Source organism: Streptomyces sp. NPDC037273, from assembly GCF_055603625.1.
Genome location: NZ_JBVJVO010000018.1, coordinates 86,580 through 144,250, shown reverse-complemented (window position 1 = coordinate 144,250; position 57,671 = coordinate 86,580). Strand labels below are relative to the sequence as shown.

General features: G+C 70.3%; 42 protein-coding genes (1 of these 42 only partly in view). 27 read left to right on the top strand and 15 right to left on the bottom strand.

Translation table 11 applies throughout. The features are described from left to right. From ACZ7G1_RS34070 to ACZ7G1_RS33990, 17 genes are all read left to right on the top strand, one after another. On the top strand, positions 1-270 hold the final stretch of the coding sequence (locus tag ACZ7G1_RS34070; protein ID WP_471204360.1) for a type I polyketide synthase. 5,235 nt of this gene lie to the left of the window's left edge; the window shows 270 of its 5,505 coding nt (coding positions 5,236-5,505); the start codon falls outside the window, past its left edge; the stop codon is at positions 268-270. Beyond that, positions 267-5,801 carry an SDR family NAD(P)-dependent oxidoreductase gene (locus tag ACZ7G1_RS34065; protein WP_470882520.1) on the top strand — a complete coding sequence of 1,845 codons (5,535 nt, stop codon included), beginning with the start codon at positions 267-269 and terminating at the stop codon, positions 5,799-5,801. Before ACZ7G1_RS34070 ends, ACZ7G1_RS34065 begins: the two co-directional genes overlap by 4 nt. An 82-nt stretch (positions 5,802-5,883) precedes the next feature. Beyond that, positions 5,884-9,222: a type I polyketide synthase gene (locus ACZ7G1_RS34060; protein WP_471204357.1), complete on the top strand. Its 3,339-nt coding sequence runs from the start codon at positions 5,884-5,886 to the stop codon at positions 9,220-9,222. 61 nt (positions 9,223-9,283) lie between these two features. Next, positions 9,284-14,788, top strand: coding sequence for a type I polyketide synthase (locus ACZ7G1_RS34055; RefSeq protein WP_471204351.1), 5,505 nt, complete (start codon positions 9,284-9,286; stop codon positions 14,786-14,788). 23 nt (positions 14,789-14,811) lie between these two features. After that, positions 14,812-20,109 carry a type I polyketide synthase gene (locus tag ACZ7G1_RS34050; protein ID WP_470881150.1) on the top strand — a complete coding sequence of 1,766 codons (5,298 nt, stop codon included), beginning with the start codon at positions 14,812-14,814 and terminating at the stop codon, positions 20,107-20,109. Between the two features lie 29 nt (positions 20,110-20,138). Further along, positions 20,139-20,876 carry an arylamine N-acetyltransferase family protein gene (locus tag ACZ7G1_RS34045; protein WP_470881148.1) on the top strand — a complete coding sequence of 246 codons (738 nt, stop codon included), beginning with the start codon at positions 20,139-20,141 and terminating at the stop codon, positions 20,874-20,876. A 114-nt stretch (positions 20,877-20,990) separates the two neighbouring features. After that, on the top strand, positions 20,991-22,550 hold the full coding sequence (locus tag ACZ7G1_RS34040) for an FAD-binding oxidoreductase (protein WP_470881146.1): 1,560 nt from the start codon (positions 20,991-20,993) through the stop codon (positions 22,548-22,550). Next, positions 22,547-23,311: a thioesterase II family protein gene (locus ACZ7G1_RS34035; RefSeq protein WP_470881144.1), complete on the top strand. Its 765-nt coding sequence runs from the start codon at positions 22,547-22,549 to the stop codon at positions 23,309-23,311. Before ACZ7G1_RS34040 ends, ACZ7G1_RS34035 begins: the two co-directional genes overlap by 4 nt. 5 nt (positions 23,312-23,316) lie before the next feature. Further along, positions 23,317-24,540, top strand: a complete 1,224-nt coding sequence (locus ACZ7G1_RS34030; RefSeq protein WP_470881142.1) for a 3-deoxy-7-phosphoheptulonate synthase — start codon at positions 23,317-23,319, stop codon at positions 24,538-24,540. 214 nt (positions 24,541-24,754) lie between these two features. Further along, positions 24,755-25,657, top strand: coding sequence for a thiamine pyrophosphate-dependent dehydrogenase E1 component subunit alpha (locus ACZ7G1_RS34025; RefSeq protein ID WP_470881140.1), 903 nt, complete (start codon positions 24,755-24,757; stop codon positions 25,655-25,657). Next, a complete protein-coding gene (locus ACZ7G1_RS34020; RefSeq protein WP_470881139.1) occupies positions 25,654-26,634 on the top strand; it encodes an alpha-ketoacid dehydrogenase subunit beta in 981 nt (326 codons plus the stop codon). Before ACZ7G1_RS34025 ends, ACZ7G1_RS34020 begins: the two co-directional genes overlap by 4 nt. Then, on the top strand, positions 26,631-26,909 hold the full coding sequence (locus ACZ7G1_RS34015) for a biotin/lipoyl-containing protein (RefSeq protein ID WP_470881137.1): 279 nt from the start codon (positions 26,631-26,633) through the stop codon (positions 26,907-26,909). The genes ACZ7G1_RS34020 and ACZ7G1_RS34015 overlap by 4 nt, the downstream gene beginning before the upstream one ends. Beyond that, entirely contained in the window at positions 26,902-27,147 is a 246-nt protein-coding gene (locus tag ACZ7G1_RS34010; RefSeq protein WP_470881135.1) for a phosphopantetheine-binding protein, read from the top strand. Before ACZ7G1_RS34015 ends, ACZ7G1_RS34010 begins: the two co-directional genes overlap by 8 nt. Then, positions 27,147-28,070, top strand: a complete 924-nt coding sequence (locus tag ACZ7G1_RS34005; RefSeq protein WP_470881133.1) for a 3-oxoacyl-ACP synthase III family protein — start codon at positions 27,147-27,149, stop codon at positions 28,068-28,070. The genes ACZ7G1_RS34010 and ACZ7G1_RS34005 overlap by 1 nt, the downstream gene beginning before the upstream one ends. 23 nt (positions 28,071-28,093) lie before the next feature. Next, positions 28,094-29,278, top strand: coding sequence for a zinc-binding alcohol dehydrogenase family protein (locus tag ACZ7G1_RS34000; RefSeq protein WP_470881131.1), 1,185 nt, complete (start codon positions 28,094-28,096; stop codon positions 29,276-29,278). 27 nt (positions 29,279-29,305) lie between these two features. After that, entirely contained in the window at positions 29,306-32,068 is a 2,763-nt protein-coding gene (locus ACZ7G1_RS33995; RefSeq protein WP_470881130.1) for a helix-turn-helix transcriptional regulator, read from the top strand. Positions 32,069-32,220: 152 nt separating this feature from the next. Continuing rightward, on the top strand, positions 32,221-32,919 hold the full coding sequence (locus tag ACZ7G1_RS33990; RefSeq protein ID WP_470881129.1) for a B3/B4 domain-containing protein: 699 nt from the start codon (positions 32,221-32,223) through the stop codon (positions 32,917-32,919). 73 nt (positions 32,920-32,992) lie between these two features. Here ACZ7G1_RS33990 and ACZ7G1_RS33985 read toward each other — a convergent pair whose 3' ends face one another. The 5 genes from ACZ7G1_RS33985 to ACZ7G1_RS33965 all read right to left on the bottom strand — a co-directional run bounded on the left by ACZ7G1_RS33985 (position 32,993) and on the right by ACZ7G1_RS33965 (position 37,464). Then, entirely contained in the window at positions 32,993-33,619 is a 627-nt protein-coding gene (locus tag ACZ7G1_RS33985) for a malonic semialdehyde reductase (RefSeq protein ID WP_470881128.1), read from the bottom strand. Positions 33,620-33,721: 102 nt separating this feature from the next. Continuing rightward, entirely contained in the window at positions 33,722-34,558 is an 837-nt protein-coding gene (locus ACZ7G1_RS33980; RefSeq protein ID WP_470881159.1) for a shikimate dehydrogenase family protein, read from the bottom strand. Positions 34,559-34,691: 133 nt separating this feature from the next. After that, on the bottom strand, positions 34,692-35,921 hold the full coding sequence (locus ACZ7G1_RS33975) for an MFS transporter (protein ID WP_470881127.1): 1,230 nt from the start codon (positions 35,919-35,921) through the stop codon (positions 34,692-34,694). Continuing rightward, positions 35,918-37,165: an ATP-grasp domain-containing protein gene (locus ACZ7G1_RS33970; RefSeq protein WP_470881126.1), complete on the bottom strand. Its 1,248-nt coding sequence runs from the start codon at positions 37,163-37,165 to the stop codon at positions 35,918-35,920. The genes ACZ7G1_RS33975 and ACZ7G1_RS33970 overlap by 4 nt, the downstream gene beginning before the upstream one ends. Before the next feature lie 119 nt (positions 37,166-37,284). Beyond that, positions 37,285-37,464 (bottom strand): hypothetical protein, encoded by a 180-nt coding sequence (locus ACZ7G1_RS33965; protein ID WP_470881125.1) that lies wholly within the window; start codon positions 37,462-37,464, stop codon positions 37,285-37,287. A gap of 473 nt (positions 37,465-37,937) precedes the next feature. Between ACZ7G1_RS33965 and ACZ7G1_RS33960 the strand changes: the two genes are divergently transcribed. The 10 genes from ACZ7G1_RS33960 to ACZ7G1_RS33915 all read left to right on the top strand — a co-directional run bounded on the left by ACZ7G1_RS33960 (position 37,938) and on the right by ACZ7G1_RS33915 (position 47,110). Then, complete coding sequence (locus tag ACZ7G1_RS33960) at positions 37,938-38,924, top strand: LuxR C-terminal-related transcriptional regulator (RefSeq protein ID WP_470881124.1); 987 nt, start codon at positions 37,938-37,940, stop codon at positions 38,922-38,924. 251 nt (positions 38,925-39,175) lie between these two features. After that, positions 39,176-40,378 (top strand): ATP-grasp domain-containing protein, encoded by a 1,203-nt coding sequence (locus ACZ7G1_RS33955; protein ID WP_470881122.1) that lies wholly within the window; start codon positions 39,176-39,178, stop codon positions 40,376-40,378. A gap of 179 nt (positions 40,379-40,557) precedes the next feature. Then, the gene (queC, locus tag ACZ7G1_RS33950) at positions 40,558-41,220 is read left to right on the top strand and encodes a 7-cyano-7-deazaguanine synthase QueC (protein WP_470881121.1); all 663 of its coding nucleotides are present in this window, start codon (positions 40,558-40,560) and stop codon (positions 41,218-41,220) included. A gap of 4 nt (positions 41,221-41,224) precedes the next feature. After that, positions 41,225-41,587 carry a 6-pyruvoyl trahydropterin synthase family protein gene (locus tag ACZ7G1_RS33945; RefSeq protein ID WP_470881120.1) on the top strand — a complete coding sequence of 121 codons (363 nt, stop codon included), beginning with the start codon at positions 41,225-41,227 and terminating at the stop codon, positions 41,585-41,587. Next, the gene (locus tag ACZ7G1_RS33940) at positions 41,584-42,291 is read left to right on the top strand and encodes a 7-carboxy-7-deazaguanine synthase QueE (protein ID WP_470881119.1); all 708 of its coding nucleotides are present in this window, start codon (positions 41,584-41,586) and stop codon (positions 42,289-42,291) included. The genes ACZ7G1_RS33945 and ACZ7G1_RS33940 overlap by 4 nt, the downstream gene beginning before the upstream one ends. Further along, on the top strand, positions 42,292-42,891 hold the full coding sequence (gene folE, locus ACZ7G1_RS33935) for a GTP cyclohydrolase I (protein WP_470881118.1): 600 nt from the start codon (positions 42,292-42,294) through the stop codon (positions 42,889-42,891). A 57-nt stretch (positions 42,892-42,948) separates the two neighbouring features. After that, positions 42,949-43,986 carry a fatty acid desaturase family protein gene (locus tag ACZ7G1_RS33930; RefSeq protein ID WP_470881116.1) on the top strand — a complete coding sequence of 346 codons (1,038 nt, stop codon included), beginning with the start codon at positions 42,949-42,951 and terminating at the stop codon, positions 43,984-43,986. 14 nt (positions 43,987-44,000) lie between these two features. After that, positions 44,001-45,002, top strand: coding sequence for a TauD/TfdA family dioxygenase (locus ACZ7G1_RS33925; RefSeq protein ID WP_470881115.1), 1,002 nt, complete (start codon positions 44,001-44,003; stop codon positions 45,000-45,002). A gap of 77 nt (positions 45,003-45,079) precedes the next feature. Next, positions 45,080-46,324 (top strand): ATP-grasp domain-containing protein, encoded by a 1,245-nt coding sequence (locus ACZ7G1_RS33920; protein ID WP_470881114.1) that lies wholly within the window; start codon positions 45,080-45,082, stop codon positions 46,322-46,324. 150 nt (positions 46,325-46,474) lie between these two features. Next, positions 46,475-47,110 (top strand): phosphatase PAP2 family protein, encoded by a 636-nt coding sequence (locus ACZ7G1_RS33915; RefSeq protein WP_470881157.1) that lies wholly within the window; start codon positions 46,475-46,477, stop codon positions 47,108-47,110. 7 nt (positions 47,111-47,117) lie between these two features. Here ACZ7G1_RS33915 and ACZ7G1_RS33910 read toward each other — a convergent pair whose 3' ends face one another. The 10 genes from ACZ7G1_RS33910 to ACZ7G1_RS33865 are packed head-to-tail and all read right to left on the bottom strand — an operon-like array spanning position 47,118 to position 57,500. Beyond that, positions 47,118-48,479, bottom strand: coding sequence for a glutamate-1-semialdehyde 2,1-aminomutase (locus ACZ7G1_RS33910; protein ID WP_470881112.1), 1,362 nt, complete (start codon positions 48,477-48,479; stop codon positions 47,118-47,120). Positions 48,480-48,486: 7 nt separating this feature from the next. Next, entirely contained in the window at positions 48,487-49,038 is a 552-nt protein-coding gene (gene rfbC, locus ACZ7G1_RS33905; RefSeq protein ID WP_470881110.1) for a dTDP-4-dehydrorhamnose 3,5-epimerase, read from the bottom strand. Then, entirely contained in the window at positions 49,035-50,273 is a 1,239-nt protein-coding gene (locus tag ACZ7G1_RS33900; protein ID WP_470881109.1) for a polysaccharide pyruvyl transferase family protein, read from the bottom strand. Before ACZ7G1_RS33900 ends, rfbC begins: the two co-directional genes overlap by 4 nt. Beyond that, the gene (locus ACZ7G1_RS33895) at positions 50,270-51,220 is read right to left on the bottom strand and encodes a glycosyltransferase family 2 protein (RefSeq protein ID WP_470881107.1); all 951 of its coding nucleotides are present in this window, start codon (positions 51,218-51,220) and stop codon (positions 50,270-50,272) included. Before ACZ7G1_RS33895 ends, ACZ7G1_RS33900 begins: the two co-directional genes overlap by 4 nt. Beyond that, on the bottom strand, positions 51,217-52,533 hold the full coding sequence (locus ACZ7G1_RS33890) for a hypothetical protein (protein ID WP_470881105.1): 1,317 nt from the start codon (positions 52,531-52,533) through the stop codon (positions 51,217-51,219). Before ACZ7G1_RS33890 ends, ACZ7G1_RS33895 begins: the two co-directional genes overlap by 4 nt. Continuing rightward, entirely contained in the window at positions 52,530-53,783 is a 1,254-nt protein-coding gene (locus tag ACZ7G1_RS33885) for a DUF4910 domain-containing protein (protein ID WP_470881156.1), read from the bottom strand. Before ACZ7G1_RS33885 ends, ACZ7G1_RS33890 begins: the two co-directional genes overlap by 4 nt. 17 nt (positions 53,784-53,800) lie before the next feature. Next, positions 53,801-54,826 (bottom strand): NAD-dependent epimerase/dehydratase family protein, encoded by a 1,026-nt coding sequence (locus tag ACZ7G1_RS33880; protein ID WP_470881103.1) that lies wholly within the window; start codon positions 54,824-54,826, stop codon positions 53,801-53,803. A 3-nt stretch (positions 54,827-54,829) separates the two neighbouring features. Next, positions 54,830-55,477 (bottom strand): PIG-L deacetylase family protein, encoded by a 648-nt coding sequence (locus tag ACZ7G1_RS33875; RefSeq protein WP_470881102.1) that lies wholly within the window; start codon positions 55,475-55,477, stop codon positions 54,830-54,832. Continuing rightward, a complete protein-coding gene (locus ACZ7G1_RS33870) occupies positions 55,474-56,268 on the bottom strand; it encodes a glycosyltransferase family protein (RefSeq protein ID WP_470881100.1) in 795 nt (264 codons plus the stop codon). Before ACZ7G1_RS33870 ends, ACZ7G1_RS33875 begins: the two co-directional genes overlap by 4 nt. Continuing rightward, the gene (locus tag ACZ7G1_RS33865; RefSeq protein ID WP_470881099.1) at positions 56,265-57,500 is read right to left on the bottom strand and encodes a class I SAM-dependent methyltransferase; all 1,236 of its coding nucleotides are present in this window, start codon (positions 57,498-57,500) and stop codon (positions 56,265-56,267) included. The genes ACZ7G1_RS33870 and ACZ7G1_RS33865 overlap by 4 nt, the downstream gene beginning before the upstream one ends. Positions 57,501-57,671 lie beyond the last annotated feature (171 nt).

Sequence of the window (57,671 nt, the reverse complement as noted above, 5' to 3'; positions counted from 1 at the left end):
CTGATGGCCTACCTGCGGGACGAGTTGGACGGCGGCGCCGAAGACGAGGTCGAGAGCAGCGAGGCGGACATCCGCCGGGCCCTGGCCACCGTTCCCATCGACCGACTCCGTGCGGCCGGGGTGCTCAACGTCCTGTTGTCGCTAGCCCGAGCGGAAGCGGCCGGGCAGGAATCGGAGCCGGCGGCGAGTGTCGACGAAGAACTGGACCTGATCGACGGAATGAACATCGGCGATCTCGTACAGCGAGCCCTGGGCAACACCCAGTCGTGATCGGAAACTTGAGAGGCGAGGAAATCATGGACGATCGGGATGTCCAGAGCGGGCAGATTGTCGACGCACTGCGCGCTTCGTTGAAGGAGAACACCCGCCTTCAGCGGCAGTACGACGAGGCGGTCGCCGCCAGTTCCGAGCCGATTGCGATTGTCGGCATGGCCTGCCGCTTCCCGGGCGGTGTGTCCTCTCCGGAGGAGCTGTGGCGTCTGGTGGACGAGGAGACCGACGCGATTACCGGCTTCCCGGAGGAGCGTGGTTGGGACCTGGAGGCTCTGTACCACCCGGACCCGGAGCACATGGGTACGAGCTACTGCCGCGAGAGCGGGTTCCTGCACGACGCCGCGGAGTTCGATGCGGGGTTCTTCGGGATCTCGCCGCGTGAGGCGCTGGCGATGGACCCGCAGCAGCGGCTGATGCTGGAGATCTCCTGGGAGGCCCTGGAGCGGGCCGGCCTCGCCCCGGCCACCCTGCGCGGCAAGCCCGTCGGCGTCTTCACCGGGTACATGTACCACGACTACGCGGTCGGCAACACGGACGAAGTCGGCGGTGCTCCCGAGGGTGTCGAGGGCTACCTGGCCACGGGTGGCGCGGGCAGTGTGCTGTCGGGCCGCGTGTCGTACGTGCTGGGCCTCGAAGGCCCGGCGGTGACCCTGGACACCGCCTGCTCCTCCTCCCTGGTGACCCTGCACCTGGCGGCGCAGTCGCTGCGCTCCGGGGAGTCCTCGCTGGCGCTGGCCGGCGGTGTCACGGTGATGGCCGCCCCCGACGTGTTCGTCGATTTCTCGCGCCAGCGTGCGCTGGCCCCCGATGGCCGGTGCAAGGCGTTCTCGGCCTCTGCCGACGGCACCGGCTGGGCCGAGGGCGCGGGTGTCCTGGTCCTTGAGCGGTTGTCGGACGCTGTCCGCAACGGTCACCGGGTCCTGGCGGTGGTGCGGGGTTCGGCGGTGAATCAGGACGGTGCGTCGAATGGTTTGACCGCGCCGAACGGTCCGTCGCAGCGGCGGGTGATCCGTCGTGCGCTGGCGAACGCGGGCCTGTCCGCCACCGAGGTCGATGTGGTCGAGGCGCACGGGACCGGGACGCCTCTGGGTGACCCGATCGAAGCGCAGGCGCTGTTGGCGACTTATGGGCAGGGTCGTGAGGCGGATCAGCCTTTGTGGCTCGGTTCGTTGAAGTCGAACATCGGTCACACCCAGGCTGCTGCCGGTGTGGCGGGTGTGATCAAGATGGTGCAGGCGATGCGTCACGGCGTTCTGCCGCGCACGCTGCACGTGGATGAGCCGACCCCTGAGGTGGATTGGTCGGCGGGTGCGGTGGAGCTGCTGACCGAGGCTCGACAGTGGCCTGAGACGGGGCATCCGCGTCGTGCGGCTGTGTCCAGCTTCGGCGTCAGTGGCACGAATGCGCACGTCATTTTGGAGCAGGCGCCTGAGCAGGTTCCCCCGTCGGGGGAGGGCTCGGCTGTGTTCGGCGGTGTCGTGCCGTTGCTGGTGTCGGGGCGTGGGCAGGCTGCTCTGGCGGGTCAGGCCGGCCGGCTGGCGGGGTTCCTCTCGGAACGCGCAGAGGGCGAACTCACCGATGTGGCGCGCTCTTTGGTGACGTCCCGTGGCGCCTTGAACGACCGTGCCGTGGTGGTAGCGGCGGATCATGCGGGGGCGGTGGCTGGGCTGGAGGCCCTGGCCCGCGGTGAGTCGAACCCCGATCTGGTGACGGCTGTCGGTGGAGCGGTGAAGGGCCGGACGGCGTTTGTCTTTCCTGGTCAGGGTGCGCAGTGGGTGGGGATGGGGGCGGATCTGCTGGGTTCGTCGGTGGTGTTCGCGCGTCGGATGGACGAGTGCGCGCGAGTGCTGGACCCACTGACCGGCTGGTCGCTCCTGGACGTTGTCCGGGGTACGGGTGGGCCGTCGTTGGACGCGGTTGATGTGGTGCAGCCGGTGTCGTTCGCGGTGATGGTGTCGCTGGCGTCGGTGTGGGAGGCCTGCGGTGTGCGGCCGGATGCGGTCGTGGGCCATTCGCAGGGTGAGATCGCTGCTGCTGTGGTCGCCGGGGCTTTGTCGTTGGAGGACGCCGCCAGGGTGGTCGTACAGCGCGGTCGTTTGATCGCGGCTCGCTTGTCCGGTCGTGGGGGGATGGCGTCGATCGCGGCCGGTGTGGAGCAGGTCCAGGCCCTGCTGACCGGGTACGAGGGGGTCGAGATTGCGGCCGTCAATGGCCCGCAGTCCGTGGTGGTCGCCGGAGAGCAGCAGGCTCTGACTGACCTGATCGGCGTGTGTGAGAAGGACGGGGTGCGGATCCGCCGGATCCCGGTCGACTATGGCTCGCACTCCGCGCAGGTGGAGGAGATCGAGGAGGAGCTGCGGGAGGCTCTGGCCGGGATCACGCCTCGTGCCGGTACGGTGCCGTTCTACTCCACCGTCACCGGTGAGCCGGTCGACACGACCACGTTGGACGCCGGCTACTGGTATCGCAACCTGCGCCAGACCGTCCGGTTCGAGGAGGCCACCCAGGTGCTGGTGGCGGCCGGCCATCGGGTGTTCGTCGAGGTCAGCTCGCACCCCGTCCTCGTCCCCGGCATCGAGGAAACCATTGAGGCGTCTGGCGTCGGCGCGTCCCTGGTCACCGGGACCCTGCGTCGCGACGAGGGCGGTCCCGCCCGCTTCCTGGAGGCATTGGCGCGGCTGCACGTCCAGGGCGTCGGGGTCGACTGGGCGGCGTTGCTGGGCGGGAGCCCCGGCTGGCCGCTGGATCTGCCGACGTACGCCTTCCAGCGGCAGCGTTTCTGGCTGGAGTCCGGGCACGGAGCGGGCGATCCTTCGGTACTCGGCCTGGCCGGTGTCGATCATCCGCTGCTGGGAGCTCGGGCGGAGATCCCCGCCACCGGGGGCGTGCTGTTCACCTCACGCTGGTCGCTGTGGTCGCAGCCGTGGCTGGCTGACCACTCGGCGGCCGACATGGCGCTGGTACCGGGGACGGCGTTCGTGGATCTGGCGATGCGGGCGGGTGATGAGATCGGTTGCGGTCTGCTGAGCGAGCTGGTGATCGAGGCACCGATGGGAGTGCCCGAGCAGGGTGGGGTGCAGGTCCGGGTGAGCGTGGGGGAGGTGGACGAGGCCGGGCAGCGTACGGTCCAGGTCCACTCCCGGGTGGAGGACGCGGGCCCCGATACTGAGTGGACGCGTCACGTTTCGGGCCGACTGGCTCCCGAAGTCGCGCACGCCGATTTCGAGTTGACGCAGTGGCCGCCAGCCGGTGCGGTTGCGGTCGAGGGCGCGGCGGAGCGGGCGTATGCGGAGATGGCGGAGACGGGTTACGGATACGGCCCGGCCTTCCGTGGTCTGAGCCGGGTCTGGACGCGGGGCGATGAGGTGTTCGCCGAGCTGGCGCTGCCGGAGGAGGCGGGCAAGCCCGACGGTTTCGGGGTGCATCCCGCACTGCTCGACGCCTGCTTCCACGGCGGCGTATTCCGCAGCAGCGATGCCGAACGGCAGCTGGTCATGCCGTTCGCTTGGAACGACGTACGGATCTTCGCGACCGGTGCGACCGCACTGCGCGTACACCTGGCATACCAGGGCCCGGACACGGTGGCCCTGCGTCTGGCCGACGCCGCCGGTGTCCCGGTCGCCTCCGTCGGTTCCGTGGTGGCCCGACCGGTGGCCACGGAACAGCTCCGGAGCAGCTCCGATGCTTCTGGTGGTCGGATGTTCCGGGTGGTGTGGGAGCGGTTGTCGGTGCGGCCGGTGGAGGCGGGACCGGGGTTTGTTCCGGTGGCCTCGGTCGGGGATGTGCGTGCGCTGGTGGATGGGGCTGCGGTTCCTGAGGTGCTGGTGCTGGATGTCGTCGGTGGTCAGGGGGTGGACGCAGCCGGGGTGCGGGCATTGACCGGTGAGGTGTTGGAGGTGGTGCAGGCGTGGTTGGCCGAGCCGGCTCTGGCGGAGTCCCGGTTGGTGGCGGTCACGCGTGGTGCGGTGGCGGTCGGGGGTGAGGAGTCGCCGGTTGATCTGGCGGCTGCGGCGGTCGGTGGTCTGCTGCGTTCGGCGCAGGTGGAGAATCCTGGCCGGGTTGTGCTGGTGGATGTCGATGACGCGGTGGAGTCACGGGAGTTGCTGGCGGCGGTGTCCGTTCTGGACGAGCCGCAGGTGGCTGTTCGTGACGGTGTGTGTTTCGTGCGGCGTCTGGCGCGGGTGCCGGCTGGGTCGGAGGCTGTCGGGCGGGAGCTGGACCGTGAGGGCACGGTGCTGGTGACCGGTGGCACGGGTGCGTTGGGTGCGCTGGTGGCGCGGCATGTGATCGAGACGCATGGTGTGCGCAACGTGCTGTTGGTCAGTCGTCGTGGCGACCAGGCACCTGGGGCTGGGCTGCTGCGTGAGGAGCTGACGGCTCTGGGTGCGAACGTGCGCGTGGAGGCCTGCGATGTGGCGGACCGGGGGGCGGTGGCCGCGCTGCTGGCGTCGATACCGGCTTCCGCGCCGTTGACCGCCGTGGTGCATACGGCGGGTGTCATCGATGACGGTGTGGTCACCGCGCTGACCCCTGAGCGGCTTGACACCGTGTTCCGTCCGAAGGTCGACGCCGCGCTGGTGCTGGACGAGCTGACCCGGGACCTGGACCTGGCCGCCTTCGTGCTCTACTCCTCCGCGGCGGGTACGTTCCAGGCGCCGGGGCAGGGCAACTACGCGGCGGCGAACGCCTTCCTCGACGCCCTCGCCCAGCGTCGCCGGGCGGCTGGTCTCGCCGCCACCTCACTCGCCTGGGGCCTGTGGTCGCAGATGACCGGCAACCTCTCCGATGCCGATCAGAAGCGGCTGGCGCGGGTCGGACTGGTGGGGCCGTCGTTGGAGGAGGGCATGGGGCTGTTCGACGCCGCCGTCCGATCGACGACAGCAGCCCTTGCCCTGGTGAAGCTGGACTTCGCCGAGCTGCGGAACCAGGCCGGGATGGGTACGCTGCCGGCGCTGTTGCGCGGGTTGGTTCCGGCCGGTCGGCGTTCCGCGCAGAGTGCCGCGGCCGGCGCGGATGGTCTGCTCCAGCGACTGGCCGGAGTCTCCCAGGACGAGCGGGAACGGATTCTGCTGGAGACGGTGCAGCAGACGGCGGCGGCCGTGCTGGGCTTCGCCTCCTCCGATCAGCTGGAGCCGGAACGGGCCCTGAACGAGATCGGCTTCGATTCCCTCACCGCGGTCGAACTGCGCAACCGTCTGTCCGGCCTGACCGGACTGCGCCTGCCGGTGACGTTGATCTTCGACCACCCCACGCCGGCGACTCTGGCGCACTACTTGGCCGCGGAGCTCGGCCAGGACACCAAGCAGGGCCACGCGCTGCTGGCGGAACTCGACAGCCTGGAAGCGTCCTTCGCGTCGCTCGCTCCCGCTGACCCGCTGTACGCCCAGGTCGTCGCCCGGCTCCAGGCGCTGTTCGCCCAAGGGCAGAACGAGTCCGGGGCGGGCGACGAGGGCGAAGAGTTCGATCTCGAATCCGCCACGGATGAGGAGATGTTCAAGCTCATCGACAGCGAGTTCGGGACGGCGTGAGCCGACTCCACACTTCCGCCCCGGACGGCCCGGCAGGTTCTTTTCAGGAAAGGCACCACTACTCATGACGAACGAGCAACAGCTGCGCGAGTACCTGAAGCGTGTTCTGGCGGACGCCCGCCGTTCCCAGAACCGGGTTCGCGAGTTGGAGAGCGCGAGCTCGGAGCCGATCGCGATCGTGGGGATGGGCTGCCGCCTGCCGGGTGGGGCCTCGTCTCCGGAGGAGCTGTGGCGCCTGGTGGCCGAGGAGACCGACGCGATCTCGGGCTTCCCGGAGGGCCGTGGCTGGGACCTGGAGAACCTGTATCACCCGGACCCGGATCACGCGGGTACGAGTTACACGCGGGAGGGCGGCTTCCTCGACGACGTGGCCGCGTTCGACGCCGGGTTCTTCGGGGTCTCGCCGAGTGAGGCGCTGGCGATGGACCCGGAGCAGCGGCTGATGCTGGAGATCTCCTGGGAGGCGCTGGAGCGGGCCGGTCTCGATCCGGCCACCCTGCGCGGCAAGGAGGTCGGGGTCTTCACCGGCACGGGAGGTGGCGGCTACCGGTCGGACGACCAGGCGGTTCCCGACGGAGCCGAGGCCTACCTGATGGTGGGCTCCCTGGGAAGCGTGGTCTCAGGTCGGGTGTCGTACGTGCTGGGCATGGAGGGCCCTGCGGTCACGCTGGACACGGCGTGCTCGTCGTCGCTGGTGGCCCTGCACCTGGCGGCGCAGTCGCTGCGGTCGGGCGACTGCTCGTTGGCGCTGGCCGGCGGGGTGACCGTCATGTCCGGGCCCCGCACGATCGTGGACTCCTCGCAGCAGCGTGGTCTGGCCGTCGATGGCCGGTGCAAGTCGTTCGCGGCCTCCGCCGACGGCACCGGACTCGGAGAGGGCGCCGGTGTGCTGGTGCTTGAGCGCTTGTCGGACGCGGTGCGTAACGGGCATCGGGTGTTGGCGGTGGTGCGGGGTTCGGCGGTGAATCAGGATGGTGCGTCGAATGGTTTGACGGCGCCTAATGGTCCCTCGCAGCAGCGGGTGATTCGTCGGGCGTTGGCGAACGCGGGGCTGTCCACCACCGAGGTCGATGTGGTGGAGGCGCATGGCACCGGGACGGTGCTGGGTGATCCGATCGAGGCGCAGGCCGTCATCGCGACTTATGGGCAGGGCCGTGAGGCGGATCAGCCGTTGTGGCTGGGTTCGTTGAAGTCGAATATCGGTCATACGCAGGCGGCTGCGGGTGTGGCGGGTGTGATCAAGATGGTGCAGGCGATGCGCCATGGTGTTCTGCCCCGCACCCTGCATGTCGATGAGCCGACGCCTCAGGTGGACTGGTCCGCGGGTGCCGTGGAGTTGCTGACCGAGGCCCGGCAGTGGCCCGAGACCGGACATCCCCGCCGTGCGGCCGTGTCCAGCTTCGGTGTCAGTGGAACCAACGCACACGTCATCATCGAGCAGGCGCCACTGGCGGAGCAGGCCCTGGAACAGTCGCCCGAGCCAGGGGTGTTCGCCGGGCCGCATGTTCCGTTGCTGGTCTCGGGGCGTGGTCAGGCTGCTTTGGCGGGTCAGGCCGGCCGGTTGGCGGGGTTCCTATCGGAACGCCCAGAGGGCGAACTCGCCGACGTAGCGAGGGCTTTGGTGACGAATCGCGGCATCTTGACCGACCGAGCCGTGGTCGTCGCCACCGACCGCGATGAGGCGGTGAGCGGTCTGGAAGCCCTGGCCCGCGACGAATGGGCGCCGGGCGTCGTGACTGCCTTCGGTGGAGCGGTGAAGGGCCGGACGGCGTTGGTCTTTCCTGGTCAGGGTGCTCAGTGGGCGGGGATGGGGGCGGATCTGCTGGATTCGTCGGCGGTGTTCGCGCGTCGGATGGACGAGTGCGCGCGTGTGCTGGACCCACTGACGGGCTGGTCGCTCCTGGAGGTCGTACGGGGCACGGGTGGGCCGTCGCTGGACGCGGTTGATGTGGTGCAGCCGGTGTCGTTCGCGCTGATGGTGTCGCTGGCGTCGGTGTGGGAGGCCTGCGGTGTGCGGCCGGATGCGGTGGTGGGCCATTCGCAGGGTGAGATCGCTGCTGCTGTGGTGGCTGGGGTGTTGTCGTTGGAGGACGCCGCCACGGTGGTCGTGCAGCGTAGTGGGCTGATCGCGGCTCGGCTGTCCGGTCGTGGCGGGATGGCTTCGATCGCTGCCGGTGTGGAGCAGGTCCGGGCTCTGCTGACCGGGTTTGAGGGCGTGGAGATCGCGGCCGTCAACGGTCCCCAGTCCGTGGTCGTCGCCGGGGAGCAGCAGGCTCTGACTGACCTGATCACCGCATGCGGGGCAGCCGGCATTCAGACGCGGGAACTGACGCTGGCCAACGGTGTCGCCGGGCACACCGCGCAGGTGGAGCAGATCGAGGAGGAACTGCGGGCGGCTCTGGCCGGGATCACGCCTCGTGCCGGTACGGTGCCGTTCTACTCCACTGTTACCGGTGAGCCGGTGGACACGAGCACGTTGGATGCCGGTTACTGGTATCGCAACCTGCGCCAGACCGTCCGGTTCGAGGAGGCCACCCAGGCGCTGGCGGCAGCCGGCCATCGGGCCTTCATAGAGGTCAGTACCGATCCGATTCTGGTGCTCGGCATTCAGGACGTGTTGAGTGACTGTGTCACCGCCCCTGTGGTGGTGTGCGGGACGCTGCGCCGTAAAGAGAGCGGGCCGCGCCGGTTCCTGGCGGGACTGGCGGAGTTGCACGTGCGTGGTGTTCGCGTCGACTGGTCCGCGGTGCTGGGTCAGGGTGAGGGCGGCCGAACCGTGGGGCTGCCCACTTACGCCTTCCAACGCGAGCAGTTCTGGCTGGAGTCCGGTGCGAGGCCGGTGAAGGCGGCGGTGCCGATGTCCTCGGCGGTCGGCGCAGCGGAGCAGGCGGAGCAGGCGGGGCTGGTTCAGCGGCTGGCGTCGGCGTCTGACGAGGACCGGGAGCACACGCTGCTGGGTCTGGTTCGTACCTCGGCGGCCGCGGTGCTCGGCAGTGCGTCGACTGCCGAGATCGCACCGAACCGGGCGTTCGGCGAGGTCGGTTTCACTTCGCTCACGGCGATCGAACTGCGCAACAGACTCTCGGAACTCACCAAGCTACGGCTGCCCAGCACCCTGATCTTCGACTATCCGACTCCCATGGATCTGATGCGTCACCTCCGGGACGAGCTCTTCGCGACGGCGGACACCGAGGACCCGATCCTCGCCGAGCTCCGTCGTCTCGAGGAGACGGCCGATGAGCTGAAGCCGGATCGGATCGAGAGCACGCGGATCGTCGCCCGTCTCCAGGCACTGGCCACGCGGCTGCAGGCCGCCACCGGTCCGGGCTCGCCGCAGGAGAACGACGTCATGGCGAAGCTGGAGTCGGCTTCGGCCGACGATCTCTTCGCTTTCATCGACGAGGAATTCGGAACGGCCTGACGCTCGGGCAGTTGCACGGTGGCCGGAAAAGTTCGAGTCGTTCCCAATGGAGAAGAACCACGTGGACAACAACGAAAAGCTCGTCACGTACCTCAAGCGCATGACAGCCGATCTGCACCAGGCGCGACAAACCATTGCCGAACTCGAGAGCGCCGATTCCGAGCCGATCGCCATTGTGGGGATGGCGTGCCGTTTCCCGGGTGGGGTGACGTCGCCGGAAGAGCTGTGGGACCTGCTCATGGACGGCGGTGACGCCATTTCGGGCTTTCCGGTGAATCGGGGTTGGGACCTGGAGAACCTCTATCACCCGGACCCGGACCACCCCGGCACGAGTTACACCCGGGAGGGTGGCTTCCTGCACGACGCCGACGAGTTCGATGCGGGGTTCTTCGGGATCTCGCCGCGTGAGGCGCTGGCGATGGACCCGCAGCAGCGGCTGATGCTGGAGATCTCCTGGGAGGCCCTGGAACGATCCGGCATCGACCCGGCCACCCTGCGCGGCAAGCCCGTCGGCGTCTTCACCGGCACCGGAGGCGGCGATTACAGGGCCGAATCCCAGGACGTCCCCGCCGGCGTCGAGGCCTATCTGATGACAGGGGTCCTCGGCGGCATCCTGTCCGGCCGCGTGTCCTACACCTTGGGCTTCGAGGGGCCGGCGGTGACGGTGGACACCGCCTGCTCGTCGTCGCTGGTGACCCTGCACCTGGCGGCCCAGTCGCTGCGGTCGGACGAGTGCTCGATGGCGCTGGCCGGCGGTGTCACGGTCCTCGCTCCGAACGCCTTCATCGGCTTCTCGCGGCAGCGTGGTCTGGCCGCCGATGGCCGGTGCAAGTCGTTCGCGGCCTCCGCCGACGGCACCGGCTTCGCGGAGGGTGCGGGTGTGCTGGTGCTTGAGCGGTTGTCGGACGCGGTGCGTAACGGGCATCGGGTGTTGGCGGTGGTGCGGGGTTCGGCGGTGAATCAGGATGGTGCGTCGAATGGTTTGACGGCGCCGAATGGTCCGTCGCAGCAGCGGGTGATTCGTCGTGCGCTGGCGAACGCGGGGCTGTCCACCACCGAGGTCGATGTGGTGGAGGCGCATGGCACCGGGACGGTGCTGGGTGATCCGATCGAGGCGCAGGCCGTCATCGCGACTTATGGGCAGGGTCGTGAGGCGGATCAGCCGTTGTGGCTGGGGTCGTTGAAGTCGAACATCGGTCACACCCAGGCGGCCGCGGGTGTGGCGAGTGTGATCAAGATGGTGCAGGCGATAGGGCACGGTGTTCTGCCGCGCACCTTGCATGTCGATGAGCCGACCCCGCAGGTGGACTGGTCGGCGGGCGCGGTGGAGCTACTGACCGAGACTCGGCAGTGGCCCGAGACGGGACATCCGCGCCGTGCGGGCGTGTCCGGCTTCGGGGCATCAGGTACGAACGCGCACGTCATCCTGGAGCAGGCGCCTGAGCAGGTTCCCCCGGCGGGGGAGGCCTCGGCTGTGTTCGACGGTGTCGTGCCGCTGTTGGTGTCGGGGCGTGGTCAGGCTGCTTTGGCGGGTCAGGCTGAGCGGTTGGCCGGGTTCCTCTCGGTGCGTGGTGGGGGCGAACTCGCTGGTGTGGCGCGGTCGTTGGTGTCGACTCGTGGTGCTTTGAACGATCGTGCTGTGGTGGTGGCGGCGGATCGTGAGGGGGCGGTGGCTGGTCTGGAGGCTTTGGCTCGGGGTGAGTCGGGGCCTGGTGTGGTTACTGCGGGTCGTTCGGTGTTGGAGGACGGCCGGTTGGGGGTGTTGTTCTCGGGTCAGGGTTCCCAGCGGGTGGGGATGGGCCGGGAGTTGTATGGGCGTTTCGGGGTGTTCCGTGAGGCGTTCGATGCTGCGTGTGGGGTGTTGGACGCGCGGTTGGCGGGGTTTGTGGAGCATCCGGTGGCGGATGTGGTGTTCGGTGTGGTGGATGTGCCGGGTCTGCTGGATCGGACTGTGTATACGCAGGCTGGTCTGTTTGCCGTGGAGACGGCGTTGTTCCGGTTGGCGGAGTCGTGGGGTGTGCGGCCGGATGTGGTGGGTGGTCATTCGGTTGGTGAGGTGGTGGCGGCGCATGTGGCGGGGGTGCTGTCGCTGGAGGACGCGGGGTCGTTGGTGGCCGCGCGTGGCCGTTTGATGGAGGCGTTGCCTGAGGGTGGCGCGATGGTGTCGGTGGCCGCGGCGGAGGAGGAAGTCGCTGGACTGCTGCCGGCGGGTGTTTCGGTCGCGGCGGTGAACGGTCCGGAGTCGGTAGTGATCTCCGGTAATCGCAGTGAAGTGCTCGCGGTGTCAGAGGAGTTGGCCGGGCGCGGTTTTCGGGTCAAGCAGTTGCGGGTGAGTCATGCCTTCCACTCCCCGTTGATGGAGCCGATGCTCGATGACTTCCGTGCGGTGGTTGCGGGGTTGGCGTTCAAGTCACCGCAGTTGGCGATGGTGTCGAACGTGACCGGGCGGATGGCGGATCCCGATGCGGTGACCTCGCCGGATTACTGGGCGGAGCATGTGCGCTCGACCGTGCGGTTCGCCGATGGTGTGAGGGCGCTGCGAGAGGCGGAAGTCTCCACGGTGGTGGAGCTCGGGCCGGACGCGGTGTTGTCGGGTATGGGCGCGGAGTGCATGCCGCAGGAGCCCGGAGTGTTCGTACCGGTCTTGCGGCGCGGCGGGGATGAGGTCGCCTCTGTGGTGGAGGCAGTGGCCCGGCTGCACGTGCGGGGTATCGGGGTCGACTGGACGGCGCTGGTGGGCCGGGATGAGGGTTGGCCGCTGGATCTGCCGACGTACGCCTTCCAGCGCCAGCGTTTCTGGCTGGCCTCAGGCAGTGGATCAGGCGATCCGGCCGGGCTGGGTCTGGCTGAGGTCGGTCACCCGATGCTGGGTGCGGTCGTGGAGGCGCCCGCTTCGGGTGGTGTCCTCTTCGTGTCGCGGTGGTCGCTTGGCTCGCATCCCTGGCTGGCTGATCACGCCGTGGCGGGATCGGTTCTCGTGCCGGGCGCCGCGTTCGTGGACCTGGTGGTGCGCGCCGGTGACGAGGTCGGTTGCGGTCTCCTGAGCGAGCTGGTGATCGAAGCGCCGCTCGTCCTGCCCGAGCGGGGCGGAGTGCAGGTCCGGGTGAGTGTGGGAGAGGTGGACGAGACCGGGCAGCGCACGGTCCAGGTCCACTCCCGGGCAGAAGACGCAGGCCCCGGCAGTGCGTGGACGCGTCACGTCTCAGGCCGTCTGGCTCCCGAAGTCGCGCACCCTGACTTTGAGTTGACGCAGTGGCCGCCCGCCGGCGCGATTGAGGCGGAAGGCGCCGCGCAGAGCGCCGCAGAGCGCGCTTACCGGGAGCTGGAGGAGACGGGTTACGGCTATGGGCCGGCCTTCCGCGGCCTGAGCCGGGTCTGGACCCGGGGTGAGGAGGTGTTCGCCGAGGTCGTTCTGCCCGACGAGGCGGGTAAGGCCGACGGATTCGGAGTGCATCCCGCGCTGATCGACGCCTGCTTCCACGCCGGGGTCTTCCGCACTGACACGGCTGGGCAGGAGCAGAAGCTCGTCCTGCCGTTCGCCTGGAACGAGGTACGGGTCTTCGTGACCGGCGCGACCGCACTGCGCGTGCACCTGTCGTTCGATGGCCCGGATGTCGTCAGCCTTCGGGTGGCCGACGACGCCGGCACTCCCGTTGCCTCGGTCGGGGCGGTGATCGCCAGGACCGTGGCGACGGAACAGCTGCGGGCCGGGGCGGGGTCCGGCTGGTCGCGTGATGCCCTGTTCGGGTTGGAGTGGACCGAGGTCGCGCTGTCGCAGCCGCCGGCGGCTCCCGGTATTCCTGAGGTGCGGTCGGCGGCGGACATCGCTGCGCTGGCCGTCTCCGGTCCGACGGGTGGGGCCGCGGTGGCGGACCTGACGGCCGCTGAGGGAGGAACGGCCCAGGAGCTGAGCGCGTGGGCCTTGGGTCTGGCGCAGGCATGGCTGGCGGAGCCTGCCTTGGGTGAGAGCCGGTTGGTGGTGGTCACGCCGTCGCCGGCTGATCCGGCGGTGGCGGCCGTCTGGGGTCTGGTGCGTACGGCGCAGGCGGAGCATCCGGGTCGGTTCGTGCTCGTGGCGACCGACGACCCGGACGCGACGCGGCAGGCGCTGCCGGGAGTGCTGGCTTCCGGAGAGCCTCAGCTCGCCTTGCGGGAGGGGGTCGTGCTGGCGCCTCGGCTGGTACGTGCCGTCGGTGCCGTCGACGCGGACACCGGCGGCCGGGAGCTGGACCGGGAGGGCACGGTACTGGTCACCGGTGGTACGGGCACGCTGGGTGCCCTGGTGGCGCGGCACATGATCGAGACGCACGGCGTGCGCAACGTACTGCTGGTCAGCCGTCGTGGCGACCAGGCCCCTGGGGCCGGGCGGCTGCGTGAGGAGCTGACGGCTCTGGGTGCGGACGTACGGGTGGCGGCGTGTGACGTCGCCGATCGGGACGCCGTGGCGGCGCTCATCACCTCGATTCCCGCGCACGCCCCGCTGACCGCTGTGGTGCATACGGCGGGTGTGATCGACGACGGTGTCATCACCGCGCTGACCCCTGAGCGCCTGGACACCGTGTTCCGTCCGAAGGTCGACGCCGCGCTGGTGCTGGACGAGCTGACGCGGGACCTGGATCTGGCCGCCTTCGTGCTCTACTCGTCCGCGGCCGGCACCTTCGGGACCCCCGGGCAGGGGAACTACGCGGCGGCGAACGCCTTCCTCGACGCCCTCGCCGAGCGTCGCCGGGCCGCCGGGCTCCCCGCCACCTCGCTCGCCTGGGGTGGCTGGGCGGAGAGCAGCGGGATGACGGCCCACCTCAGCCGAAGCGACCTGCAGCGGTTGTCGCGGGGTGGAGGCGTCGAGCTGACCACCGAGGAGGGCCTGGAACTGTTCGACCGGGCATGGCGCGCCCCGGACCCGGTCCTGGTCGCGGCCAAGCTCGATTTCGTGACGTTGCAGGCCCAAGCGGCGGCCGGCTCCGTTCACAGCCTGCTGCGCGGCCTGATCACCGCTCGTCGCAGTGCGGCCCAGCCGCAGCGACCGGCCGGACCCGGCCTGGCGGAGCAGCTCGCCGCCACTCCGCCGGCACGGCAGGAGGGGGTTCTGCTCGACGTGGTCCGGCGTGAGGTCGCGGCGACCCTCGGGCATGCCTCGGGCGGCCAGGTGGATGCGGACCAGGGGTTCAGTGACATCGGGTTCGACTCCCTGCTCGCCGTCGAACTCCGTAACAAACTCACGGAGCTGACCGCGCTGCGACTGCCCGCCACGTTGGTCTTCGACCATCCCACGCCGCGGAGTCTCGCCCGCTTCCTGCTGGAGGAACTCCGCCCCGAGGCGAACGACACGCATGATCTCGCCAGTCGGGAGGCCGAATTCCGCAGGATGCTGGCCACCACTCCGATGGCACGCTTTGAAGAACTCGGGCTTATGCACGCGCTCATGACTTTGCTGAATGAGCAGGATTCCGGATCAGCCGGGACAGCGGCAGCAGCCGAGCAGCAACAGGATTCCACGTCTCTGATCATGGAGATGGGCGTCGACGACCTCATCGCACGCGCGATGAAGGAAACCAAGAACCAGTAGCAGACCGCGAAAGAGGCAACGGCATGACAAGTTCGGACAACGCGGTCGTCACGGCGCTGCGTGCTTCACTGATCGAGAACGAGCGGCTGGAGAAGGAGAACAAGAGGATCCGCGAGCGGTTGAACGAACCGATCGCGATCGTGGGAATGGCCTGCCGATTCCCGGGCGGGGTTTCCTCGCCCGAGGACCTGTGGGAGCTGGTGTCCTCCGGCGTCGACGGAATATCCGGCTTCCCGGAGGACCGTGGCTGGGACCTCGCCAGCCTCTACCACCCCGATCCGGAGCACCTGGGCACGAGCTACTGCCGTGAGGGTGGTTTCCTGCAGGACGCTGCGGAGTTCGACGCGGGGTTCTTCGGGATCTCGCCGCGTGAGGCGCTGGCGATGGACCCGCAGCAGCGGCTGATCCTTGAGACCTCGTGGGAGGCGCTGGAACGATCCGGCATCGACCCGGCCACCCTGCGCGGCAAGCCCGTCGGCGTGTTCGTCGGGGAGATGTACCACGACTACGCGAACGGGGTCACGGATCAGACGAGCGGCGTCCCGGAGGGCGTCTCCGACTACCTGATGCTGGGCGGCGCGGGGAGCGTGCTGTCGGGTCGCGTGTCGTACGTGCTGGGTGTCGAGGGCCCGGCGGTCACGGTGGACACCGCCTGCTCCTCCTCCCTGGTGACCCTGCACCTGGGCGTGCAGTCGCTGCGGTCGGGGGAGTCCTCCCTGGCACTGGCCGGCGGTGTGACCGTGATGGCCGGCCCGGACGCCTTCATCGGGTTCTCGCGGCAGCGTGGTCTGGCCGTCGACGGCCGGTGCAAGTCGTTCGCGGCCTCCGCCGACGGTACGGGTTGGGCCGAGGGTGTCGGCGTGCTGGTGCTCGAGCGGTTGTCGGACGCGGTCCGCAACGGGCATGAGGTGCTGGCGGTGGTGCGGGGTTCGGCGGTGAATCAGGATGGTGCCTCGAATGGTTTGACCGCGCCGAACGGCCCGTCGCAGCAGCGGGTGATCCGTCGCGCGCTGGCCGACGCGGGTCTCGCGGCCGGTGAAGTCGACGCGGTGGAGGCGCACGGCACCGGGACGGTGCTGGGCGACCCGATCGAGGCGCAGGCCGTCATCGCGACCTATGGTCAGGGCCGTGATGCCGGGGAGCCGTTGTGGCTGGGCTCGCTGAAGTCGAACATCGGTCACACCCAGGCGGCTGCGGGTGTGGCGGGCGTCATCAAGATGGTGCAGGCAATGCGTCACGGTGTTCTGCCACGCACGCTGCACGTGGATGAGCCGACCCCGCAGGTGGACTGGTCGGCGGGCGCGGTGGAGCTCCTCACCGAGACTCGGCAGTGGCCCGAGACCGGACATCCCCGCCGTGCGGCCGTGTCCGGCTTCGGTGTCAGTGGCACCAACGCGCACGTCGTCCTGGAGCAGGCGCCGGAACAGGCGCCGGCCGAAGGCGAGCAGGGAGCCCTGGAGGGGGACCCGGTTGTTCCCCTCCTCGTCTCGGGGCGTGGCCAGGCTGCTCTGGCGGGTCAGGCTGAGCGGCTGGCCGGGTTCCTCTCGGAGCGCCGAGATGGCGAACTCGCCTCTGTGGCGCGCTCTTTGGTGAGCACCCGTAGCGCCCTGGTGGACCGCGCCGTGGTCGTCGCCACAGACCGCGAAGAGGCGGTCACTGCCCTGGAGGCGCTGGCTCGCGGGGAGTCGGCGCCTGGTGTGATCACCGCCGGCGGTCCTGCCGTGAAGGACGGCCGGCTGGGGGTGTTGTTCTCGGGTCAGGGTTCCCAGCGGGTGGGGATGGGCCGGGAGTTGTATGGGCGTTTCGGGGTGTTCCGCGAGGCGTTCGATTCGGCGTGTGGGGTGTTGGACGCGCGGTTGGCGGGGTTTGTGGAGCATCCGGTGGCGGATGTGGTGTTCGGTGTGGTGGATGTGCCGGGTCTGCTGGATCGGACTGTGTATACGCAGGCTGGTCTGTTCGCTGTGGAGACGGCGTTGTTCCGGTTGGTGGAGTCGTGGGGTGTGCGACCGGATGTGGTGGGTGGCCATTCGGTCGGTGAGGTGGTGGCGGCGCATGTGGCGGGGGTGCTGTCGCTGGAGGACGCGGGCACGTTGGTGGCCGCGCGTGGCCGTTTGATGGAGGCGCTGCCTGAGGGTGGCGCGATGGTGTCGGTGGCCGCGGCGGAGGAGGAGGTTGTTCCTCTGCTGCCGGCGGGTGTTTCGGTGGCGGCGGTCAACGGCCCGGAGTCGGTAGTCATCTCCGGTAACCGCAGTGAAGTGATGTCTGTGGCTGAGGAGTTGGCCGGGCGGGGGGTGCGGACACGTCGACTGACGGTGTCGCACGCGTTCCATTCCGGGTTGATGGACCCGATGCTCGATGACTTCCGTGCGGTGGTTTCGGGGTTGGCGTTCAAGTCGCCGCAGTTGGCGATGGTGTCGAACGTGACCGGGCGGATGGCGGATCCGGACGTGGTGACCTCGCCGGATTACTGGGCGGAGCATGTGCGCTCGACCGTGCGGTTCGCCGATGGTGTGAGGGCGCTGCGAGAGGCGGAAGTCTCCACGGTGGTGGAGCTCGGGCCGGACGCGGTGTTGTCGGGTATGGGCGCGGAGTGCATGCCGCAGGAGCCCGGAGTGTTCGTACCGGTGCTGCGCCGTGGCGGGGATGAGGTCGCCTCTGTGGTGGAGGCAGTGGCCCGGCTGCACGTGCGTGGCATCGGGGTCGACTGGACGGCGCTGGTGGGCCGGGATGAGGGTTGGCCGCTGGATCTGCCGACGTACGCCTTCCAGCGCCAGCGTTTCTGGCTGGCCTCAGGCAGTGGATCAGGCGATCCGGCCGGGCTGGGGCTGGCTGAGGTCGGTCACCCGATGCTGGGTGCGGTCGTAGAGGCGCCCGCTTCGGGGGGCGTCCTGTTCGTGTCGCGCTGGTCGCTTGGCTCGCATCCCTGGCTGGCTGATCACGCCGTGGCAGGCTCGGTTCTCGTGCCGGGCGCCGCGTTCGTGGACCTGGTGGTACGCGCGGGCGACGAGGTCGGTTGCGGCCTGCTGAGTGAGCTGGTGATCGAAGCCCCGCTTGTCCTGCCCGAGCGGGGCGGAGTGCAGGTCCGGGTCAGCGTGGGAGAGGTGGACGAGGCCGGGCAGCGCACGGTCCAGGTCCACTCCCGGGCAGAAGACGCGGGCCTCGGAAGCGCGTGGACGCGTCACGTCTCGGGTCATCTGGCTCCCGAAGTCGCGCACCCTGACTTTGAGTTGACGCAGTGGCCGCCCGCCGGCGCGGTTGAAGTGGAGGGCGCGGCGGAGCGGGCGTATGCGGAGATGGCGGAGACGGGATACGGCTACGGTCCGGCCTTCCGTGGTCTGAGCCGGGTCTGGACGCGCGGCGAGGAGGTGTTCGCCGAGCTGGTGCTGCCGGAAGAGGCGGGCAAGGTCGATGGTTTCGGGGTGCATCCGGCGCTGATCGATGCGTGCTTCCATGCCGGGGGCTTCCGTACCGACACGGCTGGGCAGGAGCCGAAGCTCGTCCTGCCGTTCGCCTGGAATGACGTGCGGATCTTCGCGATGGGTGCGGCCGCACTGCGTGTGCACCTGTCGTTCCAGGGTCCGGACACGATCACTGTCCGCATGGCTGACGGCACTGGCGCGCCGGTCGCCTCGGTGGAGTCTCTGGTCTCCCGGCCGGTGCGCTCCGAGCAGATCCGTGCCGGGTCCGGCGTGATCAATGACCAGTTGTTCCGCGTGGTCTGGGGGCCGACTTCGGTGAAGCACCGGGGCGGTTCGCTGAACGCGGTGTCCGTGGCGACTGCCGATGACGTCAGGGCGCTGGCTGCGGAGGCCGAGGTTCCCGGGGTTCTGCTGCTGGATGTCGTCGGGGACGAGCGGGCCGACGCGGCGGAGGTGCGGGACCTGGCGGCCCAGGTGCTGGAGGTGGTGCAGGCCTGGACGGTCGAGCCGGCTCTCGCGGACTCCCGGCTGCTGGCCGTGACCCACGGTGCCGTGGCGGTGGGGGGCGAGGAAGCGCCGATGGACCTGGCGGCCGCGGCGGTCGGTGGTCTGCTGCGTTCGGCACAGGCCGAGAATCCGACGCGGATCGTTCTGATCGACACCGATGACAGCGAGGCGTCGCTGCGGGTGCTGCCGGACGTACTGGCCTCGCGCGAGCTGTATGTCGCACTGCGGGAGGGGGTCGTGCTGGCACCTCGGCTTGTGCGTGCCATGGACGTCGGCGGTGCGCACGCGGGCCGGGAGCTGGACCGCGATGGCACCGTACTGGTCACCGGCGGTACGGGTGCGCTGGGTGCCGTGGTGGCGCGGCATGTGATCGAGACGCATGGTGTGCGCAACGTGCTGTTGGTGAGTCGTCGTGGCGACCAGGCCCCTGGGGCTGGGCTGCTGCGTGAGGAGCTGACGGCTCTGGGTGCGAACGTGCGGGTGGAGGCGTGTGATGTGGCGGACCGGGAGGCGACGGCCGCTCTCCTGGCCTCCATAGCGCCCGACGCCCCGCTGACGGCCGTGGTGCACACGGCCGGTGTGACCGACGACGGTGTCATCACCGCGTTGACCCCCGAGCGCCTGGACACCGTGCTCCGTCCGAAGGTCGACGCCGCGCTGGTGCTGGACGAGCTGACCCGGGACCTGGACCTGGCGGCCTTCGTGCTCTACTCGTCCGCGGCCGGCACCATCGGCAATCCCGGGCAGGGCAACTACGCGGCGGCGAACGCCTTCCTCGACGCTCTCGCCGAGCGCCGCCGGGCCGCCGGACTCCCGGCCACCTCACTCGCCTGGGGTTGGTGGGGCAAGAGTTCCGAGCTCACCGGCCATCTCGACGAGGTCGACCTCAAGCGGATCAACCGAATGGGGATCGTCGCCTTCACCGACCAGGAGGGCATGGAGCTCTTCGACACGGCGCTGTGGGCTCAGGACGCGGTACTCGTCCCGGCCAAGTTCGACTTCGCGGCCATGCACGCCCAGCTGGAGCCCGGCCATCTGCCTCTGATGTTCCGCGGTCTCCTGAAGGCGGGCCGGCGGTTCGCCCAGGACGAGGCGAGCGGCGTCGGCAAGCTGGCGGAGGAGCTGGCGGGTGCCACGAAGGCCGAGCGGGAGCAGATCGTGCTCGGCATGGTGCAGCGCGAGACGGTGGCGATCATCGGCTATCTGTCGGCCGATGACTTCGGGCCGGAGACCGGACTGTTCGACATCGGCTACGACTCGCTCACGGCGGTGGAACTCAGGAACCGGTTGTCCGAGCTCACCGGGCTGCGGCTGCCGCCCGGCTTCGCCTTCGAGCACCCCTCGATCAAGGAACTCGCCGAGCAGCTGCTCGAACGACTCGACGACGCCAGCTGATCCGCCGGACCATCAGAAGGAGATCGACCTTGTTCGACAAGAACACGTACCTGGAGCGCATCGGCTACTCGGGCTCGGCCGAGCCGACGCTGGAGACGCTTCGGGAGCTGCACCGCAAGCACCAGACGAAGTTCCACTACGACAACGCGTACGTCGGGATCACGGACTTCCTCCGGTTCGACCTGGACGACATGTTCGTCACCACCGTCCTGAAGGGCCGAGGCGGAATCTGCACGGACCTCAACTTCCTGTTCGCCCGCCTCCTCGAGGAGCTGGGGTTCGACGTGAAGCTGGTGGCCGCCGGCATCCTCTTCCCCGGCGGGCACTGGGGACCTGACGTCGAGCACGCCGTCATGGTGGTCCGCCTCGACGGTGAGGACTGGCTGACGGACGTCGGCTACGGCGGGGTCTCCATCGTGGAACCGCTGCGCATGTCGGGTGAGACCGATTCCCAGGACGGTACCGAGTTCCAGCTGCTGCGCGACGGCGACCACCACGTCCTGCGGTACCGCACCCGCGGCAAGGACTGGCGGATCGCGTACCGGGTCACGACGGAGGCACGGGACCGGAACGAGTGGAACGTGCTCACCGAGCTGAACACCATCCACAAGGACGTGCTCGTCCGCCGGCGCCGCTGTGTCACCGACAACGGCCAGGTCATGCTCACCGCCAACCTGATCGTCTCGATCGAGGACGGTGTGGAGTCCTCCCGGCTGGTCCGCGACCCGGCCGAGCTGGAGAAGGTCGTCAGCCGGTACTGGGGCTGAGCGGCGGGTTCCGGGTGACCGGAAGCCCCACCGGTGCCCCCTGGCCGCCCCTCACCGATAGGGGCGGCTAGGGGGTGCGGCAGGGGGTTGTGAGGGGCGCGGCCGTCTGGGTGAATGAGCCGGAACTGCGAGACCAGGGACTTCAGGAAAATGGTTCAGGTAAATCCCGACGACCCCCGGTACGCCGATCTCCAGATGCGCGGCTATAACCGTCGTTTCGTCGGTGCGCCCGGAAGCGTGCATGTGGTCGGCGACACCGATGAGGTGGTCGATGTCGTGAACAGCGCCGTGCGGCACGGAAGACGGATCGCCGTGCGAAGCGGCGGCCACTGTGCCGAGGGTCTGGTCGACAACCCGGAGGTCGATGTCGTCATCGACCTCTCTCTCATGGACTCCGTCTCCTACGACCCGGCCAGACGGGCCTTCGCCGCACAGGGCGGCGTCCGTCTGGGACGGCTCTACAGTGTGCTCGACCTGGGTTGGGGCGTCACCCTTCCGGGCGGCGCCTGCCCGGAGGTCGGCGTCGGCGGTCATGTGACCGGTGGCGGCCACGGGGTGCTGTCCCGTCTGCACGGTTACGTCTCCGACCACCTCTACGGCATCGAAGTCGTGGTGGTCGATGACGACGGGACGGCGAAGGCCGTCGTCGCGACCCGGGAGCCGGACGATCCGAACCGCGACCTCTGGTGGGCCCACACCGGGGGCGGCGGCGGCAACTTCGGTGTCGTCACCCGCTTCTGGTTCCGCGCTCCGGGGGCGGACGGCACCGATCCGGCCGCGCTGCTGCCCCGTCGGCCGGCCCGGCATGTGTCCGCCGCGGCGATGTGGCAGTGGGACGACTTCGACGAGGACTCGTTCGCCACGCTGCTGGACAACTTCATGGCGTGGAGCGCTCGGAACAGCGCACCGGACACCTCGACGGCGGCCCTGCACGCGGAGGTCGCGGTGCTGCACCGGGACTCCGGCATGCTGATGCTGACCGGCCGTGTGGACCCGTCGGTTCCCGGGGCCGAGAAGCTCCTGGACGGGTACCTCGCCGAGGTGACGGCCGGCCTGCCCGAGCCCAGCACGACCACGAGCGAGGACGAGCCCTGGCTGTACAAGGTGCTCAACGTTCCGGACGCGGGTGAGGCGTTCGGCCTTGAGGCGTCCCGACTGCGCTCCAAGATCAAGGCGGCGTACCTGCGCAAGCCGCTCGAAGCCGAGCAGGTCCGGACGGTCTACCGGTACCTGACGGACGTGGACTACGGCTATCCGGCCGCCGGACTGATGATCGCGGCCTGGGGCGGCCGGATGAACGTGCTCGCCCCCGCCGACACCGCCGTCCCGCAACGCGACTCGATCATGCAGCTGTCGCTGATCAACTCGTGGAACGACCAGGACGCGGACGAGAAGCACCTGACGTGGATCCGGCGCTTCTACCGCGATCTCTTCGCCGCGACGGGCGGGGTTCCGGTGCACGACGACCGGACCGGCGGGTCCTACATCAACTGGCCCGATACCGACCTGCTGGATCCCGATTGGAACGCCTCCGGTGTTCCCTGGTCCACGATCTACTACGGCGACAACTACCCGAAGCTGCAACAGGTCAAGGCGCGTTGGGATCCGCGCGGGGTGTTCCGGCACGCCTTGTCGATCGAACCGCCTCAGGACAACCGGCAAGGAGCACCATGACCGTCACCGATGCCCAGAGCGCGCTGTGGATCCGACGGTTCCGTCCGGCGCCCGACGCACCGGTCAGGCTGGTGTGTTTTCCCCACGCGGGTGGTTCGGCCACCTTCTTCCTGGAGTTGGCCAAGGACCTCGGCCCGGACGTCGAGGTTCTGGCCGTGCAGTATCCCGGGCGCCAGGACCGCAGGAAGGAGCCGCTGATCGAGACCGTCGCCGGTCTGGCCGAGGCGGCGGCCGACGCGCTGCTCCCGTGGGCCGACCGCGGACTCGCCCTGTTCGGCCACAGCCTCGGCTCGATCGTCGCGTACGAGGTGGCGCGGTTGCTGCGGGACAAGGGGCACGCGCCGGTCGCGCTGTTCGCCTCGGGACGCCGCGCCCCGTCGATCGAGCGGACGGAACTCGGCAGCGACGTGGACGACGACACTCTCCTGCGCACCCTGCGGACCCTGGGCGGCACCCCTGCCATGGTGTTCGAGGACAAGGAGCTCGTGCGGCTCGCCCTGCCGGCGATCCGGGCGGACTACGCGGCGGCGGAGACGTACCGGCATCGGCCGGGTCCGCCGTTGAGCTGCCCCCTGACCATGCTGACCGGAGAGGACGACCCGATGGTGTCGCCGCAGGACGCGGTGGCCTGGCGGGAGCACACGTCCGCCGAGTTCGACCTGATCACGCTGCCGGGCGGGCATTTCTACCTCACCGACCAACATGCGGCCGTGACCAGGGCGATCACGGATCGGCTCGCAGGGCTCACCCGTCCGGTCTGACCGCGATGAGCGACCACCAGCCACCTCTCGGCGGCGCGGAACTCCGTGCCGCCGCCGACGGATTGGCGGAACTGCCGCCGTTGGTCCAGGTGGCCGAGTGCGAGCTGCTGCGCCGACGGATGGCGGCGGTGGCGCGTGGCGAGGCGGTTCTGCTCCACATCGGCCAGGGCACCCTGCCGGCTCCCGCTCCGAGCGAGGGCTCACTGGGCGAGCGTCTGGGAATCCTGCTCCAGCTGGCGAACGTCCTGGCCTACGCCACCGCCCTGCCCGTCATCAGGATCGGCTGGATGATCGGGCAGAGTGCGGGGGCACGCTCGGCGCGCGAGATGTACGACGGCTCCGCGCGCGCCCTCAACCTCATCCGGGCGGCCATCGCCGGGTGGTCGCCCGACCGGCGTCGGACCCACGACCGGATCCGCGCCTTCGCTGCGGGCTCGGAGCGGGGTGCGCGGCACGGGGACCGGGCGGAGGAGACCGCCCGTGGCCTGGCGTTCCTCCGGGCCTGCGGCGTCGACCCGGACAGGCTCGCCGGCGGTGAGTTCTTCGTCGGGCACGAAGGTCTGCTGCCGGAGTACGAAGTGGCACTGACCCGGTGCGATGGCGATCGGCGCCCGTACGCCACCAGCGGCCATCTGCTGTGGATGGGCGATCCCGCCGGTGGCGCCGACGGCACACTCGTCGAGCACTTCGCGCGGATCCGCAATCCCATCGCCGTCGTCCTCGGGCCGACCGCCGAGCCGGACCAGGTGCTCGGACTGCTCGACCGCCTCGATCCGTGCCGTGAACCGGGCCGTCTGACGTTCGTGCTGCGGGCGGGGGCGGGGCGGATCCGCGACGTGCTTCCCACGTTGGTCGAGAAGGTGACAGCGGAAGGTGCCTTGGTGTGCTGGGTGAGTGACCCGGTGCGAGGTAATGCCGAGCGCACCGCGAAGGGTTGGTCGGCCCGCCGGTTCGATCGCGTACTTGACGAAGCGCGGGCGTTCGTGGAGGTCCATCAGGCGCTCGGTACCCACCCCGGCGGTGTGTCCTTCGACACCGGCGGCCGACGCGCGACCGGCCCGGCCACCGGCCGGGCCGAGGCGCCGGGCGGCCCGCTCAGCGGGGACCAGTCGCTCGATCTGGTCTTCACGCTGGCCGAGGCGTACCGCGAACGGGCCGGAGCTGACGGGCCGTTGTCATCGAATGACACAGCGGCAGCAATTGCCGCTGCGAAGCTGAGACCGGACTGAGCTCTTCGAGTTGACGGATTCGATCACACACTGGCAATCGTCGATCTTCGTGACTAGCATGTCGATAGGTCGGAGTAAGCCATTTCGGACGGTAGGTGATCGAGCTTCGAGTGGCCGTCGGGTGATTGTTATGAGGGTTATTCACCTTGGCGACACTTCTGCCGAAAGGTGACGTTTGGTCACCCAATTGAGCGTTACCTAGGGGAGTGGTCCTTTGCAGACCAAGTCGTTGTGCGGGCTCGGCGACGACCTGAGGCGATCGATCCTGCGCCACATGCTCATCGCGCGGGGGGTGGACGAAGAGGCGCGCCAGCTGCAGAAGCAGGGCGCACTCGACCTCTGGCTCTCCTGCCAGGGGCAAGAGGCTGCGCAGGTGAGCTCCGCCCTCGCCGTCGGACCCGAGGCCACCATATTTCCCAGCTATCGGGAGCATGCGGTCGCCCTGACCCGCGGTGTGCCGGCGGACGAGCTCCTCGCCCAGTGGGCCGGACGCACCCTATGCGGATGGGACCCCCGGGACCGGCGATTCTTCCCTTATACCCTTGTTCTTGCCGCGCAGACGCTGCACGGCGTCGGATATTCGATCGGCCGGCGCTTGCAGGGAATGGACGATTTCGTCGTCGTTTATGTGGGTGACGGTGCGACAAGTGAGGGCGACATGTCGGAGGCCATGAATCTGGCCGCCGTCGAGTCGGCATCGGTTCTCTTCATTTGCCAGAACAATGGCTGGGCGATTTCCAAGCCCTCCGGCGAGCAAATGCTGACCACGGTGGCGGACCGAGCCCGCGGATTCGGGATCGAGTCCTCGCTGATCCCGGGCGGCGATCCGGAGCTGGTCCACCGCGAGTGCGTGCGGGCCGTCGACCACGTCCGGAACCGGCGGTCGCCCTACCTGATCGAGATGCGGGTCGGGCGCATTCACGGTCACTCGACCTCCGATGCCCAGGAGGTCTACCGCGGCGAGGACGACATCGCACGCGCGGCCGCCGCCGACCCGGTCGCGGCGTACGCGGGCCGGCTGACCGAACTGGACGTCGTGGACGCCGAGTGGCTGCGGGACGTCGACGCGGAAGTACGCGACATCCGGGCGCAGTTGATGAAGAGGTACGCGTCATGAGTTCGCGGCGACCCACGCCTCTGGCGGAGACGATCAACACCACCCTGGCCGATCTGCTGGAGCGCGACCCGAAGGTGCTCCTGGTGGGTGAGGACATCGGCCGACTGGGCGGGGTGTTCCGGGTCACCCGGGGCCTGCAGGAGAGGTTCGGCCGGGAGCGGGTGCGTGACGCGCTGCTCGCGGAGTCGACGATCGTCGGCCACGCCATCGGTCTCGCGATGTCCGGGCTGACACCGGTCTGCGAGATCCAGTTCGACGGCTTCACCTACCCCGCGGTCAACCAGCTCGTCACCCAGGCCGGCCGGATCGTCAACCGATGGAACGGGAACATCCGGCTGAACCTCGTGGTGCGCATCCCTTCGGGCGGTGGCATCCGGGGCGTGGAACACCACAGCGAGTCGAACGAGGCCCTCTTCGCACGCGTCCCCGGCATCTCGGTGGCGTACCCGTCCACCGGTGAGGACGCCGATCAGATCCTGCGGCACGCGGTGGGGATGGGCTCGCCGGTGGTGATCTACGAACCGATCAGGCTGTACTGGCGCCGCAACCTGCCCGGCCGCGTCGGCGGACCGCCGGTGTCGCCGACCTCGGCCCGGATCGTCAGGCCCGGCACGGATGTGACCGTGGTGACCTTCGGGGCGATCACGAACGATGTGCTGGCGGCGGCGGAGGCGCTCGGCCCGTCGGTCGATGTCGAGGTGGTGGACCTGCGCTGGCTGGCGCCGATCGACATGACGACCGTCCTGGAGTCGGTCGCCCGGACGGGCCGGCTCCTGGTCGTGCACGAGGCGACCAAGGACGTCGGTATCGGTGCCGAGGTGGCCGCGGCGGTCTCCGAGAGCGGATTCGCATCACTCAAGTGCGCGATCAGGCGACTGGCGCCGGAGCGCCGCGACTATCCGCCGGCCGACTTCGAGCCGGGCTACCAGATCGGCGTCGATCAGATCAAGGAAGAAGTGCTGAGGATGGTCAAGTGAGTTCGGCGGATTTCGAGGGACGCGTTCCGAGCTTCGGCCACGGGCTCGCCGAAGCCCTGCTCGTCGCATGGGTCGCCGGGATCGGGGACCGGGTGGAGCGCGGGGACGTGATCGCGGAGGTCGAGACCGACAAGGCGACCACGGAGATCGTCGCGGAGCGGTCCGGGCAGGTCGTCGACCACTGCGTGACCGCCGGATCGATCGTCAAGTCAGGTGAACTGCTTTATCGGCTGGCCGGGGATCGGCCGACCGGGGAGGACATACAGGATGAGTGACATCGAACGCCGGGTATCGGACATCATGCTGGCCAAGCTGCGGGTCCGCGAGCCGTCGCTTGAGCCGACGGACTTCGACAAGTCGATCTACGACCTCGAACTCGACTCGCTCGACGTCGTCGAGCTCACGCAGGTCCTGGAGCGGGAGCTGAAGGTCCAGGCCGATCGCAGGAAGATCGGGAGCCTCATGCTGCTCGAGGAGTTCCGGTCGTACTTCGTCCTGCTCGCGACCCGGTGATGGCCGCGGGGATCGTCGACATCGCGGTGCCGGAGGTGGGCACGCCGATCGACAACTCGTACTTCGAGTCGATCGGGCTCACCGACGAATGGATCAAGCGGCGCAGTGGCATCTCCACGCGCCGCTGGCTGCCGGAGGAGACCTCGCTGGCGGAAGTCGCCGCCGAGGCCTGCCGGCCGCTCGTGAGCCGTCAGAGCGACCCTTCCGCCATCGGCGCGCTGATCGTCGTCAGCACATCGGTCCGTCAGCGGGTGCCGGGCATCGCCCAGCAGGTCGCCACCCTGGCCGGACTGGACACGTCGGTCCTGGCGTTCGACATGAACGCGGCCTGCTGCGGCTTCGTCTACGCCCTGACCACCGGTCTGTCGCTCTGCGACGCGGGTCAGGCCCGGTCGGTCATGGTGTGCTCGGTCGAGGCCATGTCGACCATGGTGGACAAGACGGACCGGCAGACCGCCTGCATCTTCGCCGACGGCGCCGCCGCCGTCCTCCTGTCGGCACGCGAGGAGTTCGCGCCCTTCAGGCACCTGGCCGGGGGCGACGGTACCCAGACGGGCCTGATGTGCCAGACCGAGAACGGCGGAATCCATCTGGACGGTGCCGCCGTGTACGACCGGGCGGTACAGCGCATGACCGAGACCGCGGAGCGGCTGTGCTCGTTCGACCCGCGCCCCTCGGTCCTGGTCGGGCACCAGGCGAACGGCCGGATCCTGGAACAGGTCCGGTCCTTCACCGCGCCGCTGGGAGTGCCTTTCCTCAACAGGATCGAGAAACACGGCAACACCTCGTCCGCCTCGATTCCACTGGCGTTCGGCGGCGCGCTCCAGGACGCTTCGGTGCCCTCGCGGGGACGGCTGGGTGCCGTCGCCTACGGGGCCGGCGAAGCCTGGGGCGGGGTTTCGGTGAGTTACGGCATCGGCTGACAGCCGACAGTGCCGTCATTTCTTTGGAGGTCGTTATCTACTCGCCAGACGCCTGGGTGCTCCGGGCCGGGGAGACCGCCGGGCTGTCGGCCGACAAGGACGACTGCGCGCTGCGCCGCGAGGTCTTCCCGTTCGGACCGCTGGAAGCCGGTGAGGTTCTGGTGGAGCCGATTCTCGGCTCCTGGGAAGCCAACATCGAGCACGCGCTCGCCCGTTCGCCGATCGACATCTGCCGAAGCCGTGGTGAGCAGGCGGTGGTCGTCGGAAATCTGGGCGTGGTGCGGGTGGTCAAAACCCATTCGGCCCGCTCGGGAAAGAAGCTCCGGGAGGGTGACCTGTGCCTGCTCCTGCCGTTCGGCAAGTGTGACCCGTACGGTTACGCGGAGCTGGCATACGGGTACGACGCACCGCACACCATAGGCCTCATGGCCACCCTGTCGAAGATCGACGAGCGGCTGCTCCTGCCGATCCCCGCCGACACCACCCACTCCCTGGAACAGTGGGCGACCTACGGCCGGTACTTCACCGCCTGGGACAACTGGCATCGGGCCCTGGCGTGCTGGCGCACCCAGATCCCCGACGACGACCCGGGGAACCACCTGGTGTTCGGCTGGGGCGGCGGAGTCGCCTTCGCGGAGCTGCTGCTCGCCCGGCGCGCCGGATTCCGGGTGGCGATGACCGCGGGCTCGGACGAGCGCCTGGCCTTCCTGCGGGACCACGGCATCATCCCGGTCGACCGGAGGAAGTTCCCCGATCTCTCGCTGCCGTCCAGGCGCGGCGCGCCGGACCCTGAGGCGCACCGTCGGCATCGCACGTCGCGGGCCGCCTTCCTGGAGCTGGTCGACGAGCTCAGCGGGGGCAAGGGCGTCGCGATCTTCGTGGACAACATCGGTGAACCGCTCTACGGCACGACCGTGCCCGCGCTGGCCAGGCAGGGAGTGATCACCACCTGTGGCTGGAAGGCGGGCATGCGGCTGACGAATCTGCGCGGCGCGGAATGCATCAACCGGCACATCCATGTGCACACGCACGTCTGGCGCCTCCAGGACTCGCCCACGATCCGCGATTTCCAGGAGTCCAGCGGGTGGATCGGGCCCGCCGAATCCACCGTCGTCTACGACTTCGACCGGATTCCGCAGCTCGCCGACGACTACGCACAGGGCAGGATCGGTTCATATTTCCCGCTGTACCGGGTGAACCCGGAATAACGGATAAACGGAACGGAGAGCACGACCATGGGGGAACAACGGGGGATGATCGAACGGGATGCGGCCCTTTCGACGTTAAAGGGACTCTTTGCCGATTCTCGGGGTGGCAAAGGTCAACTGGCCATCGTCCACGGCCCGCTGGGAAGTGGAAAGAGCGAGCTGATGTGCGGCTTCCTGGAAGCCGTCGAGGAGTGCCCGGCGCTCGTGCTCAGTGCCACGGCATCCCGCTGGGAGAGCACGCTGCCTTTCGGAGTGCTCTCCCAGCTCTTCCAGAACAGCCGGATACCGCACTCCGTCCGGGCCGATCTGAACCGGATGTTCATCGCCCTGACAGAGCGGGAGCAGAGCCTGGATCCGGAGTCGGCCGACCTCTTCCCGGTCGACATGTTCGCGGATCTCCACAAGACCCTGCTGGTCCTGACCGATCTGGCGGAGCGCACTCCGCTGGTGATCGGCATCGACAACCTGCACTACATCGACGGGCCGTCCCTGCGCTGGCTCGCCTACGTCCTGCCCCGGCTGCGCTTCACCCGCGCGCTGGTGGTCCTGACCGACGACGACGCGCGCGGCCCGGCCGACTCCTTCCTGCGGTCCGAACTGCTCCAGCAGCCGAACGTCCACCGGATCCCGGTGGGCCCGCTGACACCGGAGGGCGTGACGCGCCTGATAGCCAGGGACCTCGGCGATGGGGCGGCGTCCCGGCTCGGCGACGAGTTCGCGGCGGTGAGCGGCGGCAACCTGCTGGTGCTGAGGCACCTGATCCGGGACGCCCGCACCGGGGGCGAGGAGTACGGCCAGGGGTACAGCGCCGCCCTGCGCAGCTGCCTGAACCACTGCGCCCCGGTGGCGCTCGCGGTCGTGCGTGCCCTCGCGGTGCTCGGCAGCGGCGCTTCGCCGGCCGAGCTGGCGCGGCTGGCCGACGCCGATGAGTGGGAAGTCAACCGCGCGCTCCGCTCGCTGAACGACGCGAGACTGCTCGACGGCACCGCGTTCAGGCATCCGGCGGCGGCGGTCGACGTGCTGGACACCATGTCGGTGACCGAGCGCTCCGAGCTCCATACGCGGGCGGCCGATCTTCTGCACGGCATGGGCGCGCCGACGGTCGCCATCGCCGAACAACTCGGCAACGCCGATTCCGCCGCCCAGCCCTGGGCCGTGGACGTGCTGGTGGCCGCCGCACGCGAGTCGCTGACGGCCAACCGGGTCCAGACCGCGGCCGGCTATCTGCGCCTCGCCGAGCGGACCGCCGCCGGCTCCCCGGCCGTGGCCGCGATCCGGGTGCAGCTCAGCCGGATCGGCTGGCAGGTGGATCCGGCCTCGGCGTCCCGGAGCCTCCCCGCGGTGACCGCGGACGCCTCGGCGGGACGCCTGGCACCGTGCGACGTGCTGGAGCTGATCTGGGAGCTCTCCTGGTACGGCGAGGTCGGCGCGGTGGCGGACGCGCTGGACGGACTGCGCTGCCGAGGGCAGGAACCGCAGGGCGTCGGCGCGGAGGACGCGCAGGGAGTCCTCTCCTGGCTGGCCTGTCTCTACCCGTCGTACGCCTCCGCGCGCAGGCCCGTGGCCACCGGACCCGGTGAGAGCGGCGGAGCGTGCCGGCTGGCCCCGTGGCTGACGGCGGGCTCGCTGGCCGGCGGTTTCCTCCGGGGCCGGTCCGAGGACGTCGCCGCCCAGGCCGAGCAGGCCCTGGAGAACCTGATACTCGAGAACGACTCCTTGTGGAGCGGAGAGGTGGCCCTGCTCGCCCTCCTCGTCCTGGTGTACACCGACCGGCTCGATGCCGCGGCCGGCCACTGCGACCGTCTGCTGGCGGAAGCCGGCGTGCGCCACGCGCCGGCCTGGCAGGCGGTGTTCACCGCGGTGCGGGCCGAGACGGCCCTGCGCCAGGGGAACCTGAAGCAAGCCGCCCGCGATGCCCAGGCCGCCCTCGACATCGTCCCGGCCCAGGGATGGGGCGTCGCGCTGGGACTTCCGCTCGGCTGTCTGATCCTCGCGCACGTGCGCATGGGCCGGCTCGACGTGGCCGCGAAGTACGTCGCACAGGGCTTCCCGAGCACCATGCTGCAGAGCCGCTACGGGCTGCACTACCTCTACGCCCGTGGGCACTACCGGCTGGCGAGCGGCCATGCCCAGTCGGCGCTGGCGGACTTCCTGGCCTGCGGCGAGCTGATGGACTGCTGGGAGATCTACGGGACCGGGCCCGTGGCGTGGCGGACGAGTGCCGCCGAGGCCTGGATCAAGCTCGGCGACCGGGACCAGGCGAAGCACCTGGTGCGGGACCAGCTCAGCAGGCTCTCGCCGGGCAGTGCCCGCGTCCGCGGGCGCTCCCTGCGGCTGCTGGCGGCCGCCAGCAGCACACAGCAGCGCCCGCAGCTCCTCGAAGAGGCGGTGGACCTGCTCCACGACTGCGGGGACAAGTTCGAGCTGGCCCTCGCCCTGATCGATCTGAGCCACGCCTTCCAGAAGGCCGGTGACCTGCGGGGCGCCCGGCGTCTGGCGCGCAGGGCGTGGCACGCGGCGAAGGCCATCGGCGCGGAGTCGCTCTGCGCGCGGGTCGCCCCCGAGTACCGGGAGAAGCACCCCGCGGCCGTGCCGAAGAAGAACACGAAGGCGCTGTCCGCCCTCTCCAAGCAGGAGCGGCGCGTGGCCATGCTGGCCTCGGAGGGCTACACCAACCAGGAGATCGCCGATCAGCTCTTCGTCACGAAGAGCACGGTGGAGCAGCACCTCACCCGGGTGTTCCGCAAGCTCAACGTGCAGCGCCGCCAGGAGTTGAGCCAGTCCGCGTGAGCCGTACCACCGAGGGGAGCGGGCCGCGCGAGGCCGCCCACAGGGGAACCGGCCGGTCCTGTAGGGTTGCCACACGCGGCCGTTCTCGGCGCCGTGACAGTCGTCCCAGGCCCGGTCGCACCAGTGACCTTCCAGCCCCTGAGGCGAGGCAGATGACGTTCAAGCTCACCGTGGCCGAAGAGGTTCACACCCTCGCGCCCACGTTCACGCATGTCGCGATCGAGGCGTACGGCCTTGTCAACGGCCCTAGTTCCGAGGAGAGTTCGGCCTTCCTCGACGAGGCCGCTCGCCGCCTGGCCGTACGCCTGGACGGACGTGCTCCGCACGAGGACCCGCACATGGCCTCCTGGCGGGACACGTACACCGCCTTCGGTTCCAAGCCCTCGCGCACCCGCAACTCGGCGGAGGCACTGGCCAAGCGAGCGCTGTCCGATGCCGGCCTGCCCCGGATCAACCTGCTGGTGGACCTCTACAACGCCATCAGCGTCGCCTACTTGATCCCGGTGGGCGGCGAGGACCTCGACCGCATCGAGGGTGACATGCGGCTGGTGCGCGCCGCGGGAGACGAGGACTTCGCCACCGTGGCCGGTGGCGAGGAGGCGGTCGAACACCCCGACGCGGGAGAGGTGGTGTGGCGCGACGACGTCGGCGTCACCTGCCGCCGCTGGAACTGGCGTCAGGGTCCGCGCACGCGCCTCACCGAGGAGACGACGTCCGGTCTCTTCCTGCTGGAGAGCCTGGCCCCGATGCCGGTGGCCGAGCTGGAGACGGCCGCCGCCGAACTGGCCGAAGCGCTGGCGAAGTTCAGCCCTGGCGCCCGCATCGAGGTGCACGCCCCGGCGTCCGCGTAGGGCGGCGGTAGGCGGCGGGAACCAGTCGCTGTCCCGGCCGGTCGTGCGGCCGGCCGGGACAGCGCCGGGCGGGTCAGACGAGCTGGACGGTCTGCTCGTAGTCGAGGCGCGGCAGCCGCGTCGACCAGGCGTCCGGGGCGGGCTTGCCGATGTTGACCACGAGGATGGAACGCCAGCGGCCGTCGGGGAAGAACTCCTCGTCCACGGCCTTGGCGTCGAAGCCCTTCATCGGGCCTGCGGCCAGTCCGACGGACCGCACCGCAAGGAGGAAGTAGGCGGCCTGCAGCGCCGAGTTGAACGACGCGTTGTCCTCACGCAGTTCGGGATTGGCCTCGAAGGCGTCCTTCAGCTGCGGAATGGCCGGGTACAGCGTCGGCAGGTGCTCGGTGAACCGGGTGTCAAGGGCCAGCACGGCGACGACCGGGGCCGAGGCGCTCTTCGGCTGGTTCGGCGGCGCGAGCAGGGGCACCAGCCGGTCCTTCGCCTCCGGGGTGCGGATGTACAGGATGCGCAGCGGGTTGACGTTGCTGGCCGTCGGTGCCCACTTGAAGAGCTCCCAGATCGCACGCAGCCGGTCGTCGTCGACCGGTTCGTCCGTGAACTTGGAAGCGGTGCGGGCCTCGGTGAAGAGCAGCTCCCGGGCCTCGGGGGAGAGGGCGTAAGGGGAAGGGAGACTGGGGGCGACGGTGTCGGTCGACATGGGTATCCGTTCTGTGTGTCGGTCGGGAGTGGGGGAGCGGAACGTGGACGCGCTGAGGGCGCGGGGCGGCGGCACCGTTTCCCTGGAGCCGGCGAGGTGCCGTCAGTGGGAAGGGTGATCCTGTGCGCCGCGACATCGCGCGTCGTCGAGCCGGAAGAACGCGCGGTAGAGCCCGAGTTGATGGGTCAGCATGGGGGAGCCGGGATGCGTGCGGTGGCCCCGCTCCGCGGCCGCACGGAGCAGTGCCGTCTCCTTCGGCCGCATGATGATGTCGGCCACGACGGCTCCGGGCGGTAGCCGGGTCACGTCGAAGGGGAGCGGGTCGGCCGGGCTCAGGCCGAGCGGTGTCGCGTTGACCGCCAGGTCCGCGGCTTCAAGCCGGGGTGCGGCCGTGCTCCCGGACACCCGGCCCGGGAAGTGCCGCGCCAGTCGGTCGACCACGGCGGCCACCCGGCCCTCGTCGCGGTCGCACAGCTCCAGGTGGGCGACGTCCGCGGTGAGCAGTGCGGCGGCCACCGCGCTGCCCGCACCGCCGGCCCCGACGAGCACGACCCTCCTGCCCGCGGGATCGATCCCCGCGGCGCGCAGGCCCTGGACGAAGCCGGTGCCGTCGAAGTTCTCGGCGAACCAGCTCCCGTCGGGCTCGCGGCGCAGCGCGTTGGCGCTGCCCGCCAGGGTGACCGCCTCGCTCACCGCGTCCGCGTAGCGGCACACGTCCACCTTGTGCGGAATGGTGACGAGCAGACCGTCGAGATTGCCGATCCGCTGTAAGCCGCGGACCACATCGCCGAGATCCCGCGGCGGGACCTGGACGGGGAACAGCACGGCGTCCGAGCCGAGTTCGGCGAAGAGCGGATTCAGCATCCCGGGGGCCCGCACCTGGGACACCGGGTGACCGAGGACAGCGTAGAGCCGGGTCGACCCTCCGATGACCGGCATCGGCGCCGACGACTGAACCGTCACTCCGTCTCCCCCGCCCTAGGCGTGACCATCGGCATGCGATCGTAGCCGAGTTGCTCCAACGGGTACAGAAACGACGGATCTTGACGATGCGTCAGGCAGGGAATCCTCATTACGGGCTCCTCGGAATCGTTTCCTTCCGGGGCTCGGCCACCGGCGTCCGCAGGCGGTCGCCCGCGAAGGCGCTCGCCGCGCCGACCACGGCGGCCACCGGAGCGAGAGCCAGCGCCCCGGTGGGGCCCCAGAGGTCCAGCAGCAGGCCTCCGGCACCGGCACCGGCGGCGGAGCCGAGCTGGAGGGCGGTGCCGGCCCACGCCTGGGTCTCGGCGGCCGTACCCGCGGGCGCGAGGTCGCCCGACCGGCCGTACACGGCGACGAAGGACGGGCCGAAGGAGAAGCCGGTCAGCAGGCAGAGCGGGCCGGCGACCAGCCAGCCCGCCTTGCTGCCGAAGACGAGCGCGGTGGAGAAGAAGGCCAGGACCATCAGCAGCACGGGCAGCCGGGTCGCCCGCTCGGCCAGTGCCGGAGTCATCGCGCCGATCAGCAGCCCGCCCACGATGCTGCCGGCGGCCAGCACGCTCAGGAGCAGTCCGCTCAGCACCTGCGAGTCCTCGCCGCCGTCGGGCGTCGCGAGCGCGATCTCAAGGACGCTCACGGACGTGGCGAAACACAGGGCCGCGCCGAGCAGGAGGACCAGGCGCGGGCTGGCGAGCGGCCCGGCCCAGTGGCGGTCGCCCTGCCGTGCCGAGGACTTGTCGTCGCCGATGTCCTTCGGCAGCAGCAGCATGGCCACCGCGGTGAAGAACAGGACGGCCGCCAGACCGGCCCAGGGGGCGAGGGTGGCGCAGGCGAGCGCGGCCAGCGTCGGGCCGAGGATGAAGCCGGCGTCGGCCAGGACCGAGTCGAAGGCCAGGGCCGTGGGGCGGCTCGCCTCCGTGGTGACCGACCGCCACATCACCCGGGTGACCACTCCGACGGGGGGAGCGGCGAGGTTGCCGAGGAGGGCCGCGGCGACCGTGACCCAGAACGGTCCCCGCAGGTGTTCGTTGACCAGCAGTCCCCCCACCAGGACCGTGTGCACGGCCATGATCGTCCACAGCACCGGGCCGTAGGGGTAGCGGTCGAGGAGGCGCCCCCGCAGCGGGGTGGACAGCCCTCCGAGGGCCGACACGGCCACGACGAACGCGCCCGCGCTGTACGAGCGCTGGTCGGCGACCGCGTACAGGGTGCCCAGGGCGAACATGCCGGCCTGGAGCTTGCCGAAGGCGGCGGCGAGCGCGTAGACGAGGATTCCCGGCTCGGAGAAGAGCGCGCGGTATCCGTAGGAGCGTGCCCCGCTCATCGGGGGACCGGCCCCCCGCGGTCGGCGCCGGCCGGGGTGACGGTCACGTCGATGAGGCCCACGGCCGCCCGTGCCCGCGCGAGCGCGGCGTCGGGGCCGGGGGCGACGGTGATGACCGCCCCGCTGCGGTCGTCGGAGCTGCGCAGCGGGCGGATCGTGGAGCCCGGTTCGAGGACCGTGTACCCCTCCGTCACCCCTTCGTGGCGCAGCGCCTCGTCGAGACCGGAGACGGCGGTGACCGTGCCCTCGGGCGGGGTGAGGAACCAGGTGGCCGAGGCCCTCGTCCCTGGTGCGGGGCGTGGGTCGACGGCCTTGCCCGCGAGCCAGTCGAAGGTCAGCTGCTGGAGGTCGACACCCGTGGCCAGCCGTACGAGTTCGACGATGCCGTCGCCGCCCGGGCGACTGTGGGTCTCGATGACCTTCGGTCCGGCGTCCGTGAGGACGACCTCGGTGTGGGCGACGCCCTCGTTCAGACCGACGGCGTCGAGCAGGGCACCGACCTCGGCGGCCATGGCGGCGTGGTCCGCCGCGCCGACCCGGGCCGGTACCAGATGGCCGATCTCGACGAAGTTGTCGCCCTTGAACTTCTCGGTGACGGCGACCACGTGGTGGCTGCCGTCCGTGCTGAAGGTCTCCACGCTGAACTCGGGGCCCGAGAGGTACTCCTCGGCGATCCAGCGGGACCCCGGCGCGGCCGACGTCGTCACGGACCGGGCCGCGGCCTCGAGCGCGCCGGCGTCGGACACGAGGACGACGCCGCGGCTCGCCGAGCCGTCGACCGGCTTCAGGATGAAGGGGTAGCCGTGCCGGCCCGCGAAGGACCGCAGGTCCTCGGCGTCGTGGACGGCACCGTGGGCCACCGGGACGCAGGCGGAGTGCAGGGCGGCCGTACGCATCCGGTGCTTGTCGTTCATCGTCCGTACGGTGTCGACGGTATTGGCCGGCAGCCCGAATTCCGCGTTGAGGAGCGCGGCGGCCTCCAGGTACCGGTCGACCATGGCGACGACCGCACCGAACGGCTCCTTGCCGTGCAGCTCCCGGGCGGCCTCGGCCATGTTCTCCGGTGTGGGGTCGTCGAGCAGCAGGCACGCGTCGGCGCTGTCGAGGACGGCGCGCGGCGCCCCCGCGGCGGCTCCGAGGTAAGTGAGCGAGAGTCCGGCCGCCTTGGCGGCTCTGACCGGTTCGGGGCGGGTTCCGCCGAGGAGGAGGACGGAGCCGACCGGACGACGGCGGGTGTAGAGCAAGGAGCCACCTCACAGGGTGCGAAGGACGAGCGGCGTGGGCGTGCGAGATCACCGCCCGCGGTTCCGCCCGCACGGCGGCAGGTGCCGCCGTGCGGGGAAGGGTGCGGTGACGACGCGGATCAGCCCCAGCCGAGATCCGGCTCCGGCACGTTGTTCGGGCAGACGGTGCCGCACGAGGCTGGTCTGGCCCGCGTGTCGGCCTGCGTCCACCGGTCGGTGGCTTCGGCGGTCGGCCCTGCCAGGCAGAGCAGCGTCGCCGCCACTAAGGAGCTCTTCAGGATCCCGTTGACAAGTTTCATGCTCGGTTGTTCCCCCGTGCGTGCCCGCGCTTCTGTGCGCATGTTCATTGACCACCTTTCTGATCGCGAAGGGGCGTGTCCATAGCAGGCCCCGGCGGATCTCCGTTGGCGGGAACCTGGTAGGGGCACAAGAGGTGCAAATGGGGACTCTGGTGGCGGGGAGGCCGGCCCCGTCACCGGCGTTGCCGCCGCCCGAAACGCCAGGGCTCTCCCCGTACCAGGGGCGACCGGCGGAGCGCGTCCCCCACCCCTGGACCGCTTACAGCAGCAACGCCCCGGAAGCCGAACCGTTCCGGGCCGCCGCGGGCCGGAGGAAATGGCCTTTGACAAGCTCACACGCGCATGCGAAGTTCGATAGTCGCCGGTCCAGACCCCCCGCTGACCAGCGTAGGTTTGCTCATGTGACAAGGGGTTGTGCATGGCGCGCAGGGGGGACGCGAAGCACCACGAGGGGCGCTTGGGTCGATATGGAGATGCATCTGTCCACGGACATGCGACGTGCGTACGCCCTGGCCGTGCGTCGTCGCGCGGTGACTGCGGAGGGCGTGGGGGAGGAACTCGGTCTCGACGAGGAGGAAGCGGACCGGGTGATCGCGGGCCTGGTGGAGCTGCGGCTGCTCCAACAGGAATCGGAAGGCGGCCTGTTCGCCGCCGTGGCGCCCGACTCGGCCCAGTTGCGCCTCCTCGGGCCGCTGGTGCGCGAGATCTCCGTCATGCAGGAGAAGGCGGACCGTATACGAGCCGATCTCGGTTCACTGCTGCCGGTCTACTGGGAGGAGGCGGAGTCGGCTGCCGGGCAGATCGAGGTGGTCCGCGAGCTGGACGTGGTGCTGACCCTCATCGAGGAGTTCAGCGCACGGGCCACGACGGAGGTGCTCACCTCCCAGCCGGGCGGCGGCCGGCCGGTGGACCAGTTGGAGAACGCCCTGGCGTTCGCCCAGGAGCTGCTGGAGCGCGGGGTGCGCATGCGCACCCTGTACCAGCACACCGCGCAGTTCCACCCGGGCACGGCCGCCTACGTCGAGCATGTGGCGCCGCTCGGCGGGGAGGTCCGCACCACGGCCAACGGCTTCCCCCGCATGCTCGTCTTCGACCGGCGGGTCGCCGTCCTCACGCTGAAGGGGCATGCCCAGGGGGCCCTCGTCCTGCGCAACGAGAACGTCATCGACGTGCTGGTGGACACCTTCGAGCGGACCTGGGTCGGAGCCCGCCCCTTCCCCCTGAGCTACAGCAAGGGCCAGATCGTGCACGTCTCCTCCGAGGTCAAGGACGCCATCATGCGCCTCCTGGTGGCCGGGGAGAGCGACAAGAAGATCGCGGCGCGAGTGGGGCTCTCCCTGAGGACCTGCCAACGGCACATCGCCGACCTGATGCAGGAAATCGGAGCACGTAACCGGCTCCACGCCGGGTATCTGCTGCATGAACAGCTGGTGAAGGGCGACACCGACGACCTCACGTGAATCATCGGCTATCTGGCTAATGTCCAATTTCTCCCCCCCTCGTTTTCCTGCCGACACGTTTTCGATCCTTGATCGCTGTAGACGTGGCGCGACCACCGGGTGAGAGTGAGGAGAGCTTGATCGAACTTGGACCAAGGCTTATTGCGAGAACGTTGAACGGGGATTCTGCAATGCCACGACTTGGCGAGCCGCAGGGGGAAGCAGCGGAAGCCGGATCGAGTGACCGATTAACACGCCCGTGTCTTCTTCTGGTGGGCAGCGGCGGACAATTATGGCGTGAGTACATTCTGAAGTCGGTCGCCGACTCCTACGATCTCTGGCTGTTCGCGCCCAAGGAACCCACTTGGGAATCCCGGTATCTCCGGGGGCACACCATCGTCGACACGCTCGACGCGACCGAGGCGGTGGAATCTGCCGTCCGGCTCGCCCAGGACGTACGGATAGCCGGCGTTCTCTGCTACGACGAGATCCGGGTCCCGATCGCGGCCATGATGGCCGACGAACTGAAGCTGCCGGGCGCGAACGTCGAAGGCGTGCGTGCCTGCCGGGACAAGTACCTCGGACGCCAGGCCCTGGCGGCCGCGGGTGTGGCTCAACCCGCCTCCCACGCCGTCGCCTCGCTGGAGGAGGCGCGCGAGGTGGCGAAGACGACCGGATACCCGGTCGTGCTGAAGCCGCGAGCTCTCGCGGCCAGCGTCGGGGTCGTGCGGGCGGACGGGCCCGAGGCCCTGGAATCCGCCTACTCCGAGGCGGCCGGCTCCTTCTTCGACGAGATTCCGCGCGACCGGGCGTGGGTCCTCGTGGAGGAATACCTGGACGGGCCCGAGGTCAGCGTCGAGAGCGTGTGCCGCGACGGCGTCGTGACCCCGATGTTCGTGGCCCGCAAGGCCCTCGGCTTCGCCCCGCACTTCGAAGAGGTCGGCCACACGGTCAGCGCGGACGACCCGCTGCTGCACGACCCGCAGGTGCGCCGCGTCCTCCAGGAAGCGCACACGGCGCTCGGCCTCGACACGCTGGTGACCCACACCGAGCTGCGGCTGACCCGGACCGGCCCGCGCCTGGTGGAGGTGAACGCCCGCCTCGGCGGCGACCTCATCCCGTACGTGGCCCGCCTGGCCACGGGTGTCGACTACGGCACGGTGGCCGCCGCCCTCGCCACGGGCGCCGAGCCCGACGTGAGACCGGTGCGCACCGGATCGGCCCACGTCCAGTTCCTGTACCCCGAGCACGATCTCGACGTCACCTCCCTGACGGTCGAGGAAGAGCTGCCGGCGGGCGTCCACGAGGTGGTGCCCATGGTGGAGACGGGCCGCCGTCTTCGGCTGCCGCCCCGCGACCATGTGGGTGGACGGTACGCGTACGTGGTCACGACGGGTGCCTCTCCGGAGGAGTGCGCCGAGGCGCTGCGTGCCGCGACGCCCCTCGTCCATCTGACCGGCACCCCGGTGGAGTAGGCCGCCCGGCCCGCTCCGCCCCCATTCCTCTCTCTCGCCCTTTCCTCACCCGGCTGTCCCCGACCGCCCGTCACCCTGACGTGCGCAGACCGTACGCCGGTGGCCGAGGAGCATTGCCGTGCGCCCGCGTCCGGCCCCACCACCATTCCGTTTTGCAGGAAGGCGTCACCGTGTCACGTGTGATCGCGATCGTTTCCGGCGGGCTCGACTCCGTCGTGCTCGCCCATCATCTCCACGCCGAAGGGCATGAAGTACATCTGCTCTCCATCGACTACGGTCAGCGGCACCGCAAGGAACACGACTACGCCCGGATAGCGGCCGACCGCATCGGCGCCGAGCATGAGATCGTCGATCTGTCGAACGTCGCTTCCATGCTTCCCGGATACTCTCTGACGGATTCCCAAGTCGATGTTCCGGATCAGCACTACACGGCGCCCGGAAGTGTTAACGTCGTTCCGAATCGCAATGTGATTCTGTTGTCCGTAGCCTATGGAAAGGCCGCCGCCGTCAAGGCGGATCAGGTCGCCATCGGGGCTCTGGCGGGCGACGCGTCGACCGCACCCGACTGTTCGGCTGAATTCATCGCCACTTTCAACGCGATGGAGAAGGTGGCGTGTGCCGGATACGCGCCGGCGCACCTGGAGGTCGTGGCCCCCTTCATCGATCTCCACAAGCACGACGTCATTCGTCTCGGCGAAAAGCTCGGTGTCGACTGGACCGAGACCTGGAGCTGCTTCAAGGGCACCGAGGTGCACTGCGGAACTTGCGCCGCGTGCGTCGACCGGATCCAGGCGTTCGAGCGCGCCGAGACGACTGACCCCACGGTTTACTTCAAGGAGTAGGTTGATGCTGCACATCACGAAGGAATTCCACTTCTCCGCGAGTCATCGGCTGGATCACCTGCCTTCGGACCACCAGTGCGCCCGGCTGCACGGGCACAACTACATCATCGAGCTGCGGCTCTCCGCGGCCCCGGACCGGCTGACCGAGCCCGGCTTCGTGCGGGACTACGGCGACCTGGCCGACTTCAAGAAGTGGCTCGACCACACGCTGGACCACCGGCACCTCAACGACATCATCGAGGACCGGAACCCGTCCGCCGAGAACATGGCCATGTGGATCCACGAGCAGTGGACGGAGCGCTATCCCGAGCTCACCGCCGTCCGCGTCTCGGAGACCGACAAGACCTGGGCCGAGTACCGGCCGTGAGCATCGTCGTCAATGAGATCTTCGGCCCCACGGTCCAGGGCGAAGGGCCGTCCGCCGGCCGTCAGTGCGCCTTCCTGCGGCTGGGCGGGTGCAACCTGTCCTGCCACTGGTGCGACACCCCGTACACCTGGGACTGGAAGGGGACGAGCGACGAGAAGACCGCGTTCGACCCCCGCAAGGAACTGCACAACAGGGACGCCGACGAGGTAGTCAAGGAACTCCTCGCGCTCGGCACCGAACTCGTCGTCATCAGCGGCGGCGAGCCGCTGAGCCAGCAGCGCCGGCTGCGCCCCGTCCTGAAGGGGCTGCTCGACGCGGGCGTCACCGTGGAGTTCGAGACGAACGGGACCGTCGTCCCGGACGACGAGATCATCACACCGGGAGTGCGTTTCAACGTCTCCCCGAAGCTTTCCCACGCCGGGGACCCCGCGTCCAAGCGGATCGTGCCCGCTGCCCTGCGCAAGCTGGCGCAGACCCCCGACGTGGCGTTCAAGTTCGTCTGCCGCACCACGGACGACCTGGAAGAGGTCAGTGCTCTGCAGGCGGACTTCGGCATCGCTCCGATCTGGATCATGCCTGAGGGCAAGAACGTGGCACACATCAGCCAGCACTTGAGTTCCCTCGCGGACGAGGTCGTGCGGCGTGGCTGGAATCTCTCCACCCGCCTGCACGTCCTGGCCTGGGGCGACAAGAGAGGAATCTGAATGAGCATCGACATGGACGCCGCCGCCATCACCATCCTGGAGCAGGACGAGGCGCAGGGAGGCGACCCGCTCGAGTCCATAGCCCGGCGTCTCCTGATCGAGATCGGGGAGGACCCGGACCGCGAGGGCCTGCTCGACACCCCTCGACGCTACGCGCGTTGGTGGCGCGAGTTCACCGACTACGACGCCGGAAACCTCGAAACCGTCTTCAGCAGTGTCGCCAGCAACCAGACCGTCATGGTCTCCGGCATGCGCGTGTGGTCCCTCTGCGAGCACCACCTCCTGCCCTTCAACTGCGACCTGACGGTGGCCTACCGGGCCCACGACAGCCTCCTCGGGCTGTCGAAGTTCGCCCGGATCGCCCACAAGCACGCGCACAAGCTCCAGGTGCAGGAACGTCTCGTCGCCGACATCGCGGCCGAGATCGAAGAGATCACCAAGTCGCCCGACGTGGCCGTCATCGGCCGCGGAGAGCACCTGTGCATGACGATGCGCGGCATCAAGACGGGGGCGCAGATGACCTCCGCCGTCTTCCAGGGCGTCTTCCGCGAGAACAGCTTCGAGCGGACCGAGCTGCTCAGCCTGATGAACGGCTCCTGAGTCGTGCACCGCTGACGACCTGCCCTGTGGCCGTTCATCGTTGTCGGAGAGGCGCTGATGCCTGTGTCCGAGAAGGACCAACTCACGGGCAGGCCCTATGCGAAGGGGTACACCGCCCCTTCGCGGCTTCGCCCGGACATCAAGGACGCGCACCGAACGCGTCTTTGGGTCACTGCTTCCTGCGCACTGTCAGACCACCTCGTCGCCGGCCTGCTGGCAGCCGGCGCGGCCTGGCTCATCGTGAACCACCCGCTCGCCTCGATCGTCCCGGCGCTGCTCGCCGGGGTGGTCATCGCCCGCCAGCTGCGGGCTCTGGAGAACCTCGTCCATGAGGCCTCCCACTACAACTGGAGCAGGCACCGGCGGCGTCTGAACGACGTCCTGGGCTATCTGCTCGCCGCCGCCCCCACCGGGAGCCGGATCAGCGCGTACCGGACCAGCCACCTGCTCCACCACGGCCGGTTCGGTACGGCTGAGGACCCCGACAGATACCGGTACGCCGAACTCGACCTGGAGGCACTGCCCCGCACCTCGGTGAGGGCCTTCGCCGCCGGCGTGTGCACTCGGCTGCTGCGCTACCAGTGGGGCTGGCTGCGGGAGTTGCGTACCAACGCGCTCGCTCCGCTGGTGACACTGCTGTGGAGCGTCGTGTGCGTGGGGGCACCCACCGCCCTGCTGATCGACCCGCGCACCGGCGCCGTCGCGTCCGCGGTCTGGCTCTTCGCGCACTTCGTGCTGCTGCCGCCCCTGCGACTGGTCGCGGAGGCGGACGAGCACGTGTACTCCGACGCCCGCACGGTGTTCGACGCGACCGTGTCGAACACCGGGCGTCTCCAGCGCTGGCTGTTCCACCCGCACGCGGACGGCTATCACACCGTTCACCACATGTGGCCGGGCATCCCGCACCACGCATTGTCCCGCATCCACCACCTCCTGCTGTCCGAGGACGAGGAGTTCGCCCGGCGGATCAGAACACGGGACAGGGTCCTGACATCGCCCGGAGACCTGTCTCCGGGCGGACCGGCCCGCGAAGCCGCCACGCCGCGCGAGCCCACGTCACCGCCCCCGCCCCGCAAGATCAAGAGTTCTCTGTGAGCCAAGGAGTAGACGTGGCACTCGCCGTACGGGAAAAGCACGTGGCACAGCCCGCGCTCCGGCTCACGCAGGACGAGGCGGGGGCCCTGTGGGAGCTGTCGAAGAGAGCGGTCGGACTTCTCGACCCCTCGCGCCCCCGCGAACTGTCGGAGTTCCTCCCCGACTTCCCCGTTCAACTGCGGGACGCGCTGGTGGACTTCCGTGAGGGTACGTCGAGCAGCGGATACCTGCTCGTCAAGGGGGTGACGACGGGCGACCTCCCCGACACGCCCCTCGCCTACGGGACGCGGGCGCTCGTCGGGCATGCCAGCAACGGCACGCTCGCCCTGGTGGGGGACGTACTGGGCAGTCTCATCGGCTACGCCGACGAGAAGAACGGCGACCTCCTCCACGACGTGCATCCGGTGCGCGGGGAGGAGCACCGGATGGAGAACAGCGGCTCCGTCGCCTTCGACTTCCACACCGAGAACGTCCACCACCCCCTGCGGCCGGATTTCCTCGGGCTGCTGAGCCTGCGGCAGGGGTACGAGGACACGGCGACCCGCGTCGCCTCGGTCAGGCACGCCGTCGCCCACCTGTCCGAGGCCGAGATCGACGTGCTGCGACGGCTGCGGTTCCGCAGCCTGTTCCCGACCTCGTTCACCCGGGGCCGGTCCGGTGAGCGGCCCGCGACGGCGGAGCACCGGGTCCTCTTCGGCGATCCCGGCTACGAGTTCCTCCGTTTCGACTCGTTCAACACCAAGCCGGCCGGCGTGGGGGCGGAGCAGGCCCTGGAGGCCCTGGCCGAGGCCCTGGAGGCCGTCTGCGTCGAGGTCGTCCTGGAGCCCGGCGACCTGCTGATCGTCAACAACCACATCGCGGCCCACGGACGGTCCGCCTTCACCCCCCGCTACGACGGGCGCGACCGGTGGCTGCGCCGCTTCTACTCGCACCGCGCGGTGCCGGGCTGGGCGCGCTTGATGATGCCGAGCGAGCGGGTCCTGCCCGCGACGGGGGACATCCAGGGCATTTTCTGACCCACCGCCCCTCCACCACCGCGGGCGGGTGCCCACCCGCCGCGCCTTCCCCTGCCTCACAGGAGTTCGCCCCACTCATGTCTGTCAACGAATCGCCGGCCGTTCTGCTTCTGGATCCGGTCCGTACCGGTGCCCACTACAAGACCGAGGCACGCCGTCGCGGCTTTAAGACGATCTCCGTGTACACGGTCGCCCAGGAGGTGATCGCGGAGAACTGGCCTGATCACGCGGACGGCGACGACTTCACGGTCTACTCCGCCGACGCCGACGAGATCCTCGCCCGGATCGACTCGCTCGGGGTGCGGCTCATCGGTGTGGTCCCGGCCATGGACTCGGCGGTGCACCTGGCCGACACGCTGGCGGACCGGCTGTCGCTGCCCGGCAACGGCCTCGCCAAGGCGGCCGCGCGCCGGAACAAGGCGGACATGCGCCGGGTCGCGGCCGAAGCGGGTCTGCGCATCCCGCGGTTCGTCCTCGTGGACGGCACCGCCAAGATCGCCGCGGCCGCCGAGGAGATCGGCTTCCCGGCCATCGCCAAGCACACCACGGGAGCCGGCTCGTACGGCACCTACCTGCTGAGCAACCCCGAGGACGCGGCCCGGACGTCCACGATGCACGCGAAGAACCAGTTCGGCTGGCAGGTCGACGAGTGGCTCGTCGAGCAGTACATCCGCGGCCGCGAGCTGGCGGTGAACTGCTTCAGCCACGACGGTGAGCACCGCATCGTCGACATCTGGGAGTACCGGCAGCCCGACGACAGCGACTACGACTTCCCGTACTGGGAATCGGCCAAGCTGCCCGAGGACGATCCGGACTACCAGGCGGCCGCCGACTACGTACGCGCGGCCCTCACGGCGTTCGACGTGCGGCTCGGCCCCAGCCACACCGAGGTGAAGGTCGGCCCCGACGGCGTGCACCTCATGGAGGTCGGCGCGCGGCTTCCCGGCGGCCCGATGACGGACCAGTGGCTCGCCCACACCGACCTGAACCCCTTCGAGCAGGCACTCGACTGCTACCTCGGTGTCCGGCCCGCCTGCCTTGAGGCGCCCGTGCACTTCCGGCAGTCCTGCGGTGCCAGCGCCATCCGCAACGACGGTCCGGCCGGCACCCTCCGGGAGATCCGTGGCCTCGACGAGCTCCGGAAGATGCCGGGTGTCGACAAGGTGCTGTCGATCTACGAGCCGGGCGACCACGTACCGGTCACCGACAACACCCTCAACATTCCGATCGGAGTCTGGGTGTCCGCTCCGGACTACGCGGGCGTGGTGGACCTGCTCGCCCGCGTCCGGGACACCGTCGAGCTGGTCATCGAAGCACCCTGAGAAGAGCGGCCGACACGGGATCGCCTCGTCCACCACAAGTGGGCGGGGCGATCGGTCGTTTGAGCCCCGGGGGGCCGACTCCGCGTCGTTCACGTGGAACTGACGGTGGGTCTGCGACTGTGGCCGGGTGTCGAAGAGGGGGCGTGGCGGATGACCGGCCGGTCGGCGGGTGTGGCGGTACGGGGATGGCTCGGCGTGCTGGCGGGCCTCGCGGCGACGGGGCTCGCGCTGCTCGGGGTGGCGTTCGCGGGGGAGAGCGGGCCGAGGGCGGTGGACGCGCGGGTCTGGGCGGCGCTGGGCGCGACGGGGGAGCCGTGGTGGGACGTGGCGCACGCCGTGGACTTCCTGGGGGAGCCGGTCGGGGCGACGGTCCTCGTGGCGGCTGCGGTCGCGGGGTGTCTGCTGCTGCGGCGGCCCCGGGCGGCGGTGTTCGTCGTGCTGGCCGTGGGGGCGAGCGTGGCGGCGGCGCGGGGGCTGAAGGTCGTGGTGGGGCGGACGATCCACGGGGCGGAGAACCTGTCGTTCCCCAGTGGGCACACCGCGTTCATGACCGCGTTCGCGCTGGTGGTGGCGCTGGTCGTGAGCGGCCGGCTCGGCCTGGGGAGGACGGCCGGCACCTCACTCGTGGTCCTCGCGGGTCTGGTCGGTGGTGCGGTGATGGGGTGGGCGCAGGTCACCCTGAGCGCGCACTATCCGACCGATGTGGTGGGCGGCTGGTGCACCGCGATGGCGGTGGTGCCGGCGGTCGGATGGGTGCTCGACAGGGCGTCCGGCGCCCGGAGTTGACCCGGCGTCAGGACCGGCGGCGGAACACCGGTTTCACCGGGCGGCCGGTGAACCAGGGGGTGGGGTCGGCGGCGTCGAGGGCCTTGCGGTAGACGGCGCAGGCCTGGGCGACGACGTCGACGGTGTGGTCGATGTCGGCTTCGGTGAGGGCCGCGCTGACGACGAAGGAGGGGGCGAGGACGCCGCCGGCGAGGAGGTGGCGGAGGAACAGGGTGCGGTACTCCTGCGAGGGCTGCCCGTGCTCGTCGAGGGTCGCGAAGACCAGGTTGCTGGCCCGGCCGCGGACGACGAGGTGGTCGGCGACGCCCAGGGAGGCGGCGGCCTCGCGGACGCCGGCGGCGAGCCGGTCGCCGAGGGCGTGGAGGCGGGCGGTGACGCCTTCCTCGGTGTAGACGGTCTGGACGGCCATCGCGGCGGCGAGGGAGTGGGTCTCCGCGCCGTGGGTGGTGGAGAGCAGGAAGACCCGGTCGGCGGAGTGGCGCAGGCCGCCGAGTTCCATGAGCTCGCGGCGGCCGGCGAGGGCGGAGACGGCGAAGCCGTTGCCGAGGGCCTTGCCGAAGGTCGAGAGGTCGGGGACGACGCCGTACAGGCCCTGGGCGCCCGCCTCGGACCAGCGGAAGCCGGTGATCATCTCGTCGAAGACCAGGACGCAGCCGTGCTTGTCGGCGAGCGCGCGCAGGCCGGCGAGGTAGCCGGCCGGGGGCTCGGTGTGGGTGGCGGGTTCGAGGATGAGACAGGCGACCTCGTCCGCGTACCGGGTGAGGAGTTCCTCGGTGGCGGCGAGGTCTCCGTACGGGAAGGTCAGCGTGAGGCCGTCGGTCTCCTCGGGGATGCCGGCGGACATCGGGGTGGTGCCGATGAACCAGTCGTCGGTGGAGAAGAAGGGGTGGTCGGCGCAGAGGGCCACGCGGGAGCGGCCGGTGGCGGCGCGGGCGAGGCGGACGGCGGCGGTGGTGGCGTCGGAGCCGTTCTTGGCGAACTTCACCATGTCGGCGGTCGGCACCGTGGCGAGGAAGCGCTCGGCGGCCTCGACCTCGACGACGGACGGCCGGACGAAGTTGCTGCCCCGGTCGAGCTCCCGGCGCACCGCCTCGATCACCCGGGGGTGGGCGTGGCCGAGGCTGACCGAACGCAGGCCGGAGCCGTACTCGATGTAGCGGTTGCCGTCGACGTCCCAGACGTGGGCGCCCTGGCCGTGGCTGATGACCGGGGCCAGGTGCTCGGGGTACTGGTCGTCGCCCTTGGCGTAGGTGTGCGCGCCGCCGGGGATCAGGGCGTGCAGGCGCTCGTTGGCCGCGCGGGACCGGGGGAGGGAGACCGGGAGCCCGGTGCCTTCTCCGGTGTTCTCTTCGGTGGGTGCGGTGTTCACGCCTGTCTCAGCTCGCCTTCTGCTTCAGGGCCTCGGCGAGGCGGGGGGCCTGCCGGTCGCGCGGGGACATCGAGGTGACCGGCAGCGGCCAGGGGATGGCGAGTTCGGGGTCGTCGAAGGCGATGGTCACGTCCTCGGACGGGTCGTGCGGGCGGTCGATGCGGTACGACACGTCGGTGGTCGCGGTGAGGGCCTGGAAGCCGTGGGCGCAGCCCGCCGGGATGTAGAGGGCGGCCTGCGTCTCGTCGGACAGCTCGAAGTGCGCCTGGTTGCGGTACGTGGGCGAGTCGGCGCGCAGGTCCACGACGACGTCGAAGATCCGGCCGTACGAGCAGCGCACCAGCTTCGCCTCGCCGGCGCCGGAGCGCAGGTGGAGACCGCGCAGGACGCCGCCGAGGGAGCGGGAGACGCTGTCCTGGACGAAGGCGTCGGGGTCGAGGCCCACGGAGCGGAAGACGTCGGCGTCGAAGGTGCGGGAGAAGAAGCCGCGTTCGTCGGCGTACGGCGTCGGCTCGAAGAGGTACGCGCCGGCGATCGCCGGGACTTCGGTCGCTTTCATGGGGCCTTCCGTGAGGTGGGTACGCGGGTGGGGCGGGCCGCCGGGAACAGCGCGGCCGTCAGGGTGCCGAGGTGGTGGTCGAGGTCCCGGACGGCGTCCCGGTTCCGCTCGGCGAGGGTCCGCCGCAGCCCGGCCGCGTCCTGTTCGAGGGAGCGGAACTGGGCGAGCAGCCGGTCGGCGTCGACCTCGCGCGCCGGATGGCAGTACGCGCCGAGGCCCATCCGGGCCATGAGCGTGTCGCTCTTCGCCGCGTAGCTGAGGGCGAGGGTCGGTGTGCCGACCTTCAGGGCGCAGATCAGGTTGTGGTAGCGGGTGGCGACGACGGTGTCGGCGGCCGCCATCTCCTGCATGAGGTCGGCAAGGGAGGCCGTTTCGGCCGCGGTGACCAGCGGCGAGTCCACCGCGTCGAGGATCGCCGCGACCACGGTCGCGTCGGCCTCGTCGCCGGTGAGCAGCCGGACGGGCCTGCCGTCCTCGGCGAGGGCGCGGACGAAGCGGGTGGTGCCGTCGAGGTAGCGGCGGTGGATCTCCTCGGCGCGTGCCCGGTCGTCGTCGCCGCCGTGGAAGTCCATGACGCCGACGCAGACCGGGCCCGGTGTGCCGGAGGGCGGGCCCGCCGGCGGAGTCGGCAGGGCGAACGCGAGGTCCGGGTGGACCTCGTCGCGCGAGGTGTCCACGCCCATCGCCCGCATCGCGTCGCGGGACGGCTCGTCGCGGTAGGAGCGGTGGGCGGCGAGCCGGGCCGACCAGCGCACCAGGGCGCGGGTCGGACGGCTGCCGATCGCGGCGGCCCCGACGCCGACCAGCGCGACCCGGGTGCCGGTCAGCCGGCCGCTCGCGCAGAGCAGGAACAGGGAGTACGGGAATCCCCAGGGCCGCAGGGGCAGCGTGGCCTCCAGGACGCCCATGCCCGGGACGATGACGACGTCGTGCCGGCGCACCCAGGCGGCGGTGCGGAAGGCGTCGACGAGCTTCCCGAGGCCCTTCGTCGCGATCGCGCTCGCCCTCGACGCGGTCCGGTACTCCCCGCGGTTCCAGTGCAGCCGCGTCGCGGGGATCCCGTACCGCGCCGTCACGGCCTCGGGTCCGCCGCACAGGGCGTCGACGACCGCCTCCGGGTGGCGGGAGCGGAGGTGGCCGAGGACGGCTTCGAGGGAGCCGTCGTTGCCGAGGTTGCCGGAGCCGAGCAGCCCGAACACCCCGACGCGCACCGGGGTCAGGCCGGCGGACGTCATGCCTGCTTCCGCCCCTCGCGGCCGGCCACCAGTGCGTCGACGGAGACGGTCAGCCGGGCCGGGTCGACCGGGGTGCGGTCCTCGACCCGCTCGCCGGCGCCGGGGCGGGCCCGGCTCGCGGCCCATTCGACCAGGTGGCGGTAGCAGGCGCGGCGGTCGGCGGCGGACAGCGGCGCCCGCTGGATCGCCGAGACGAAGCCCCACACGTACTCGGCGAGCAGCCGGGGCGTCGGGTGCAGCGGCCCGGCCCGGCGCGGGTCGAGGTTGACGCACCGGGAGCGCTTGGAGGGGTTGGCCCGTTCGGCGCGGGTGGGGTGGTCGCGGCGGAAGTAGAGGAGCTCCGGCACCTGGTGGAAGGGCCCGTGGAGGCCGATCTCGGTGACGAAGGTGCGGTCCGCGTGGTGGTAGCTGTCGTGCGGCTTCACCCGGCGCAGCACGTCGGCGCGGATCACGCCGTAGAAGTCGTCGCCGCCGGGCTCGAACAGCATGCTGCGGAACCGTACGGGCGCGTGCGGGGAGGCGGTCGCGAGGCCGTAGTCGTAGGGCACCTTCACCTGGCCGTCGCCGTCGATGACGGCCTGGTCGGCGTGGGCGAGGATCACCTCGGGGCGCTCGTCGAGCGCCTCCACGCAGCGGCGGAGCAGGTCGCGGGCGTACAGGTCGTCGTGCGAGGCCCACTTGAAGAGCTCGCCGCGGCACTCGGTGAACACGTAGTTGTGGTTCGGGGCGGCGCCGATGTTCCGGGGGAGCCGGATGTACCGGATGCGGGAGTCCTTCTCGGCGTACCGGCGGCAGATGTCCTGGGTTCCGTCGGTGGAGGCGTTGTCGGAGATGACCAGCTCGAAGTCCTCGTAGGTCTGGCCGAGGAGGGCGTCGAGCGATTCGGCGAGGTACTCCTCGCCGTTGTACACGGGCAGGCCGATGCTCAGCCTGGGGCGGGCGGTCATGTGGTCCTCACTTCGGGAATCGGGTTCTGGTGGTGCTCGCGCAGGGCGGCCCGCAGCTGCAGCCACCACACGGCCGAGCCGCAGACGGTCGCGGCGGCGACGCCCCAGGCCGAGCCGACCGTGCCGGCCGCGACGGCGCCGCCGAGCCCGCCGGCGACGTAGCAGGCGGAGGCGATCAGCTGGCTGCGCAGACTGCGCCGGGCCGCGCCGAGCGCGCGCAGCCCGGCCGCGGCTCCGGTGCCGAGGCCGGCGCCCGCGACGCCGACCGTGACCGGCACGATGAGTTCGGCGGCGCCGCTCCACACGTCGCCGAGCACGAGCGCGCCCGCCTTGTCCGGGACGAGGAGCAGGGCCCCGCCCCAGAGCAGCGCGGCGACGGCCTGTCCGCCGCCGAGGAGCAGGCAGAAGGCGCCGAGGCGGTGCGGGGCCCGCCGCAGCACCCGGGCCGCTTCCGCGACGGTGACGAGGGACAGGCCCATGAGGACGGCGAGGAACGGGCCGAGGAGCAGTTCGGCGCCGCGGACGACGCCGACCGCGCCGACCCCGACGATCGCGCCGAGCCCGTAGGCCCGCAGTTGGCTCGCGCCGCTGTTGGTGACGTTCTCGACGAGGTACCGGGTGCCGAGGTCGCGGTGCTCGCGCAGCCAGGCGCGCGCTCCGGCGGGCCGGGGCCTGATGCCGGACTGGAGCAGGCCGTACGCCCCGGCCACGGCGGCGGACGCGCCCCAGGCGAGCACGAAGGCGGCCACGCTGCCGACCCGGGCCGCCACCACCATGGCGGGGACGAGCGCGACGCCCCACACCATGTCGTTGACGAAGGCCTTCCGCCCCGCGCCTGCGGCGAAGAACGCGAACCGCCACGCGTCCTGGAGCAGCAGTCCCGGCAGGACGACGCCGAGGCAGGCGAACGCGGTGCCGACCTGGCCGCCGAGCGCGAGGCCGAACGCCAGGGACACCCCGCCGAGGGCGGTCCCGACGCCCAGTGCCGTACCCGACGAACGGGCCACGGCCCCGCGCCAGGCGGCGGCCGGCCCGCCGCTGAAGCGGACCACGAGCGGGTCGGTGGCCAGGCCGCGGGAGACGTTGAGCACGACGCCGTACGTCACCCAGGCCAGGCTGAACACCCCGAACGCGGTCAGCCCCAGGGAGCGGGCCACATAGATCCCCACCGCGAAGTTGGACAGGCTGGAGGCCGCCTGGTCGGCGAGCCCCCAGGACAGCCGGCCCGCGATGGCCCGCTTGGCGGTCCGCCGCTCCGCCGGCGCGGCCGTCCCGCCCTCGGTCGTCTCCTCCTCGGTGGTCACCGGCGTCATGCCTTGATCAGCCCGGCGCCGTGCAGGGCGTCGGCGGCGGCGACGACGGTGTCGAACGGCAGCCCGGAACGCTCGGCGACGTCGAGCAGCCCGTGCTCGCCGTCGGCGAGGCTCAGCACCCAGAGCATCGCCATCTGCGCCTCCTTGGCGTCGCTGCGGCCGCCGAGGGAGTCATACAACCCCCGCCGTCCCAGCTGCGGTTCGCCGTACGGGCTGAGGTTGACGTACCGCCGGTTCCGGTCGAGGACGGCGAACGCCTCGCGGCAGACGGCGAGGGTGTCCGCGAGGGCCTCGGGGGAGACGAAGTCCGGGTTGTCCGCCGAGGTGTGGTACTCCGGATAGCCGGCGTACGGGGTCCGGCTGAGCGAGCCGACGCCGAGGTCGAAGCCGGGCGAGCAGTACTGCCGCTCGTCATAGCCGTACGGGGTGAACTCGTTGATCGCGTGCGGGCGTTCGGACGTCCTCAGGACGTGCCGGAGGACCCGGTCGATCTCCGCGTCCCCGCGCCTGCTCCGCTTGTACGTCAGCCGGCCCGGGTCGCCCGCGCAGGCGAGCACGAGCCCGTGCTTGACCTGGTCGATCCGCTCGGCGTTGCGGGCGAGCCAGGTGATCGCCCCGATGGTGCCGGGCGCGAAGACGAACCGGTAGGTGTAGTACGGCGACTGCTCGGCGAGCCACCGGGCGAGGTGGACCGCCACCGCGACGCCGGCCATGTTGTCGTTGGCCAGCGACGGATGGCAGACGTGGCAGGAGACGATCACCTCGTCGGGGACCTGCCCGGGGACCACGTGCTCGGCGTAGGTGAGGTGCCCGTCGGCGAGCGTGGAGTCGATCCGGACCTCGTAGTCGCCCTCCGGCAGCGCGTCCAGGGTGTCCTGGGACAGGCAGAAGCCCCACTCCGGCTTGTAGTAGCTGGTCCGGTACGGCACCCAACTCGGCTGGTCCGGAAGGGTGTACAGGTGCTCGCGCAGCTCGGACAGCGGCATGGTGCGGGCCACCGGCACGCTGTAGCCGAGCACGTGCAGGCTGGACGCGGCGAAGTCGACGACCCTGCGGCCGGTGGCGTCGGCGACGTACGCGTCCCTGATGTTCCACTCCTGCGGCACCGTCCAGTCCAGCACCTGCGTCCCGGTCGGCACCTCGTGCACCTGGAGCGGGATGTACTCGTCGACGATGGCCAGGGTGGCGCGCACCCCGTCGCCGGTGATGCTCCGGCAGAGCGGGTAGAGCCGCTCCACCAGGGCGTGCATCTCCTTGCCGTGCAGGGTCACCCGCGCCGCCGCAGGGTCTCGTCGACGGTGCCGGCCTCGGACGCCGCGCGGAGCACCGCGAGCCGGGTGAAGCTCTGCTCGAAGGCCTCCTTGGTGAGGCCGAACTCCCGGTAGGCCTGGGCGAGTTCGAGGGCGCCCCGCTTGACCGTCCACTCGCAGTCGAAGCCGGGGATCGCCTCCCGGAACCGGGAGAAGTCCACCCGGTAGGAGCGCGGGTCGGCGCCGTTCTCGCCCGTGATGTTCACCTTGGCGCCCTCCACCGCCTCGGCGACCTGGCCGGCGATCTCCGCGACCGTGACGTTGTTGGTCTCGCTGCCGATGTTGAACGCCCGGTCGTGCACCGCCTCGCGCGGCGCCTCCAGCGCGGCCGTGAAGGCGCGCGCGATGTCCGCGGCGTGCACCAGCGGCCGCCAGGGCGTGCCGTCGGAGAGGACCAGGACCTCGCCCGACAGAAGGGCGTGGCCCACCAGGTTGTTCAGGACGATGTCGGCGCGCAGCCGGGGCGAGTAGCCGAAGGCGGTGGCGTTGCGCATGTACACCGGGGTGAAGTCGCCGTCGGCGAGCGCGTGCAGATCGTCCTCGACGCGCACCTTGGACTCGGCGTACGGGGTCACCGGGCGCAGCGGGGCGTCCTCGGCGACCAGCTCGTCGCCGCCCGCCGCGCCGTACACGGAGCAGGTCGACGCGTACAGGAAGCGGCGTACACCGGCCTCGCGGGCGAGGCGGGCGAGGCGTACGGACGCGTGGTGGTTGATGTCGTAGGTGAGCTCGGGCGCCAGCGAACCCAGCGGGTCGTTGGAGAGCGCGGCCAGGTGGATCACGGCGTCCACCCCGGCGACGTGGTCCGCCGTGACGTCCCGCAGGTCGACCCGGAAGCCGCGCGGGTCGTCGGGGACCGGGCCGAGGACGGAGTCGGCGAACAGTCCGGAGTCGAGGCCGACGACCTCGTGCCCGGCGGCGGCGAGGACCGGGGCCATCACGGTGCCCAGGTAGCCCTGGTGTCCGGTGAGCAGTACGCGCAAGGTTCAATCCCCCAGATCGAGCGTGAGTTTGGTGACGGCGAACGCCTCGGCATAGCGGGCGTGGCATTCGATGCCCCGGATGCGGGCGAGCCCGAGGAAGGCCTCCCGGTCGTACCAGGGACGGTGCCGCTGCGAGGCGTAGTGCTCCTGCAGCAGCTCCACCTTCCGTTCGGCGGTCTCCGGTGACAGCGGCTGGTACGCCGACATGCGGCCGAGGTCGCCGTCCCATTTGACGATCTCGTAGCCGAGGACCAGATGGTCGCGGAACGCGGTGGGTATCAGGCGGGCCAGGCCCCGGTGGTCCTGGTGCGCGTCGTCGGTGCGGGGCGCCAGGACGAGGTCCGGATCGGTCTCGGCGCGCAGCTCCTCGACCGCCGCCTTGGCCTCGTCCCAGTGCGAGGGCAGCCGGCCGTCGGGCAGCTTGAGCACGGTGAGACGCAGGTCGGCGCCGGGGCAGAAGGCGGCGAGCGCGGCCCGCTCCTCCTCCTCCCGCTCGCCGCCACCGCCGGAGAGCACCAGCGCGTCCACCCGGATGCCGGGCCGCGCCCGGCACAGGGTCAGGAGCGTGCCGCCGGCGCCGATGGCGATGTCGTCGCAGTGCGCGCCCACCGCGACGACCCGGTCGAGGGGCCCGGTGCCGAGCCGGATCACGGGCTCACCCCCGCGCGGTCCCGCTCCCACACGGCCCACGGGCGGTCGCCGCGGGCGTAGGCCTCGTCGAGCGCGGCCCGTTCCTTGACGGTGTCGGTGGGCTTCCAGAAGCCGCGGTGCTGGTGCGCCACGAGACGTCCCTGCTTGGCCAGTCGGCCACAGCCGTCGGCGACGAGGTCGCCGTTCTCGGGTATGTGGTCGAAGACCTCCTGGCGGAGGACGAAGTAGCCGCCGTTCTCCCACAGCGGCATGTCGCTCACCGCGGTGATGCCGCCGACCAGGCCGTCCTCGCCCAGCTCCACGCAGTGGAAGGAGGACTGCGGCGGGACGACCATCATCGACGCGCCGGCGTCGCGCCGGGCGAACTTCTCGATCATCTCCGGCAGCGGGGCGTCGGTGAGCACGTCGGCGTAGTTGGCGAGGAACATCTCGTCGCCGTCCAGGTGGTGCCGGACCCGGCGCAGCCGCTCCCCGATGGGCGACTCGATGCCGGTCTGCGCGAAGGTGATCGTCCAGTCGGCGATGTCGGTGGAGAGCAGCTCGGTCCGCCCGCCGCGCAGGACGAAGTCGTTGGACGTCGTCTCCTCGTAGTTGAGGAAGAAGTTCTTGATGTGGTGCGCGCCGTAGCCGAGGCAGAGGATGAACTCCTTGTGCCCGAAGTGCGCGTAGTAGCGCATGACGTGCCAGATCAGCGGCCGCGGGCCGACCATCGCCATCGGCTTGGGCACGTCGTCGGAGGCTCCGTTGCGCATCCGCATCCCGTAACCGCCGCAGAACAGGACGACCTTCATGACTGCACCTCGACAATGCTCAGTTCCGGGATGGGGAAGACGAGCCGGCCGCCCCACTCGTGGACGAAGGACAGCTGCTCGGTCAGTTCGGCCCGCAGGTTCCACGGCAGGACGAGGACGTAGTCCGGCTTGTCGGCGGCGATCTGCTCGGGTGCCAGGATCGGGATGCGGGTGCCCGGGGTGAACCTGCCGTGCTTGTACGGGTTGCGGTCGACCGTGTACGCGAGGAGGTCGGGCCGGATGCCGCAGTGGTTGAGCAGGGTGTTGCCCTTGCCGGGGGCGCCGTAGCCGACGACCGTCTCGCCGCGCTCGGCCGCGTCGATGAGGAACCGCAGCAGGTCCCGGCGCACCTTGGCGACCCGGGCGGAGAACTCGGCGTACCCGGACAGCTCCTGGAGCCCGGCGGCCTTCTCCCGGTCCAGGACGTCGGCCACCGCGCGGCTCGGCTCGCCGGCCACCTCGGCGGGGCGGGCCCACAGCCGGATGGAGCCGCCGTGCGTGGGCAGCAGCTCGACGTCCACCAGGGTCAGACCGCCGCTGGCCAGCGCCCGGATCGCGGACGCGACCGTGTAGTACTGGAAGTGCTCGTGGTAGATGGTGTCGTACTGGTTCTCCTCGATGAGGGTCAGCAGGTGCTGCACCTCGATGGAGACCCAGCCGTCGTCGGCGACCAGGGCGCGCAGGCCCTGGGTGAAGCCGACCACGTCGGGGATGTGCGCGTACACGTTGTTGGCGACGACCAGGTTCGCCGGCCCGTGCTCGGCGCGGACGCGGGCGCCGGTGTCCGGGTCGAGGAACGCGGTGAGCGTGGGCACACCGGCCTCGCGGGCGGCGGCGCCGACGTTCACCGAGGGCTCGACGCCGAGGCAGCGGATGCCGCGCTCCACGACGTGCTTGAGCAGGTACCCGTCGTTGCTCGCGACCTCGACCACGAAGGCGTCGTCGGTGAGCCCGACGCGCTCGGCGGCGCCGGCCACGAAGGCGCGCGCGTGCTCCACCCAGGAGGTCGAGTACGAGGAGAAGTACGCGTACTGCGTGAACGTCTCCTCCGGCGTGATCAGCGGCGGGATCTGCGCCAGCCAGCAGTCGGTGCAGACCCGCAGGTGCAGCGGGTACGCGGGTTCCGGCCGGTCGAGCTCCTCCGCGGCGAGGAAGCTCTCGCACGGCGGTGTCGCCCCCAGGTCGACGACGCTCGCGAGCGCCGCCGAGCCGCAGAGTCGGCATCGTGTCATCTGTTTCCCCCATCCCGCTCGCGCGGGCGCCCCCGCAGCGAGCCAGTGTCTTCTTCCCCTACCGGCGACGGTCCTTCCCCGTCGCCGGACCGGGGGGGGGGGGGGGGGGGGGGGGCGGCGGCCCCGGGGGGGGGACGAAAGGAGAGGGTGAAGTACCGGTCGTGGAGGGCT

Excerpts from the sequence above, each read along its gene's own strand:
- ACZ7G1_RS34050 (WP_470881150.1), top strand. The coding sequence starts at position 14,812 with ATGACAAGTTCGGACAACGCGGTCGTCACGGCGCTGCGTGCTTCACTG.
- ACZ7G1_RS34040 (WP_470881146.1), top strand. The coding sequence starts at position 20,991 with ATGAGCCGGAACTGCGAGACCAGGGACTTCAGGAAAATGGTTCAGGTA.
- ACZ7G1_RS34035 (WP_470881144.1), top strand. The coding sequence starts at position 22,547 with ATGACCGTCACCGATGCCCAGAGCGCGCTGTGGATCCGACGGTTCCGT.
- ACZ7G1_RS34030 (WP_470881142.1), top strand. The coding sequence starts at position 23,317 with ATGAGCGACCACCAGCCACCTCTCGGCGGCGCGGAACTCCGTGCCGCC.
- ACZ7G1_RS34020 (WP_470881139.1), top strand. The coding sequence starts at position 25,654 with ATGAGTTCGCGGCGACCCACGCCTCTGGCGGAGACGATCAACACCACC.
- ACZ7G1_RS34010 (WP_470881135.1), top strand. The coding sequence starts at position 26,902 with ATGAGTGACATCGAACGCCGGGTATCGGACATCATGCTGGCCAAGCTG.
- ACZ7G1_RS34005 (WP_470881133.1), top strand. The coding sequence starts at position 27,147 with ATGGCCGCGGGGATCGTCGACATCGCGGTGCCGGAGGTGGGCACGCCG.
- ACZ7G1_RS33995 (WP_470881130.1), top strand. The coding sequence starts at position 29,306 with ATGGGGGAACAACGGGGGATGATCGAACGGGATGCGGCCCTTTCGACG.
- ACZ7G1_RS33990 (WP_470881129.1), top strand. The coding sequence starts at position 32,221 with ATGACGTTCAAGCTCACCGTGGCCGAAGAGGTTCACACCCTCGCGCCC.
- ACZ7G1_RS33985 (WP_470881128.1), bottom strand. The coding sequence starts at position 33,619 with ATGTCGACCGACACCGTCGCCCCCAGTCTCCCTTCCCCTTACGCCCTC.
- ACZ7G1_RS33980 (WP_470881159.1), bottom strand. The coding sequence starts at position 34,558 with ATGCCGGTCATCGGAGGGTCGACCCGGCTCTACGCTGTCCTCGGTCAC.
- ACZ7G1_RS33975 (WP_470881127.1), bottom strand. The coding sequence starts at position 35,921 with ATGAGCGGGGCACGCTCCTACGGATACCGCGCGCTCTTCTCCGAGCCG.
- ACZ7G1_RS33965 (WP_470881125.1), bottom strand. The coding sequence starts at position 37,464 with ATGAAACTTGTCAACGGGATCCTGAAGAGCTCCTTAGTGGCGGCGACG.
- ACZ7G1_RS33960 (WP_470881124.1), top strand. The coding sequence starts at position 37,938 with ATGCATCTGTCCACGGACATGCGACGTGCGTACGCCCTGGCCGTGCGT.
- ACZ7G1_RS33945 (WP_470881120.1), top strand. The coding sequence starts at position 41,225 with ATGCTGCACATCACGAAGGAATTCCACTTCTCCGCGAGTCATCGGCTG.
- folE (WP_470881118.1), top strand. The coding sequence starts at position 42,292 with ATGAGCATCGACATGGACGCCGCCGCCATCACCATCCTGGAGCAGGAC.
- ACZ7G1_RS33930 (WP_470881116.1), top strand. The coding sequence starts at position 42,949 with ATGCCTGTGTCCGAGAAGGACCAACTCACGGGCAGGCCCTATGCGAAG.
- ACZ7G1_RS33920 (WP_470881114.1), top strand. The coding sequence starts at position 45,080 with ATGTCTGTCAACGAATCGCCGGCCGTTCTGCTTCTGGATCCGGTCCGT.
- ACZ7G1_RS33915 (WP_470881157.1), top strand. The coding sequence starts at position 46,475 with ATGACCGGCCGGTCGGCGGGTGTGGCGGTACGGGGATGGCTCGGCGTG.
- rfbC (WP_470881110.1), bottom strand. The coding sequence starts at position 49,038 with ATGAAAGCGACCGAAGTCCCGGCGATCGCCGGCGCGTACCTCTTCGAG.
- ACZ7G1_RS33900 (WP_470881109.1), bottom strand. The coding sequence starts at position 50,273 with ATGACGTCCGCCGGCCTGACCCCGGTGCGCGTCGGGGTGTTCGGGCTG.
- ACZ7G1_RS33895 (WP_470881107.1), bottom strand. The coding sequence starts at position 51,220 with ATGACCGCCCGCCCCAGGCTGAGCATCGGCCTGCCCGTGTACAACGGC.
- ACZ7G1_RS33890 (WP_470881105.1), bottom strand. The coding sequence starts at position 52,533 with ATGACGCCGGTGACCACCGAGGAGGAGACGACCGAGGGCGGGACGGCC.
- ACZ7G1_RS33885 (WP_470881156.1), bottom strand. The coding sequence starts at position 53,783 with ATGCACGCCCTGGTGGAGCGGCTCTACCCGCTCTGCCGGAGCATCACC.
- ACZ7G1_RS33870 (WP_470881100.1), bottom strand. The coding sequence starts at position 56,268 with ATGAAGGTCGTCCTGTTCTGCGGCGGTTACGGGATGCGGATGCGCAAC.
- ACZ7G1_RS33865 (WP_470881099.1), bottom strand. The coding sequence starts at position 57,500 with ATGACACGATGCCGACTCTGCGGCTCGGCGGCGCTCGCGAGCGTCGTC.